The 46,082-nt window shown below is 43.9% G+C and carries 40 protein-coding genes and 8 tRNA genes; 9 read left to right on the top strand and 39 right to left on the bottom strand.

All coding sequences use genetic code 11. The annotated features are described in order from the left end of the window. Positions 1-31 precede the first annotated feature (31 nt). The 4 genes from DPF90_RS19815 to orn all read right to left on the bottom strand — a co-directional run bounded on the left by DPF90_RS19815 (position 32) and on the right by orn (position 1,204). Positions 32-107, bottom strand: a tRNA-Gly gene (locus DPF90_RS19815). Between the two features lie 53 nt (positions 108-160). Beyond that, positions 161-237: transfer RNA gene (locus DPF90_RS19810), tRNA-Met, on the bottom strand. Positions 238-403: 166 nt separating this feature from the next. Next, positions 404-479, bottom strand: a tRNA-Gly gene (locus DPF90_RS19805). A 179-nt stretch (positions 480-658) separates the two neighbouring features. After that, a complete protein-coding gene (gene orn / locus DPF90_RS19800) occupies positions 659-1,204 on the bottom strand; it encodes an oligoribonuclease (protein ID WP_114788021.1) in 546 nt (181 codons plus the stop codon). Positions 1,205-1,313: 109 nt separating this feature from the next. Between orn and rsgA the strand changes: the two genes are divergently transcribed. The 5 genes from rsgA (at position 1,314) to DPF90_RS19775 (ending at position 8,165) form a co-directional block, all read left to right on the top strand. Beyond that, positions 1,314-2,369 (top strand): small ribosomal subunit biogenesis GTPase RsgA, encoded by a 1,056-nt coding sequence (gene rsgA / locus DPF90_RS19795; protein WP_114788020.1) that lies wholly within the window; start codon positions 1,314-1,316, stop codon positions 2,367-2,369. A gap of 102 nt (positions 2,370-2,471) precedes the next feature. Beyond that, positions 2,472-3,338: an archaetidylserine decarboxylase gene (gene asd, locus DPF90_RS19790; protein ID WP_114788019.1), complete on the top strand. Its 867-nt coding sequence runs from the start codon at positions 2,472-2,474 to the stop codon at positions 3,336-3,338. A gap of 168 nt (positions 3,339-3,506) precedes the next feature. Further along, entirely contained in the window at positions 3,507-4,928 is a 1,422-nt protein-coding gene (locus tag DPF90_RS19785) for an SLC13 family permease (protein ID WP_114788018.1), read from the top strand. A 293-nt stretch (positions 4,929-5,221) separates the two neighbouring features. Beyond that, positions 5,222-6,754 (top strand): 2,3-bisphosphoglycerate-independent phosphoglycerate mutase, encoded by a 1,533-nt coding sequence (gpmM, locus tag DPF90_RS19780; RefSeq protein WP_114788017.1) that lies wholly within the window; start codon positions 5,222-5,224, stop codon positions 6,752-6,754. Between the two features lie 271 nt (positions 6,755-7,025). Continuing rightward, positions 7,026-8,165 (top strand): murein hydrolase activator EnvC family protein, encoded by a 1,140-nt coding sequence (locus tag DPF90_RS19775; protein WP_114788016.1) that lies wholly within the window; start codon positions 7,026-7,028, stop codon positions 8,163-8,165. Between the two features lie 8 nt (positions 8,166-8,173). Here the strand turns inward: DPF90_RS19775 and DPF90_RS19770 are convergent, their stop codons facing one another. The 4 genes from DPF90_RS19770 to nudC all read right to left on the bottom strand — a co-directional run bounded on the left by DPF90_RS19770 (position 8,174) and on the right by nudC (position 12,249). Then, positions 8,174-9,133, bottom strand: a complete 960-nt coding sequence (locus DPF90_RS19770) for a DHH family phosphoesterase (protein ID WP_114788015.1) — start codon at positions 9,131-9,133, stop codon at positions 8,174-8,176. A gap of 72 nt (positions 9,134-9,205) precedes the next feature. After that, the gene (locus DPF90_RS19765) at positions 9,206-9,841 is read right to left on the bottom strand and encodes a TetR/AcrR family transcriptional regulator (RefSeq protein ID WP_114788014.1); all 636 of its coding nucleotides are present in this window, start codon (positions 9,839-9,841) and stop codon (positions 9,206-9,208) included. A 270-nt stretch (positions 9,842-10,111) separates the two neighbouring features. Beyond that, a complete protein-coding gene (hemE, locus tag DPF90_RS19760; RefSeq protein WP_114788013.1) occupies positions 10,112-11,179 on the bottom strand; it encodes a uroporphyrinogen decarboxylase in 1,068 nt (355 codons plus the stop codon). Between the two features lie 290 nt (positions 11,180-11,469). Next, on the bottom strand, positions 11,470-12,249 hold the full coding sequence (gene nudC, locus DPF90_RS19755; protein ID WP_114788012.1) for an NAD(+) diphosphatase: 780 nt from the start codon (positions 12,247-12,249) through the stop codon (positions 11,470-11,472). 178 nt (positions 12,250-12,427) lie between these two features. On the opposite strand from nudC, the gene rsd reads away from it, so the two are divergent. Then, complete coding sequence (gene rsd, locus DPF90_RS19750; RefSeq protein WP_114788022.1) at positions 12,428-12,922, top strand: sigma D regulator; 495 nt, start codon at positions 12,428-12,430, stop codon at positions 12,920-12,922. A 92-nt stretch (positions 12,923-13,014) separates the two neighbouring features. Here the strand turns inward: rsd and rpoC are convergent, their stop codons facing one another. The 17 genes from rpoC to fkpA all read right to left on the bottom strand — a co-directional run bounded on the left by rpoC (position 13,015) and on the right by fkpA (position 32,720). Then, positions 13,015-17,217 carry a DNA-directed RNA polymerase subunit beta' gene (rpoC, locus tag DPF90_RS19745; protein WP_114788011.1) on the bottom strand — a complete coding sequence of 1,401 codons (4,203 nt, stop codon included), beginning with the start codon at positions 17,215-17,217 and terminating at the stop codon, positions 13,015-13,017. 75 nt (positions 17,218-17,292) lie between these two features. Beyond that, positions 17,293-21,321: a DNA-directed RNA polymerase subunit beta gene (gene rpoB / locus DPF90_RS19740; protein WP_114788010.1), complete on the bottom strand. Its 4,029-nt coding sequence runs from the start codon at positions 21,319-21,321 to the stop codon at positions 17,293-17,295. A gap of 231 nt (positions 21,322-21,552) precedes the next feature. Next, entirely contained in the window at positions 21,553-21,921 is a 369-nt protein-coding gene (gene rplL / locus DPF90_RS19735; RefSeq protein WP_006957113.1) for a 50S ribosomal protein L7/L12, read from the bottom strand. Positions 21,922-21,978: 57 nt separating this feature from the next. Beyond that, positions 21,979-22,473, bottom strand: a complete 495-nt coding sequence (gene rplJ, locus DPF90_RS19730) for a 50S ribosomal protein L10 (RefSeq protein WP_114788009.1) — start codon at positions 22,471-22,473, stop codon at positions 21,979-21,981. 277 nt (positions 22,474-22,750) lie between these two features. Then, a complete protein-coding gene (gene rplA, locus DPF90_RS19725; protein ID WP_114788008.1) occupies positions 22,751-23,452 on the bottom strand; it encodes a 50S ribosomal protein L1 in 702 nt (233 codons plus the stop codon). 4 nt (positions 23,453-23,456) lie between these two features. Continuing rightward, positions 23,457-23,885: a 50S ribosomal protein L11 gene (rplK, locus tag DPF90_RS19720; protein ID WP_026084318.1), complete on the bottom strand. Its 429-nt coding sequence runs from the start codon at positions 23,883-23,885 to the stop codon at positions 23,457-23,459. 165 nt (positions 23,886-24,050) lie between these two features. Beyond that, positions 24,051-24,599 (bottom strand): transcription termination/antitermination protein NusG, encoded by a 549-nt coding sequence (gene nusG / locus DPF90_RS19715; protein WP_114788007.1) that lies wholly within the window; start codon positions 24,597-24,599, stop codon positions 24,051-24,053. Positions 24,600-24,612: 13 nt separating this feature from the next. Then, on the bottom strand, positions 24,613-24,993 hold the full coding sequence (gene secE, locus DPF90_RS19710; RefSeq protein WP_114788006.1) for a preprotein translocase subunit SecE: 381 nt from the start codon (positions 24,991-24,993) through the stop codon (positions 24,613-24,615). Between the two features lie 273 nt (positions 24,994-25,266). After that, on the bottom strand, positions 25,267-26,451 hold the full coding sequence (gene tuf / locus DPF90_RS19705; RefSeq protein ID WP_114788005.1) for an elongation factor Tu: 1,185 nt from the start codon (positions 26,449-26,451) through the stop codon (positions 25,267-25,269). Between the two features lie 155 nt (positions 26,452-26,606). After that, a complete protein-coding gene (fusA, locus tag DPF90_RS19700; RefSeq protein WP_114788004.1) occupies positions 26,607-28,706 on the bottom strand; it encodes an elongation factor G in 2,100 nt (699 codons plus the stop codon). A 160-nt stretch (positions 28,707-28,866) separates the two neighbouring features. Beyond that, positions 28,867-29,337: a 30S ribosomal protein S7 gene (gene rpsG, locus DPF90_RS19695; RefSeq protein WP_114788003.1), complete on the bottom strand. Its 471-nt coding sequence runs from the start codon at positions 29,335-29,337 to the stop codon at positions 28,867-28,869. Between the two features lie 118 nt (positions 29,338-29,455). Then, entirely contained in the window at positions 29,456-29,830 is a 375-nt protein-coding gene (rpsL, locus tag DPF90_RS19690; RefSeq protein ID WP_004399892.1) for a 30S ribosomal protein S12, read from the bottom strand. Between the two features lie 185 nt (positions 29,831-30,015). Then, positions 30,016-30,291 (bottom strand): sulfurtransferase complex subunit TusB, encoded by a 276-nt coding sequence (tusB, locus tag DPF90_RS19685; protein WP_114788002.1) that lies wholly within the window; start codon positions 30,289-30,291, stop codon positions 30,016-30,018. 7 nt (positions 30,292-30,298) lie between these two features. Beyond that, positions 30,299-30,655: a sulfurtransferase complex subunit TusC gene (tusC, locus tag DPF90_RS19680; RefSeq protein ID WP_114788001.1), complete on the bottom strand. Its 357-nt coding sequence runs from the start codon at positions 30,653-30,655 to the stop codon at positions 30,299-30,301. Then, positions 30,652-31,047, bottom strand: a complete 396-nt coding sequence (gene tusD, locus DPF90_RS19675) for a sulfurtransferase complex subunit TusD (protein ID WP_114788000.1) — start codon at positions 31,045-31,047, stop codon at positions 30,652-30,654. Before tusD ends, tusC begins: the two co-directional genes overlap by 4 nt. Continuing rightward, complete coding sequence (locus DPF90_RS19670) at positions 31,044-31,766, bottom strand: helix-turn-helix transcriptional regulator (RefSeq protein ID WP_114787999.1); 723 nt, start codon at positions 31,764-31,766, stop codon at positions 31,044-31,046. Before DPF90_RS19670 ends, tusD begins: the two co-directional genes overlap by 4 nt. 165 nt (positions 31,767-31,931) lie before the next feature. After that, positions 31,932-32,720, bottom strand: coding sequence for an FKBP-type peptidyl-prolyl cis-trans isomerase (gene fkpA / locus DPF90_RS19665; protein ID WP_114787998.1), 789 nt, complete (start codon positions 32,718-32,720; stop codon positions 31,932-31,934). Positions 32,721-32,858: 138 nt separating this feature from the next. Between fkpA and DPF90_RS19660 the strand changes: the two genes are divergently transcribed. Both DPF90_RS19660 and DPF90_RS19655 read left to right on the top strand, forming a co-directional pair. Beyond that, entirely contained in the window at positions 32,859-33,839 is a 981-nt protein-coding gene (locus tag DPF90_RS19660; RefSeq protein WP_114787997.1) for a WD40 repeat domain-containing protein, read from the top strand. Between the two features lie 2 nt (positions 33,840-33,841). Beyond that, positions 33,842-34,069, top strand: a complete 228-nt coding sequence (locus DPF90_RS19655) for a SlyX family protein (protein ID WP_114787996.1) — start codon at positions 33,842-33,844, stop codon at positions 34,067-34,069. 3 nt (positions 34,070-34,072) lie between these two features. On the opposite strand, the gene DPF90_RS19650 is transcribed toward DPF90_RS19655, so the two are convergent. The 9 genes from DPF90_RS19650 to tsaE form a co-directional block, all read right to left on the bottom strand. Further along, positions 34,073-34,258, bottom strand: a complete 186-nt coding sequence (locus DPF90_RS19650; RefSeq protein ID WP_114787995.1) for a DUF2065 domain-containing protein — start codon at positions 34,256-34,258, stop codon at positions 34,073-34,075. A gap of 59 nt (positions 34,259-34,317) precedes the next feature. After that, a complete protein-coding gene (gene hflC, locus DPF90_RS19645; RefSeq protein ID WP_114787994.1) occupies positions 34,318-35,298 on the bottom strand; it encodes a protease modulator HflC in 981 nt (326 codons plus the stop codon). Between the two features lie 2 nt (positions 35,299-35,300). Beyond that, positions 35,301-36,491, bottom strand: coding sequence for an FtsH protease activity modulator HflK (gene hflK, locus DPF90_RS19640; RefSeq protein WP_114787993.1), 1,191 nt, complete (start codon positions 36,489-36,491; stop codon positions 35,301-35,303). Between the two features lie 45 nt (positions 36,492-36,536). After that, positions 36,537-37,826, bottom strand: a complete 1,290-nt coding sequence (gene hflX / locus DPF90_RS19635; RefSeq protein WP_114787992.1) for a ribosome rescue GTPase HflX — start codon at positions 37,824-37,826, stop codon at positions 36,537-36,539. A 41-nt stretch (positions 37,827-37,867) separates the two neighbouring features. Then, positions 37,868-38,134 carry an RNA chaperone Hfq gene (gene hfq, locus DPF90_RS19630; protein ID WP_114787991.1) on the bottom strand — a complete coding sequence of 89 codons (267 nt, stop codon included), beginning with the start codon at positions 38,132-38,134 and terminating at the stop codon, positions 37,868-37,870. Positions 38,135-38,319: 185 nt separating this feature from the next. Then, positions 38,320-39,267 carry a tRNA (adenosine(37)-N6)-dimethylallyltransferase MiaA gene (gene miaA, locus DPF90_RS19625; protein WP_114787990.1) on the bottom strand — a complete coding sequence of 316 codons (948 nt, stop codon included), beginning with the start codon at positions 39,265-39,267 and terminating at the stop codon, positions 38,320-38,322. Continuing rightward, entirely contained in the window at positions 39,264-41,255 is a 1,992-nt protein-coding gene (gene mutL / locus DPF90_RS19620; protein ID WP_114787989.1) for a DNA mismatch repair endonuclease MutL, read from the bottom strand. The genes miaA and mutL overlap by 4 nt, the downstream gene beginning before the upstream one ends. A gap of 8 nt (positions 41,256-41,263) precedes the next feature. After that, positions 41,264-42,973: a LysM peptidoglycan-binding domain-containing protein gene (locus DPF90_RS19615; RefSeq protein WP_114787988.1), complete on the bottom strand. Its 1,710-nt coding sequence runs from the start codon at positions 42,971-42,973 to the stop codon at positions 41,264-41,266. Then, entirely contained in the window at positions 42,970-43,431 is a 462-nt protein-coding gene (gene tsaE / locus DPF90_RS19610; protein ID WP_114787987.1) for a tRNA (adenosine(37)-N6)-threonylcarbamoyltransferase complex ATPase subunit type 1 TsaE, read from the bottom strand. The genes DPF90_RS19615 and tsaE overlap by 4 nt, the downstream gene beginning before the upstream one ends. 198 nt (positions 43,432-43,629) lie before the next feature. Between tsaE and queG the strand changes: the two genes are divergently transcribed. Further along, complete coding sequence (gene queG, locus DPF90_RS19605) at positions 43,630-44,742, top strand: tRNA epoxyqueuosine(34) reductase QueG (RefSeq protein ID WP_114787986.1); 1,113 nt, start codon at positions 43,630-43,632, stop codon at positions 44,740-44,742. A 616-nt stretch (positions 44,743-45,358) separates the two neighbouring features. On the opposite strand, the gene DPF90_RS19600 is transcribed toward queG, so the two are convergent. The 5 genes from DPF90_RS19600 to DPF90_RS19585 form a co-directional block, all read right to left on the bottom strand. Continuing rightward, a tRNA-Met gene (locus tag DPF90_RS19600) sits at positions 45,359-45,435 on the bottom strand. 40 nt (positions 45,436-45,475) lie between these two features. Continuing rightward, positions 45,476-45,565: transfer RNA gene (locus DPF90_RS20315), tRNA-Gly, on the bottom strand. 53 nt (positions 45,566-45,618) lie between these two features. Continuing rightward, a tRNA-Met gene (locus tag DPF90_RS19595) sits at positions 45,619-45,695 on the bottom strand. Positions 45,696-45,862: 167 nt separating this feature from the next. Then, positions 45,863-45,938 (bottom strand) — tRNA-Gly (locus DPF90_RS19590). A gap of 53 nt (positions 45,939-45,991) precedes the next feature. After that, positions 45,992-46,068: transfer RNA gene (locus tag DPF90_RS19585), tRNA-Met, on the bottom strand. Positions 46,069-46,082 lie beyond the last annotated feature (14 nt).

Genomic DNA, 46,082 nt, shown 5'->3' with positions numbered 1-46,082 from the left:
TCACCATTAAGTATGGTGACAACTACAAATTTGGAGCGACACACGAGGTTCGAACTCGTGACCTCAACCTTGGCAAGGTTGCGCTCTACCAACTGAGCTAGTGTCGCAGATTTTATGAATGGCTGAACTCAAAGAGTAAGCAACTCACAACATCTTAATTTGGTTGCGGGGGCCGGATTTGAACCGACGACCTTCGGGTTATGAGCCCGACGAGCTACCAAGCTGCTCCACCCCGCGTCCGTATGGTCACCATTAAAGCATGATGAAAACTATAATTTTGATCTACACACGAGGTCACCTATTCATAATAGAAAGGCGTGGCCTCAACCTTGGCAAGGTTGCACTCCAATAACTGAACGAGTGTCGCTTGCTTCACCATTAAGTATGGTGACAACTACAAATTTGGAGCGACACACGAGGTTCGAACTCGTGACCTCAACCTTGGCAAGGTTGCGCTCTACCAACTGAGCTAGTGTCGCATTCACAACGTTTACGTCGTGTAGGGCTGCGAATTATAAGAGCATTTTTTTGTGATGCAAGTCCTTACAGTAAAAAAAACTGTTTTTTTTCTCGTTTGATGAAAAAGAACACAAAACTAAGTAAATCTAGTTCTAAAAAGATTGTTTAATGACTTGCAACAGCGTGAAATAACAGTCTGTTATATTTTGAAAACCGTTTGTCGATAATATTTCAGTTCAGCGATTGACTCACGTATATCATCCAAGGCCAAGTGACTTCCCGATTTAGAAAAGCCGGTCAGTATTTGTGAATCCCAACGACGTGTTAGTTCTTTTATGGTGCTGACGTCGATATAGCGATAATGAAAATACTCTTCGAGTTGTGGCATGTGTTGGTAAAGAAAGCGTCTGTCTTGTCCAACACTGTTACCACAGATAGGGGAAGCGCCTTTAGGAACCCATTTCTCTAAGAATTTTATAGTTTGTTCAATGGCTTCTTGCTCAGTGACTTTACTCGCTTTGACTCTCGCCACTAACCCGCTGCCTGTGTGTGTTCTAACGCACCACTCATCCATTTTGGCAAGTTCTTCTTCGGGTTGATGGATAGCAAGTACTGGCCCTTGAGCTAGAATGTTTAATTCGCTATCAGTAACTATGGTAGCAATTTCAATGACTTTATGTGTATCAGGGTCTAAACCAGTCATTTCTAGATCAATCCAAATTAAATTTTGATTGCTAAAGGACATAAATCGTTGCCTATTGGTTTTATGCTAAAAAAGGTACTATACCCAAATTCTGATCCTCAGGATAGATAACCTAGGGGTCGTCTAGTTCAATATAGTTAAGTAGACAATTGTGGCAAAAAAGAAAAAGCTGACCAAAGGTCAAGTCCGACGAGTACGAAACAATCAAAAACGCAAACTGACCAAAGAAGAGACCTTTCAGTGGGAGGAGTCTATGCTGTGTGCCGCACAAAAAGGACTGGTGATAACTCGCTTCGGTCAACACGCAGATATTGAAGATATTGATAGTGGGCAAGTACATCGCTGTAATTTACGACGTGGCATTGAAACTCTCGTATCGGGGGATAAAGTTATCTGGAGGCCAGGTCTTGAATCTATGGAAGGCATAAATGGTGTGGTAGAAGCTGTGGAGCCACGTAGCTCGGTTTTAACTCGTCCGGATTACTATGATGGTTTAAAACCCGTCGCTGCCAATGTAGAACAGATGATAATTGTTTCCTCTGTGCTTCCAGAGCTGTCGCTTAATATCATCGATCGCTACTTAGTTGCGGCAGAAACACTCAATATAGCCCCATTATTAGTGCTCAACAAAATCGACCTTTTGGAAACCAAGCAACGCATTCAATACCAGCAATGGTTAGAAGACTATCAACGCATTGGCTATAAAGTACTGCTAGTAAGTAAACAAACTGGAGAGGGCATTACCGAGCTCGAAACTGAACTAAAAAATAAAGTAAATATTTTCGTTGGTCAATCAGGTGTCGGAAAATCAAGCTTAGTCAATGCATTAATGCCCGACTTCAATGTCGAGGAGGGTGAGATTTCGCAAAACTCTGGTTTAGGTCAGCATACAACGACAGCTTCTCGTTTGTACCACATCCCAACTGGCGGCGATCTAATCGACTCTCCAGGCGTTCGAGAGTTCGGTCTTTGGCATTTAGCAGCAGAAGAAGTTACCAAAGCATTTATTGAGTTTAGGCCTTATTTAGGTGGATGTAAGTTTCGAGATTGTAAGCATAAAGATGATCCTGGATGCGCACTGAGAGAAGGTGTCGATAATAACGAAATCAGTGAAACACGATTTGAGAACTATCATCGAATTCTCGATAGCATGGTAGAGGTGAAAGCTAATCGCCAGTATTCAAGGAACAAAAAAGCAGACCTATAAAACGAAATAAACGACTGGGAGTGCTGACTTTACTATTAAAGTTGAGTAGTATCTCACGCCCCAAAGCAAGTAAACGTTCGGTTAACATTGGAATACATGACAATGGATAAAATCAAAGTTGGACTACAGTATTGGATCCCTAAACACGCTTTGACGCGTTTAGTCGGCAAACTCGCATCGGCTGAAGCTGGTGGTCTAACAACCGCAGTTATTCGCTGGTTTATCAAACAATACAGTGTCAATATGGATGAGGCGAAGCACTCAGACCCTAAACACTTCAAAACTTTCAATGAATTTTTTGTTCGTGAGTTAAAGGAAGATGCCCGCCCGATTTGCTCTCAGGAAGACATTCTTACTCATCCAGCTGATGGCTGTGTAAGTCAGTTTGGACCTATCCAAGATGGAAAATTGATTCAAGCCAAAGGACACAATTACACCGCTCAGGAATTGCTAGGTGGAGATGCCAAACTGGCAGCAGAATTTGCAGATGGTGACTTTGCTACCATTTATCTCTCGCCGCGTGATTATCACAGAGTCCATATGCCATGCGACGCAACTCTACGCCAAATGATTTATGTACCTGGTGACCTATTTTCGGTTAACCCACTCACTGCAGAAAATGTTCCTAACCTGTTCGCCCGTAATGAGCGCGTAGTGTGTATTTTTGATACCGAATTCGGTGCTCTCGCTCAAGTATTAGTCGGTGCTACCATTGTTGGCAGTATTGAGCAAACGTGGGCAGGAACTATCACCCCACCTCGCGGCAATACCGTCTACAAGTGGGATTACCCAAGCGAAGGTGCCCGCTCTATCGTGTTAAAGAAAGGCCAAGAAATGGGACGCTTTAAACTAGGCTCGACTGTGATTAACCTCTTCGCAAAAGATAGTGTTAAATTCGATGACTCGATGGCCAACGGCCACTCTACCGTGATGGGAACACCCTACGCGTCAATCACATCAAATAAGTAGTCTCAGCTCTATACAATTAACGCTCTGATTTTCAGGGCGTTTTTTGATCTAGGGCAAAGTCACTACAAACAGCATGCTCACACGTGCAAACTTTTATCCAAGTCTAATACCTTAACATTGAGATTCTTTATCCTAGGAAGCATGTTTACCTAGCTTGGTTAAATCTGCATGCCTAAACACGCCCGAATACTCACCGCTAAACTAATATTTTGCTTTGCATTACCACTATTGGTTTTGCTTTTACCAACAGAGCAAATGCCTATCGAGGATCTCACTCTCATACAACATCGACTTTTAGGTATATTTTTATTAGCAGCGCTTCTTTGGATTCTAGAACCAGTACCTGTATTTGCGACCTCAGTGCTTATTATTGCTCTTGAACTGATCATGCTCTCTGACAAAGGGTTACAATTTTTTCGTATTACTAAACCAGAGCAAAGCTTGGAAGAGTTAATCCCATACAGCGATATTTTAAATACCTTTTCCTCACCAATTATTATCCTCTTCATGGGCGGGTTCACCCTTGCCATCGCCGCCTCAAAATACGATTTAGATAAAAACTTAGCGCGTGTTCTGCTGCGACCTTTTGGCGCCCAACCCAAATTCATAATGCTGGGTCTAATGTTAATTACAGCCGTTTTTTCGATGTTTATGTCCAATACTGCAACGACAGTAATGATGCTCGCTCTCGTCAGCCCAATTATTGCCCTTGCTCAAAAAGAGCAAGTAGGGATCAAGGCGTTAATTCTGTGTATTCCAGTCGCGGCAAATACGGGAGGAATCGCTACCCCAATTGGCTCACCTCCAAATGCCATTGCCCTCCAATACCTAACTGAAGAACACAGTATCGATTTCCTCAGTTGGATGATGATAGGGCTGCCTTTTGTTATTGTTCAACTGATTGCTGCTTGGTTTCTATTACAAAAATTATTTCCGTCTCAAGTTAACTTTTTGATTTTAGAACTCGATGGACAGTTTCAGCGCAGCTGGCGAGCCATTGTCGTCTACATAACCTTCGCCAGTACTGTTTTACTCTGGATGACCACCCAAGTTCACGGTATGAATACGTATGTGGTTGCTATGGTTCCTCTGGTGATATTTACATTAACAGGCATCATAGGTAAGACAGAGCTCCAACAAATAAACTGGGATGTACTTTGGTTAGTGGCCGGAGGCATCGCCATCGGTATGGCACTCGATAAAACAGGACTAGCTGAAGTGCTTGCCAATGCGGTTGATTACCAGTCTCTTGCGCCAATAAACCTAGTGATCACTTTATCCATCATTTGTTGGTTAATGGCGAATTTTATGTCGAATACAGCAACAGCAAACCTACTCATGCCAATTGCAGCTGCTATTGGCACTTCAATGGATAACCTTACTTCTATTGGCGGTCTGCAAGGGCTTATGGTGGTAGTTGCCTTCTCCGCGTCTCTTGGCATGATTCTTCCAGTTTCGACTCCGCCTAATTCACTCGCTTATTCAACGGGATTAATCGAAAGTAAAGATATGGCAAAAGTTGGGGCGATACTGGGTATTCTAGGCTTGTTCATCACTTATACTGGCGTCATCTTGATGGGAGCACGATAAATTCAAACAGAGAACGTTGATTGATAGTCAAATTCAATCATATGGGTATCGTTAGTTAAGCTCTATTAGAGTAATCGATAATAACCGCTTTAACTTTCCTTTTTTTCAGCGACAATAGCCTTATAGATAGGAAACCTTAGCTCACCATAGTTACAGTAGAAGAATAGGTGAAAGATAACAACAAAACTTCCCCAATAATCTTTGATCTTTACCTACAGTTTTGGCTAAAAAGTGTAGTAAAATTACGCTAATTTTGTTTCCTAAGTTACTTTGAATTTGACGAGGACATCACTATGTCAGCTAAGAAACCATTGGCTCTTGTAATTCTTGATGGATATGGACACCGAGAAGACACGGCCAGCAACGCTATTGCCAATGCTCATACACCGGTAATCGATAGCCTACTTGCTAACAACCCTAACACCTTGATTTCAGCGTCTGGCCTTGATGTCGGCCTACCTGATGGACAGATGGGTAACTCTGAAGTGGGCCATACCAATATTGGCGCTGGGCGAGTTGTGTATCAAGATCTCACCCGAATCACAAAATCCATCGCTGATGGTGAATTTGAGCACACTCCAGCACTCGTTGAAGCAATCAATGCGGCGGTAAAAGCAGATAAAGCCGTTCATATCATGGGACTTATGTCTCCTGGCGGTGTCCATTCTCACGAAGATCACATCTATGCCGCAGTAGAAATGGCTGCCAAACAAGGCGCAAATAAAATTTACCTACATTGTTTCTTAGATGGCCGTGATACCCCGCCAAGAAGTGCAGAAAACTCACTTAAGCGTTTTGACCAGCTATTCGAACGCCTCGGCAAAGGGAGAATCGCTTCTCTCGTTGGCCGATACTACGCTATGGATCGTGACAACAACTGGGAACGTGTTGAGGTAGCTTACGCTCTCTTAACACAAGCGAAAGCCGAATTCCAATCCAGTTCAGCTGTTGCAGGGTTACAAGCTGCGTATGAGCGTGGTGAGAATGACGAGTTTGTTAAAGCAACATCAATCAAAACAGCAGAGCAAGAAGAAGCACTGATGCAAGAGGGAGATGCGGTCATCTTTATGAACTATAGAGCCGATCGTGCCCGTCAAATTACCCGTGCTTTTGTTCCAGAGTTTGAAGGTTTCACTCGCAACGCCTTCCCTAACATCCACTTTGTGATGCTTACGCAATACGCAGCGGATATTCCACTTTCCATCGCATTCCCACCAGCATCTTTGGAAAACACCTATGGTGAGTGGCTATCGAAGAAACGTCATACTCAATTGCGCATATCAGAAACAGAAAAATACGCTCACGTTACTTTTTTCTTCAACGGTGGTGTTGAAACAGAATTTGAAGGTGAAGAACGACAACTAGTCGCTTCTCCTAAGGTCGCAACCTACGACTTACAACCTGAAATGAGCTCAGCAGAATTGACTGAGAAAATGGTCGCGGCTATTGATTCTGGGAACTACGATACCATCATATGCAATTACCCAAATGCAGACATGGTTGGCCACACAGGTGTATATGAAGCAGCTAAATCAGCCATTGAAGCACTTGATAGCAGCTTAGGTAAAGTTGTTGAAGCGATACAAAAAGTCGGTGGACAAATGCTAATCACCGCAGACCATGGCAACGCCGAGATGATGGTAGATCCAGAGACAGGTGGGATCCACACTGCGCATACCAATCTTCCTGTACCACTGATTTATGTTGGCGACAAACAGATTGAGTTCAAACAGGGAGGTAAACTCTCTGACCTAGCGCCAACTATGCTGTCACTTGCCGGCCTTTCTATTCCTAAAGAAATGACAGGTGAAGTGTTAATCAAATAACCTTTAAGACTCAAAACAAAGGCCTGCGACCTAAATATTATTCATGCTGGGTTCAGGCCTTTGCGCCATACTGCCCATTGTGCAGTGCTGAGTGAGTTAGCACTCTTTTTTGACCAAAATTCAGTATTTAAATGCTCGAAGAAGCACTTTATATCTCACCGACATCTCGTTTTTATCTGCCGATAAACAAGTTTTGACATTACTCTTTCTTCGTGGGAACGTGTTTGGTTATACTGACTGTCAAACAAGGACTGAGGATTTCCCCTTTCGCATGGCAATACGGCAATCAAGACAAACACTAGCCTTACCTATACTTGCTGGATTGGTATGTCTCATTTTGATCTCACTCGCCTTTCCAACATGGTCTGCCTCACCTAATGAGCTTAAAGGGGTCAGCAATGAAATATCAAGGCAGAGGCAGTCGCTCAGCTCCCAACAAAAAAAGCTCGACACTCTTAATAAGTCTCTAAAAAAGCAAGAACTCAGTATTGTCCGCTTAGAAAAAGAGATCAAGAAAGCCAAAGCATCGCTGCATAAAACCAATCAAAGTATCTCTGCGCTGGAAAAGCGTATCGCTTCATTAGAAAAACAAAAACGACAACAAACAGAAGTTCTTGCAGAGCTTTTACAAACCTATTATGCAACACAAAGAGCGAAATCATCAGCTAACATGCTTAATCAAAGTGTTGAAGAAGACAGGATAAGTCAATACTTTCAACACTTAGCCAAGAAACGAGCTGTAACCATTGCCCAGATAGAAAAAACCGTCAGTGAGCTGACTAAAAGCGAAACACAGCTAAAACTTGAGCAACAACAAATTACCAGTTTACTCGACGAACAGCAGCAAACCCGCAGACGCCTTACCAAAGAGCAATCCAAGCGAAAAGGGACTCTAAGTAACATCAAAAAGAACATTTCTAATGACAAAGTCTATCTCACTGAGCTCCAACGTAATGAGACAAGGCTAAAAGCTGAAATCGCTAAAGCAGCTAAACGCAATACGCCAATACCTATGGATGGTTTGGCCAAACAAAAAGGCCGTCTTCCTTGGCCAATTAAAGGGACAGTTCTGCATAATTACGGCTCTCGTCAAACAGGACAAATAAATTGGAAAGGCATGGTGATTAACGCAGCTTATGGGCAAGCTATAAAGGCTGTTTACTCTGGAACCGTGGTATTTTCAGACTATTTGAGAGGGTATGGTCTAGTGATCCTGCTCGATCATGGTAAGGGTGATATGACTTTATATGGCTTTAACCAGAGTTTACTAAAGAAAGAAGGCGATAAAATCTCTGCTGGGGAAACCATTGCGCTTGCCGGGGACACTGGTGGTCAGTCAAAAGCCTCACTTTATTTCGAAATCAGGCGCAACAGTAAGGCTCAGGATCCCAGGGCTTGGCTTACTCGATAGTGAAAACCCTATTGGCTATAAAATTTTTCCACTTTAGATATAAGTAGCGGTAGTTGCGCTTTGACCAAGGTATTAATACCACCAGATCCAGCACGTCCTCCCCCCGAAATAAACTGCGCACACAGGTCTCCAGCACCACATCTATTATTGCTGGGGGCGCGCAGTGACACTTTAAAGCTTCCATCTTGATTATGGGTAAGAACAATATGCCCCAAGTCAGGAGATTGATTGGATAGCCAGTTTCCATACACCCCGCTAATACGCCTTGAAGCCGCGCTATCGGGCAGCTCAACGACTAAAAGGCAATGGCTTTGATGCAAAGGCGGTATTGAAATCACTTGGTTAAAATCTTGCTGATACGACTCGCGCAGCACGGGATAAGGAGACAAGGGATCGCCGATAACCGCAAAAGGATTTTCATAAGCCAGTAGCCTTCGATACAATTCATCGGGTAGGAAGTTTAAATCCTCTAAAGAAGCGCCATAACCATTGTAATTAATTAACTTTCCTAGCTCGCTTAGCTGCGCTCTTTCAGCTGTATCAAATCCTGCTGCGATTGCGAGCTCATCAGCCTTGGCACATAGATTATCACCATACGCGGCGACAATAGCCCAATGATGAAACCTCCCTCTAAGCAACTTATCTATGATCAAAGCCGTACATACATTGGCATCCAAATCAATATGCGCGTCTAGGTTAGGATCTTGAGGTATGCTTCCTGCTTGATGGTGATCTGCGTAAAATACCGATGCGCCACTAGCTAATATCTGCTTTAGCCCAGCCATATTGCTTCGCATGGATATGTCTAATACGGTTAGAGTATCTCCCAAGCGGCAATGCAAGGCATCCAAAAGCTTGATATCTCGCTTCAATCCAGTGACCAAGACAGCCTTTTTAGGTGCAGCTAAGCGAAGTTGAAGTAGTGATATGATGCCATCAGCATCACCATTAAACACGTCATAATGCATAAAAACCCCTTAACGATCATTATGACACTTTAAGAGGTTTTCGGGGTCTATGGCAATTACATTTGGTTATGGTTAAGCATGAATCGCTTTAACACCATCCTCAAGCAGTTGTAGTTGCTCTACGCCTTGAGGTGTCGCTTTGGGTTTTACTACCGCAATCATCTGCAGCATGCCTTGGTGAATGACTTGTTCGGTAATGTGCGTTTTTTGCGACATTGCAGAGCGGTAGCCGAGCCAACTAGAAGCAATCATGTGTAAAGTGGTAACTAAAGGTTTCATTTCATGTTCTTCCACGGCAAGCAACTCAAGGTCAACAAAAGAGCGCATAATATTGACTAAGTTGGTCTGCAACTTTTCTTGAACCAGAATATATTCTTCATGTAATTGTTCGTCTCGTTGCAAAATTTCAGGAAGATTGGCATAGAAAAAACGATACTTCCACATTAACTTGAAGATGGAGTCTAGGTAGTGTTTAAGCAAGACCAAACTTTCTTGCTGTCCGTGAATTGGTGAGAAACGCTCCAATAGCTCGTTGGAATAAAGGGCGAAAATTTCACGCACGATTTCCTGCTTATTACGAAAATGGTAATAGAGGTTACCAGGGCTAATATCAATGTGCGCGGCGATATGATTGGTGGTGATATTACGTTCGCCATGTTCATTAAAAAGATTCAATGCGGCAAACACTATTTTGTCACGTGTCTTCATACGTTTCACGTATCCTCTGCAATTAATAATGTCAGTGTGATTTCGGTCGACCTACCTTTCGAAGCTGATTTGCTCACCTTTACTTTATTCCTTACGCAAACTCATCATTGTCTGATACCACCACTCTACTAGATTCAGTCATGAATCAACAGCATGAAAACATAAAGCTCAAAGCAGAAATAGTGATATAAAGCATCTTAATAGTTAGATATGCTCAACATACTAACCACAAAATAAAAAGCGCTTGATTAGACCAAACGCTTAATAAATTTATTGATGAAAGGACTTAGACAGGTCGTGAACCGCTTCAACAAATACCCCAGCGTTTTCCGGTGGAACATCAAGGTGGATACCATGTCCTAGGTTAAATACATGACCAGTCCCCCTATCCCCAAAGCCTGCTAAAATATCTGCGACTTCTTGGCGGATTCTCTCTGGTGATGCATACAAGATTGAAGGATCCATATTTCCTTGCAGTGCCACTTTATCTCCAACGCGGCGCACAGCTTCTTCGATGTTAATTGTCCAGTCTAAACCAACCGCATCACATCCGGTCGCGGCAATTTTTTCTAACCACATGCCACCATTTTTAGTAAACAAGGTGACGGGTACTCGGCGCCCTTCGTTTTCTCGAATCAGTCCATCAACAATTTTTGCCATGTATTGGAGTGAGAATAAATTGTAATCTCTTGGAGTCAGGACACCACCCCAAGTATCAAACACCATGACAGATTGAGCTCCAGCTTTAATCTGAGCGTTAAGATATTCAATAACACTGTCGGCAAGTTTATCTAACAACATATGCAGTGTTTGTGGCTCTGAATACATCATCCTCTTGATTTTAGTGAAAGCTTTTGAGCTGCCACCTTCGATCATGTAAGTTGCCAGCGTCCAAGGACTTCCAGAGAAGCCAATCAAAGGTACTTCTCCTTTTAGATCTTTACGGATCTGACGAACGGCGTTCATCACATATTGCAATTCAGCTTCCGGATCTGGGATGCCAATTTTTTCAACATCAGCCTTGCAGGTAATAGGGTTATCAAATACTGGGCCTTCTCCAGCAGCAAAGCGCAATTTTAGACCCATGGCATCTGGAATAGTTAGGATATCCGAGAATAAAATTGCAGCATCAAGAGGGTAACGACGTAATGGCTGAAGTGTGACTTCTGAGGCAAGCTCAGCATTCTTACACAAAGACATAAAGTCACCAGCCTCAGCTCGAGTCGCTTTATATTCTGGGAGGTAACGTCCTGCCTGACGCATCATCCATACTGGTGTGTAGTCTACTGGTTGCTTTAAAAGAGCACGCAGATAACGATCATTTTTAAGTTCAGTCATTCCGTATTTCCAACTATTGAGCTTTTGTTTAGCGCCGTTATTCTAACACTGTTTAGTCTACAAAAGCGGCATGCTTTGCAACCTAGATCAAGTTATTAACGTTTAAATCAGCGCTTAGTTTGCGCCCAAACTGTAACAGTGTTAAAAATCTCCACGCTAGCGAAAAATAATAACTATAACCTGAGTACCTGTGACTCAGCATCTCATAACGACATCTTACTTACCCCCTCCCTCTCGGAGGGTTTTTTTTTGCGTTTAAACGGATTCAAGAAGATAAATTCCGGGTGTGTTTATTTAACACACTCCTTAATCGTCTCCTCGATTAACGCTCTTGCAATAGTTCCATGTGGCGCAATAGCAGGTAATGTATCGGCTGAAAACCAACCAAGACTCTCAATCTCTGAATCATCTGGTTTCAGCTCTCCTTGTTGATAATCAGCCAAAAAGCCAACCATTAAACTGGATGGAAAAGCCCAAGGTTGGCTGGAAAAATAGCGAATATTGGTAACATCAAGGCCCGTCTCCTCTTTCACTTCTCTTGCAACACATTGCTCAAGAGTTTCACCCACTTCTGCAAACCCTGCGATAACCGTATACATACCATTTCGGTGACGAGAATGCTGAGCCAGTAAAATCTGGTTACCTTTACGAACAGCCACTATGATGCAAGGAAATATACGTGGGTAATGCAGTGTCCGACAGTCTCCGCATTGCATTGCCAGTTGATTGTTGTTGAGATGACTCCTGCCACCACAAATAGAGCAAAATCTCAGTGTTTGGGTCATGTGACCATACTGAACGGCTTTACTGAGTAATAAAAAAACGCTCTCGGGCAGGCTTAGACACTCACGTAATGGCGTTAGGTGCAGATTTTGTTCAACTTCATCTGCATTTAACCAAATAACAGGCAGATTTTCATACTCACCAATCTTGTGTCCCAGGCCCTGTGGTATAGAAAGTTCTATGGCAGTGCCACAAGGTAATTTGTTGTTAATCAACCATACTTCACTTCCCGACACAAGACACCAGTAGGCTGTCTCTATTGGCTTTCTATCATTTTTGCTTAACATTACCAACCCTCTATACTTGCAGTTCATTCATTTTACTGGCAATCTTAATTCATACTAGGGTTTGTAGTAGAGCGAGTTTCTGGCTATAAACTCTAGTAAGAACGAAAAGTTTTGCTCTACACCGGTTTTGGGAGTCAAAGCGTAATTGTCACTGCAAAAGTGGCTCGATCATGAGGATATGGTCATGCTGAATAAATTCAAACAAACACAAGAACAATGGGGCGGCTCAAGTGAACTTATTGATCACTGGCTAGAGACTAGGCAATCGCTTATCGTAGAATATTGTAAGCTTGCATCACTTCAACCCACTTCTGTAAAAACCACACTTTCTTCACTCCCTACCGCTGATGAGCTACAAGTTTTCTGCCAACATCTCGTCGATTATATCTCTGAAGGGCATTTCAAGATTTATGATATGGTGATGGATAAATGGCGTTCGACTGGCTTTGAAGCAACAGAGGAAATCAATGCAACCTACGGGCGCATTGTGCTTACTACCGATCCACTGCTCAACTTTACCGACAAATACGCTGCGGTTAAAGATGATGAACCTCTGGAGTCTTTTGATAGCGATTTATCGCTAATTGGCGAGATATTGGAAGCCCGTTTTGAAGTAGAGGATCAGCTGATCCAGTTAATTGCGGACAGTTTGGCTGTTCCTCCTGGCGCATAATAAACCATGTACAACTTTACTTCCTCAAGGTTGTAAACAGAACGAACAAAAAAAGGCACCCAAGGGTGCCTTTTTTAACGCTTTAAAAGCTATTACTCATCAACTGAAAAACCTGCGTTAAGCAAAGCAGCTAAGTTATCTGTTGCTTGTTCAACAGATGGGCCTTCTTGCTCTTCAACACGTTTTGCTTGACGATCTTGGTGGTAAGCGAAACCTGTACCTGCTGGAATCAATCGACCAACAATAACGTTTTCTTTCAGACCACGTAGCTCATCACGCTTACCAGAAACTGCTGCTTCTGTTAGTACGCGAGTTGTCTCCTGGAACGATGCCGCTGAAATGAAGGATTCAGTTGCTAGAGACGCTTTAGTGATACCAAGTAGTTCGCGTTCGAAGCGTGCAGGTTCTTTACCCTCAGCTTCAAGCTGACGATTAGCAATCTTAACGTTCGCATATTCAACTTGCTCGCCCGCTAGGAACTCTGAGTCACCAGCGAATGTGATTGTACACTTGCGAAGCATTTGACGAACGATAGTCTCGATGTGCTTGTCGTTAATCTTAACGCCCTGTAAGCGGTATACTTCTTGAACTTCGTTCGCGATGTACTGAGTAACCGCATGGATACCACGTAAACGTAGAATGTCATGTGGAGACTCTGGACCATCGGCAATCACATCACCACGTTCAACTTTTTCACCTTCAAAAACGTTGAGCTGACGATGTTTAGGGATCATCTCTTCGTAGGTATCTCCACCTTCACGGGTGATCACTAGACGACGCTTACCTTTAGTCTCTTTACCAAAGCTCACAGTACCTGTGTGCTCAGCAAGAATCGCAGGTTCTTTCGGCTTACGAGCTTCAAACAAGTCAGCAACTCGTGGTAGACCACCTGTAATGTCTCGGTTTCCGCCAGATTTCTGAGGAATACGAGCAAGCGTGTCACCGACACCAACTTCAGCACCGTCTTCAATGTTAACAATCGCTTTACCAGGTAAGAAGTAATGGGCTGGCATATCCGTACCAGGAATCATTACATCTTTGCCTGCCGCATCAATAAGTTTGATAGCAGGGCGCATGTCTTTACCTGCAGCTGGTCTCGCAGCCGCTTCGGTCACTTCACTAGAAGACAAACCTGTTAGGTCATCAGTTTGACGAGAAACCGTTACACCATCAATCATATCAACAAATTGGATACGACCTGCCACTTCAGTGATGATTGGCATAGTGTGAGCTTCCCAGTTCGCTACTGTTTCTCCAGCTTCAACGCCCTCGTTGTCGCCTTTGCTAAGTAGTGAACCGTATGGAAGTTTGTGCTTCTCTTTGGTGCGGCCAAATTCGTCAATAATGGTTAGCTCTGATGCACGAGAAGTGATCACAAGCTTACCTTGCTTGTTAGTTACGAACTTAGCGTTATGCAGCTTCACAGTACCAGTGGTCTTCACTTGAATGCTATTTTCTGCTGCTGCCGTCGATGCTGCACCACCGATGTGGAACGTACGCATGGTTAACTGTGTACCCGGTTCACCGATAGACTGAGCAGCAATAACACCCACTGCTTCACCTTGGTTAACTAGGTGACCACGTGCAAGATCACGACCATAACACTGTGAACAACAACCGAAGTCTGCATCACAAGTTACCACTGAACGAACTCGGATTTTATCTACTGAGTTGTCTTCCATGATCTGACACCACTTCTCATCAATCAGAGTATTACGTGGAATCAAAACATCTTCAGTGCCTGGCTTAAGAACATCTTCAGCAACTACACGACCAAGAGCTAGCTCAGAGAGTGCAACTTTAACGTCACCACCTTCAATATGAGGCATCATGTCGATACCTTCATGTGTGCCACAATCGTGCTCATGGACGACAACATCTTGCGCGACATCTACTAGACGACGTGTCAGATAACCTGAGTTCGCTGTTTTCAGTGCCGTATCCGCTAGACCCTTACGAGCACCGTGCGTTGAGATAAAGTACTGAAGTACGTTCAAGCCTTCTTTAAAGTTCGCCGTGATCGGCGTTTCGATGATAGAACCATCTGGACGCGCCATCAGACCACGCATACCAGCAAGCTGACGAATCTGAGCAGCAGAACCACGAGCGCCCGAGTCAGCCATCATGTAGATGCTGTTGAACGACTCTTGCTGTTCGCCTTCACCTTCACGGTTAACCACTGTCTCTGATGACAGGTTTTCCATCATCAGTTTTGCAACGCGATCATTGGTCGATGCCCAAATATCGATCACCTTGTTGTAGCGCTCACCCGCGGTAACAAGACCAGATTGGTACTGTTCCTGGATTTCTCGAACTTCTGCTTCCGCTTCTTCGATTTCAGTGTATTTCGCATCTGGTACAACCATGTCGTCGATACCAACAGAAACACCTGAAAGCGCTGCGTATGCAAAACCGGTATACATGATTTGGTCAGCAAAGATAACTGTGTCTTTCAGACCCAGCTTACGGTAAGCCTCGTTCAATAGGTGAGAGATTTGCTTCTTACCTAACTTTTGGTTAACGATGCTAAACGGAAGACCTGCAGGCACAATTTGCCACAGCATTGCACGACCGATAGTTGTATCAACTAACTTAGTCTCAGTAGTGCTGTTGCCATCTTCATCTTTAACAGTCTCAGTGATACGGACTTTAACGCGAGCATGCAGCTCTGCAGACTTGGTACGATATGCTTTCTCAGCTTCTGCTGGGCTAGCAAGGTACATACCTTCGCCTTTGACGTTAATCTTCTCACGCGTCATGTAGTACAGACCCAAAACAACGTCCTGTGAAGGTACGATGATAGGATCACCTGATGCTGGCGACAGAATGTTGTTTGTCGACATCATCAAAGTACGAGCTTCAAGCTGCGCCTCTAGAGTTAGAGGAACGTGAACCGCCATTTGGTCACCATCGAAGTCCGCGTTGTACGCCGCACAAACAAGTGGGTGCAGCTGAATCGCTTTACCTTCGATAAGTACTGGTTCGAACGCCTGAATACCTAGACGGTGAAGTGTCGGTGCACGGTTCAGTAGTACTGGGTGTTCACGAATCACTTCATCGAGAATATCCCATACAACCGCTTCTTCACGCTCTACCATCTTCTTAGCAGCTTTGATCGTCGTCGCTAAACCACGAGTCTCAAGTTTGCTGTAGATAAATGGTTTGAATAGCTCAAGTGCCATCTTCTTAGGAAGACCACACTGATGCAGACGAAGGTATGGACCTACTGTGATTACAGAACGGCCAGAGTAGTCTACACGTTTACCTAGAAGGTTCTGACGGAAACGACCTTGTTTACCCTTGATCATATCAGCAAGAGATTTTAGAGGACGCTTGTTCGAACCTGTAATCGCACGGCCGCGACGACCGTTATCTAGAAGTGCATCAACAGACTCTTGTAGCATACGCTTTTCGTTACGTACGATAATGTCTGGAGCAGCAAGCTCTAATAGACGCTTCAAACGGTTATTACGGTTGATCACACGGCGATATAGATCGTTCAGATCTGAAGTCGCAAAGCGACCACCATCTAGTGGAACTAGAGGGCGTAGATCTGGCGGAAGTACCGGAAGCACAGTTAAGATCATCCACTCTGGGTTGTTGCCCGATTGAACGAATGCTTCAACTAGCTTCAAGCGCTTAGTGATTTTCTTGCGCTTAGTCTCTGAATTAGTAGACTGAAGCTCTTCACGCATTTCTTCGATTTCGGCTGGCAGATCCATAGACGCAAGTAGGTCTTTGATCGCTTCAGCACCCATCTTAGCCGTGAATTCATCACCCCACTCTTCTAGGCGGTCTAGATACTCTTCTTCAGTAAGCATCTGAGATTTTTCTAGATCTGTCATACCAGGTTCTGTTACTACGTACATTTCGAAGTAAAGAACACGCTCGATATCACGCAGTGGGATATCCATAAGTAGACCGATACGAGACGGCAATGATTTTAGGAACCAGATGTGAGCAACTGGTGAAGCAAGTTCAATGTGGCCCATACGGTCACGGCGAACTTTAGTTTGTGTAACTTCAACGCCACACTTCTCACAGATAACACCACGGTGTTTCAGACGCTTATATTTGCCACAAAGACATTCATAATCTTTAACTGGGCCAAAAATACGCGCACAGAACAGACCATCTCGTTCAGGTTTGAACGTACGATAGTTGATCGTTTCAGGTTTTTTAACTTCACCAAAAGACCATGAACGAATCATGTCTGGTGAAGATAGACCGATTTTGATTGCATCAAATTCTTCGGTCTTATGCTGTGCTTTTAGAAAGTTTAATAAGTCTTTCACAATCAGCTCCTGTAAGGAGTTAAAAGGAGCTCACCCGCAAAAGTGAGCACCTTCAACCAAATAACCCCGTGGGGATTACTCTTCGTCTTCTAGCTCGATATTGATACCAAGCGAGCGAATCTCTTTCAACAGTACGTTGAACGATTCTGGCATGCCCGGCTCCATGCTATGGTTGCCATCCACGATGTTCTTATACATCTTGGTACGGCCGTTAACGTCATCTGACTTGACCGTTAGCATTTCTTGTAGGGTGTAAGCAGCACCATATGCTTCTAGTGCCCATACTTCCATCTCACCGAAACGCTGACCACCGAACTGAGCTTTACCACCCAGCGGTTGCTGAGTAACTAGGCTGTATGAACCAGTAGAACGAGCATGCATCTTGTCATCAACAAGGTGGTTTAGTTTGAGCATATACATGTAACCAACGGTTACAGGACGCTCAAATGCATCACCAGTACGACCATCAAACAGAGTAAGCTGACCAGATTCTGGCAGTTCACCCAGCTTAAGTAGTTCTTTGATTGACTGCTCAGAAGCACCATCAAAGACTGGTGTTGCGATAGGTAGACCACCACGCAAGTTGTTGACCAAGGTGCGCACTTCATCGTCAGTCAAGGATGCAACATCAACTGTCTGACGAGTTTCACCTAAGTCGTAAACCTTCTGTAGGAAGTCACGGAACTTAGCCAGCTCTTGCTGCTCTTTCAGCATTTGGTTGATCTTGTCACCAATACCTTTAGCCGCGAGACCTAAGTGGACTTCGAGGATCTGACCTATGTTCATACGAGAAGGTACACCTAGCGGGTTAAGCACGATGTCAACCGGCTGACCTTTCTCATCGTAAGGCATGTCTTCTACAGGGTTGATCTTAGAGATTACACCCTTGTTACCGTGACGACCGGCCATCTTATCGCCTGGCTGAATACGACGTTTAACCGCAAGGTAAACTTTAACGATCTTCAGTACGCCAGGAGCTAGGTCATCACCTTGAGTGATCTTACGACGCTTAGTTTCGAACTTCTTATCGAAGTCAGCTTTTAGCTCATCGTACTGCTCTGCAAGTTGCTCAAGCTTAGTCTGCTGAGTATCGTCGTCTAGCGTTAGCTCTAACCACTTCTTGCGGTCAATAGCGTCAAGCTTAGCGTCAGTATAACCACCTTCAACCAGTACAGCTTTAACGCGGTTGAGTAGGCCACCTTCTAGAATCTGGAATTCTTCAGTAAGGTCTTTCTTCGCTTCTTTTAGCTGCATCTGTTCAATTTCAAGCGCACGTTTGTCTTTTTCGACACCGTCACGAGTGAATACTTGAACATCAATGATGGTACCTGACACTGAGTTTGGTACACGCAGTGAGGTATCTTTAACGTCTGATGCTTTTTCACCAAAAATGGCACGCAGTAGCTTCTCTTCTGGAGTTAGCTGAGTCTCGCCTTTTGGTGTTACTTTACCAACAAGGATGTCACCACCCTTAACTTCCGCACCTATGTAAACGATGCCTGACTCGTCCAATTTAGACAGAGCAGACTCACCTACGTTTGGAATATCGGCTGTGATTTCTTCAGCACCAAGCTTAGTATCACGTGCAACACAAGATAGCTCTTGAATGTGAATCGTCGTGAAACGGTCTTCTTGAACAACACGCTCAGAAACAAGGATCGAGTCCTCGAAGTTGTAACCATTCCAAGGCATAAACGCGATACGCATGTTCTGACCAAGTGCAAGTTCACCTAAGTCTGTAGAAGGACCATCGGCAAGCACATCGCCACGTGCAACAGGTTCACCAGGCATCACAGTTGGACGCTGGTTGATACACGTGTTTTGGTTTGAACGAGTGTATTTAGTTAGGTTGTAGATATCGATACCCGCTTCACCTGGGATCAACTCGTCTTCGTTCACTTTCACAACGATACGAGACGCATCTACAGACTGGATAACACCACCACGCTTAGCAACCGCTGTTACACCTGAGTCAACAGCAATATTACGCTCAATACCTGTACCAACAAGAGGCTTATCAGCCTTAAGTGTTGGAACAGCCTGACGTTGCATGTTCGCACCCATCAATGCACGGTTCGCATCATCGTGTTCTAGGAACGGAATAAGCGAAGCAGCGATAGATACTACTTGGTTAGTCGCAACGTCCATGTAATCTACATGGTCACGTGGGTGCAGACCAGATTCACCTTTCTGACGAGCTGTGATCAACTCTTCAGCAAATGTACCTGCTTCAGTCAGTACTGTGTTCGCCTGAGCGATAACGTATTGACCTTCCTGAATAGCAGATAGGTAATCAACTTCGTCTGTTACTACACCATCTACAACACGGCGATATGGTGTTTCAAGGAAACCATACTCATTACAACGTGCGAATGCAGATAGCGAGTTGATAAGACCGATGTTTGGACCTTCAGGCGTTTCGATCGGACATAGACGGCCGTAGTGAGTTACGTGTACGTCTCGAACTTCAAAACCAGCGCGTTCACGCGTTAGACCGCCTGGACCCAATGCAGAGATACGACGCTTATGCGTTACTTCTGATAGAGGGTTGTTCTGGTCCATAAACTGAGACAACTGAGAAGAGCCAAAGAACTCTTTCACTGCCGCAGAAATTGGCTTAGCGTTGATCAAATCTTGTGGCATTACAGCATCTAGATCGCCCAAGCTTAGACGCTCTTTCACTGCACGCTCTACACGTACTAAACCAACACGGAATTGGTTTTCAGCCATTTCACCAACGCTACGGATACGACGGTTACCTAAGTGGTCAATATCGTCGACTTCTCCAATACCGTTACGAATAGCAATGAGCTTCTTCATCACTTCGATGATATCTAGCTCGTCAAGCGTACCCTGCTCTTGTGCGTCTTCGCGCTCAATTGAGCTGTTGAACTTCATACGACCAACAGTCGAAAGATCATAACGCTCTTCAGAGAAGAATAAGCTATCAAATAAGGCTTCAGCGGCTTCTTTCGTTGGCGGCTCACCTGGGCGCATCATGCGGTAGATTTCTACCAACGCAGAAATACGATCAACAGTACTATCGATGCGCAGTGTATCTGACATGAATGGGCCATGGTCTAGATCGTTCGTAAATAGAACTTCTAGTGCTTTATGACCAGCTTGAGATAAGTTTGCTAGTGCTTCAAGACTGATCTCTTGGTTAGCAGAAACAATAATCTCACCAGTTGCTTCATTGATATAATCTTTTGATGCAACTCTACCAACTATGTACTCAACGGGCACTTCAATATGCTCAACGCCATCTTTTTCAAGTTGACGGATATGGCGTGCTGTTACACGACGGCCCGTTTCTACGTAGACCTTGCCATTAGCTTCAATATCGAATGATGCCGTTTCACCGCGCAGACGATCCGGAACCAGCTCCATAAGAAGAGTCTGGTCTTTCACCTCGAAGTTCACCTTCTCAAAGAAGATGTCTAGGATTTCATCTGTCGTCTTACCTAGCGCACGAAGAATGATCGATGCAGGCAGTTTACGACGACGGTCAATACGTACATATAAGTTATCCTTAGGATCAAACTCGAAATCAAGCCATGAACCACGGTAAGGAATGATGCGCGCATTGTATAGAACTTTACCTGAAGAGTGGGTCTTACCCTTATCGCTGTCGAAGAATACACCTGGGCTTCTGTGCAGCTGGGATACGATAACCCTCTCGGTACCATTGATAACGAAGGTACCATTGTCTGTCATAAGCGGTATTTCGCCCATGTAGACTTCTTGTTCTTTAATGTCTTTTACAGTACCTGCTGGCGCGTCTTTATCAAAGATGACTAAGCGCAGTTTTACGCGTAGTGGTTTTGAATAAGTTACGCCGCGAATTTGACATTCTTTAACGTCAAAAACTGGCTCACCAAGACGGTAGCTAACGTATTGCAGCTCGGAATTGCCGTTATAGCTCTGAATTGGAAATACAGAACGGAAAGCAGCTTCAAGACCGTATTGACCTTCAGGATCCTGTTCGATAAATTTCTCGAACGAATCGAGCTGGATCGATAGCAGGTATGGAATGTCCAACACTTGTGGACGAGTACCAAAGTCCTTACGGATGCGCTTTTTCTCGGTATAAGAGTAAACCATGGGGTTCCTCAGCTCGCTGATAAGTGACCCAAACTGTCTAGAGTCATTCGTAGACAGTGACTAACAACTGTTTGACTGTAGTGACATTTCATAAAGCTGTCATGAAATGCTTTTTGCTAGGAACTTGGGTGCTCAAACAGCGGAAAAATCACCCAACCCCTACAGCGCAAAAAGGCCGGTGGTTGTAAAACCACCAGCCATTAGCCTCTAGGCTAAGAAACTATGCAATAATTACTTAACAGTAACACTTGCACCAGCTTCTTCTAGCTGAGCTTTAAGAGCTTCAGCTTCATCTTTCTCGATGCCTTCTTTAAGAGGTGCAGGAGCGCCGTCAACTAGAGCTTTCGCTTCTTTAAGACCTAGGCCAGTCGCGCCACGTACCGCTTTGATTACAGCAACTTTGTTGCCGCCAGCAGATTCTAGGATTACGTCGAATTCAGTTTGCTCAGCAGCAGCTTCGCCACCAGCAGCACCGCCAGCTACAACAGCAGCAGCAGCAGAAACACCGAATTTCTCTTCCATTGCTTCGATTAGTTCAACAACTTGCATTACAGACATTTCTGCAACTGCATCTAGGATTTGCTCGTTAGTAATAGACATAACAATTCTCTTTTAAATCAACAATAAGTTTATTAAGCAACCAGAAAAAAGCAAGGCTTATGCCGCAGCTTCTTCTTTTTGATCGCGTAGTGCTGCGATAGTACGTACCAGCTTGCCTGCAGAAGCTTCTTTCATGCACATCATTAGACGTGCGATTGCTTCGTCGTAAGTTGGTAGTGTCGCTAGTACTTCAGCGTCAGCTAGCGCACCTTCAAATGCAGCAGCTCTGATCTCGAAGTTTGAATTCTCTTTAGCGAAGTCTTTAAAAAGACGCGCTGCAGCACCTGGGTGCTCATTAGAGAATGCGATTAGAGTAGGACCAGTGAAAGTGTCAGTTAGACACTCGTAGTCTGTACCTTCAACCGCACGACGCATTAGTGTGTTACGAACAACTCGTACATAAACACCCGCTTCACGAGCTTGTTTACGTAGAGATGTCATCGCGCCCACTTCAACGCCACGAGAATCAGCTACAACTGCAGAAAGTGCACCACTGGCAGCTTCGTTGACTTCAGCAACAATTGCTTTTTTGTCTTGAAGGTTTAAAGCCATCTTGGATTTACTCCTGGTTGTCGTTACACCACTCACTATTATCACAACAGTGAGAGTTATTGAGGTGCTTCCCAGAAGAAAGGTAACTATTTACATAGAGCTTTCTGTCAGTTCGGGCACCATCTACGTAGGAAGATTAAGTCATCATTTAATAAAAATCAGACACCTACGGTCTTGGACGGAGACTGAGTCTTAATTCTTGTAGAATAAAAGTTCAGCCCCAACCACAAATATTAGGCGCGAAATTATACATAAATTTCACGCCTAAGCAAATAAATTATGCTTGAGTGTTCAGGCTAGCCTGATCTATAGCAACACCAGCACCCATAGTAGTAGAGATGCTTACTTTCTGCAGGAATGTACCTTTAGCAGAAGATGGCTTAGCTTTCTTCAGAGCCACTAGAAGTGCTTCTAGGTTCTCTTGGATCTGCTGTGCAGAGAAGTTTGCTTTACCGATAGTAGTGTGGATGATGCCGTTTTTGTCGTTACGGTAGCGAACCTGACCCGCTTTAGCATTTTTAACTGCTTCAGCAACGTTAGGAGTCACAGTACCAACTTTAGGGTTTGGCATTAGACCGCGAGGACCAAGGATAGTACCTAGCTGACCTACAACGCGCATTGCATCTGGAGAAGCAACAACTACGTCAAAGTTCATTTCGCCTTTCTTCACTTGCTCAGCAAGATCTTCCATACCAACGATGTCTGCGCCAGCTTCTTTAGCTGCTTCAGCGTTTGCACCTTGAGTGAACACTGCAACGCGGATTTCGCGGCCAGTACCGTGAGGTAGTACAGTTGCACCACGTACGTTCTGGTCAGATTTACGAGCATCGATGCCTAGGTTAACAGCAACATCAACAGACTCAACAAACTTAGCAGTAGCTAGTTCTTGAAGAAGAGCAACAGCTTCGTTGATTTCGTATTCTTTAGTTACGTCAACTTTTTCACGGATTACGCGCATGCGCTTAGTTAGTTTTGCCATGATCTTAACCCTCTACCACTAGGCCCATTGAACGAGCAGTACCAGCGATTGAACGCTTCATTGCTTCGATGTCAGCACCAGTCATATCTGCAGCTTTAGTTTCTGCGATTTCTTGGATTTGAGCGTCAGTTACCGTACCCACTTTTTCAGTGTTTGGACGACCTGAACCAGACTTAACGCCAGCCGCTTTCTTAAGAAGAACTGCTGCCGGTGGAGTCTTAGTTACAAAAGTGAAAGAACGGTCATTGTATACAGTGATAACAACTGGAGTTGGTAGACCTTTCTCGACCGATTCTGTTTTTGCGTTAAACGCTTTACAGAATTCCATGATGTTAACACCGTGTTGACCTAGAGCAGGACCAACTGGTGGACTTGGGTTTGCCATACCAGCAGCAACTTGCAGCTTGATATAAGCTTCAACTTTCTTAGCCATGATTTTTCCTAATTTTGGGTACTAACGCTAATCCGCTGATCAGCTCCCCGTTCATATAAATAACTTTCTACTTTCATCAAAGTAAAAAGGCGCGAAATTATAATCATAATTCGCGCCTCATACAAGCTTTTAAAGCTGTTTTTTTGTACTCTTTAAACTCTGGGTTTAGTCTAATTTTTCAACCTGACCAAACTCAAGTTCAACAGGAGTCGCTCGACCGAAGATAGAAACAGATACCTTCATACGGCTCTTCTCATAATCCACTTCTTCAACAGTACCGTTAAAGTCTGCAAATGGACCATCATTGACACGTACAACTTCACCGGCTTCGTACATAGTACGTGGGCGAGGTGACTCACTCGCTTTTTCAAGGCGGTTAAGGATAGCGTCAGCCTCTTTATCCGTGATAGGTGCAGGACGATCAGAAGTGCCACCAATGAAGCCCATGACACGAGGTACGCTGCGTACTAGGTGCCATGATTCATCGTTCATAATCATCTGAACAAGGACGTAACCTGGGAAGAACTTACGCTCAGACTTACGACGTTGACCTGCACGCATTTCGACTACTTCTTCAGTAGGAACAAGAACTTCACCAAACAGTTCTTCCATGCTGTGCATTTTAATATGCTCACGAAGAGACTGAGCGACACGGCCTTCAAACCCAGAGAAGGCTTGAACCACATACCAGCGTTTTTTGGGAGCTTCACTCATGAATTAAAACCCTCTATACCCCAGTCACAAAGTTGACAAGACGAACCATAATGCCGTCAATGCCCCAAAGTGCTAGAGCCATTACAATACTTACAGCTAAAACGATCAAGGTAGTTTGTATAGTCTCTTGGCGTGTTGGCCAAACTACTTTACGAACTTCCATACGAGATTCTTTAGCGAAATCAATCGCAGCCTTACCCTTTACTGTTGTGGCTGCCACACCTAACGCTGCTGCAATTAATACAACAACACCGGCAACGCGAATCACTACAGACATTTCACCATACAGGTAATTACCCACAACAGCGGCGGCTAGCAGAGTAAAAGTGATAACCCACTTAAAGATATCTGCGCCATTTGAGCTATCAGGAGTTTCAGCATTATTTGCTTTCATAAAACCAACCTGTCAAAAGTCTTAATATAGACGACAACAACCCCGCTACTGCAGGGCAAATCCATGAAACGACAACCTATTAGATTGGCGTACTCTTCTTATTACTCAATCACTTACCTTAAAAAGTAAGAATTTACTTAATATCCACCTTTAGAAGAAATTGGCAAATATTATATTGAGTGCAGAAAAAGGGCATCAAATGATGCCCTTTTTGCTACTGCTTCGTCAAATCTTATTCAAAGATTTTCAGAAAGCTTCGCCAATTCTTGAGAATTAATCGAAGATCTTAGCAACAACACCAGCACCTACTGTACGGCCACCTTCACGGATCGCGAAACGAAGACCTTCGTCCATTGCGATTGGTGCGATTAGCTCTACAGTCATTTGGATGTTATCACCTGGCATTACCATTTCTACGCCTTCTGGTAGCTCGATGTTACCAGTTACGTCAGTTGTACGGAAGTAGAACTGTGGACGGTAGCCTTTGAAGAATGGTGTGTGACGACCACCTTCATCTTTAGACAGTACGTAGACTTCTGACTCAAACTTAGTGTGTGGAGTGATTGAACCTGGAGCCGCTAGTACTTGACCACGCTCTACTTCATCACGCTTAGTACCACGTAGTAGGGCACCAACGTTTTCACCCGCACGACCTTCGTCTAGAAGCTTACGGAACATTTCAACACCTGTACAAGTCGTTGAAGTCGTCTCTTTGATACCTACGATAGCAACTTCGTCACCTACGTTTAGGATACCACGCTCGATACGACCTGTTACTACTGTACCACGGCCTTGGATTGAGAATACATCTTCAATCGGCATTAGGAACGGCATGTCTACTGCACGCTCTGGCTCTGGAATGTAAGAATCTAGCGCTTCTGCTAGTTCTACAATCTTAGCTTCCCATTGCTCTTCGCCGTTTAGTGCGCCTAGAGCTGAACCTTGGATTACTGGTAGATCGTCACCTGGGAAGTCGTACTCAGATAGAAGTTCACGAACTTCCATTTCTACTAGTTCTAGTAGCTCTTCATCGTCAACCATGTCACATTTGTTCATGAATACGATGATGTATGGGATACCAACCTGACGGCCTAGTAGGATGTGCTCACGAGTCTGTGGCATTGGGCCATCTGTCGCAGCAACAACTAGGATACCACCATCCATCTGTGCAGCACCTGTGATCATGTTCTTAACATAATCCGCGTGTCCTGGACAGTCTACGTGTGCATAGTGACGAGTTGGAGTGTCGTACTCTACGTGAGATGTTGCGATTGTGATACCGCGCTCACGCTCTTCTGGAGCGTTATCGATTGATGCGAAGTCTTTCGCTTCACCGCCGTACACTTTAGCTAGAGTAGTACAGATTGCAGCAGTTAGAGTTGTTTTACCGTGGTCAACGTGGCCGATAGTACCAACGTTAACGTGCGGTTTCGTACGTTCAAATTTTTCTTTAGACACGATCGTGTTCCTTCCTAGTTATGATTCGCCGCGAACGTTATTGATCACGACGCGCCAGAATTTGCTATTTTATGCGCCAACGTCCGCCAGCGCAATATTTGGACGTATTGATCTTCAAAAAAGTCTTGCTATTTTTAAAGGTTAATACGTTTTTATTAGTAACCACGCTCTGCAATGATTGCTTGGGCAAAGTTTTTCGGCACTTCTGCGTACTCATTGAACTCCATCGAGTAAGATGCTCGACCTTGAGTTGCAGAACGCAAGTCTGTTGCGTAGCCAAACATTTCAGACAGAGGTACTTGAGCGCGAATGATCTTAATACCCGCCACGCCTTCGTCCATACCTTCAATCATGCCGCGGCGACGGTTTAAGTCACCAACAACATCACCCATCCAATCTTCAGGAGTAGTTACTTCGACATTCATCATTGGCTCTAGAAGTACAGGTTGTGCTTCTAATGAACCCTTCTTAAATGCCATTGAGCCGGCGATCTTAAACGCCATCTCGTTAGAGTCAACATCATGGTAAGAACCATCAAACAGGGTTGCTTTTATGTCTAGCACTGGGTAACCAGCCAGAACACCACTGTTCATTTGTTCTTCGATACCTTTCGCTACCGAACTGATGTATTCCTTAGGAACCACACCACCCACAATTTCGTCAACAAAGACAAAACCTTCGCCAGGTTCAGATGGCTCCAGTTTGATCCATACGTGACCATACTGACCACGACCACCAGATTGACGTACAAATTTACCTTCCACTTCCGCACTACCACGGATAGTTTCTCGATAAGCCACCTGGGGTTTACCAACATTACAATCAACGCTGAATTCACGTTTCATGCGGTCAACAATGATATCAAGGTGGAGTTCGCCCATGCCAGAAATCAGTGTTTGACCTGTTTCATCGTCCGTCTCGACTCTGAAAGATGGGTCTTCTGCAGCAAGCTTACCAAGTGCGATACCCATTTTTTCTTGGTCAGCAACAGAGCGAGGCTCAACCGCAATTTGAATAACCGGATCTGGGAACTCCATACGTTCCAAAATCACCTTATGGTTTTGATCACATAAGGTATCACCCGTTGTCACATCTTTCAGGCCAATTGCCGCAGCAATATCACCAGCACGAACTTCTTTAATCTCATCACGCTTATTAGAATGCATTTGTACAATTCGACCAAAACGCTCTTTCTTTTGCTTAACCGAGTTGTAAACTGCATCACCAGAGTTAACCACGCCTGAGTAAACACGCATGAAAGTTAACGTACCGACAAATGGGTCTGTTGCAATTTTAAACGCTAGTGCTGCAAAGGGTTCGTTGTCATCTGCATGACGCTCAACTTCGTTGTCTTTTTCATCAACACCTTTGATAGCTGGTACGTCAATTGGAGACGGTAGGTATTCAACAACCGCATCCAATACCGCCTGTACACCTTTGTTTTTAAATGCGCTGCCACATGTAGCCAGAACAATTTCATTGTTAAGTGTACGTGTACGTAATGCCTGCTTTATCTCAGCTTCAGACAACTCACCTTCTTCAAGATATTTATCCATTAACTCTTCACTTGCTTCAGCCGCTGACTCAACAAGATTGTTGCGCCACTCTTCTGCAAGTTCAGCCATATCTGCAGGAATGTCTTCATAGGTGAAGGTGGTGCCTTGATCTTCGGCATTCCAGTTGAGCATTTTCATTTTAATCAGGTCAATGACGCCCTTGAAGTCGTCTTCCGCCCCAACGTTGAGTTGAATTGGAACAGGGTTGGCACCAAGACGGTTTTTGATTTGATCGACAACACGCAGAAAATCAGCACCCGCACGATCCATCTTATTAACGAACACCATACGAGGAACATGATACTTATCAGCCTGACGCCAAACAGTCTCTGATTGAGGTTCTACACCTGATGAACCACAAAATACAACAACGGCGCCATCAAGCACACGTAAAGAACGCTCAACTTCGATAGTAAAATCAACGTGTCCGGGAGTATCTATGATATTGATACGGTGATCTTGGAATTGCGCTTCCATACCACGCCAAAAAGTGGTGGTTGCTGCAGAGGTGATTGTGATACCACGCTCTTGTTCTTGTTCCATCCAGTCCATGGTGGCAGCACCATCGTGAACTTCACCAATTTTATGAGATAGGCCAGTATAGAAAAGAATACGTTCACTTGTAGTGGTTTTACCCGCATCTACGTGGGCAACGATGCCAATATTTCGGTAGCGCTCAATAGGTGTTTTACGAGCCACGGTTGAATCCTCTTGAATTAGGGACTATTGCTATTGCTAGTTTCGCCTTACTTAAATAACACTATGTCAGATTTCAGCGCCCTAGATATAGCAATAGTTCCTAAGCTTACGCATAGGAACTAGAGTAGTACCGCGAGGAGTCTCGCGGTACTGAAAGGTATTACCAGCGGTAATGAGCAAACGCTTTGTTCGCTTCTGCCATACGGTGAACGTCTTCACGTTTCTTAACAGCAGTACCTTTGTTGTCTGCAGCATCTAGCATTTCAGCAGCTAGGCGAGCAGCCATAGATTTTTCACCACGCTTACGCGCAGCTTCAACTACCCAACGCATAGCAAGTGCATTACGACGAACAGGACGCACTTCTACAGGAACTTGGTAAGTTGAACCACCCACACGGCGAGATTTAACCTCTACCGCTGGACGAACATTTTCAAGAGCTTCTTCAAATACAGCTAAGTGATCTTTACCAGATTTCTCAGCCATAGTGTCTAGTGCAGTGTAAACAATTTTCTCTGCAGTAGATTTTTTACCGTCAACCATAAGGATGTTAACGAATTTTGCCAGCAGTTCTGATTTGAACTTAGGATCTGGAAGGATCTTACGCTGACCAATGACGCGACGACGTGGCATGGTATTTCTCCGTTGTCTTATTTTTCAGGTTATCCAAAACTTTTCAGTTTCTTCAAAAATTAATAATGAATTTTTGGTGTTTGGCCTTACTTAACGCTTCTTTATAACAAGAAGGGCATTAAGACTTAGGACGCTTCACACCGTACTTAGAACGACCTTGTTTACGGTCATTAACGCCTGCACAGTCAAGTGCACCACGTACAGTGTGGTAACGCACACCAGGAAGGTCTTTAACACGACCACCACGGATTAGAACAACCGAGTGCTCCTGAAGGTTGTGACCTTCACCACCGATGTACGAAGTTACTTCGAAACCGTTTGTCAAACGTACACGACAAACTTTACGAAGTGCTGAGTTAGGTTTTTTAGGTGTAGTAGTGTAAACACGAGTACATACACCACGTTTTTGTGGGCACGCTTCTAGTGCTGGCACGTTGCTTTTAACAACTTGCTTTGCACGAGGCTTACGTACCAACTGGTTAATAGTTGCCATTAACTAGCTCCTGAATTACTTGAAAGTAAGCTTTGTGAAAAATCTATCCCCAATCATCAAAGACAATTAGGGACGCAAAATTCTATTCAGCAGTGAGATGTGTGTCAAGAAATATACGAATCTTTTTTATCCAACTCGGATGAATCTTGATAAAGCTTGGTTGATAACAAAAGGGAGAAGTGAGTTCAGTCCCAAGTCAGGGAAGTAGAACATTCGGCAGTAAGTGTCACAAAGCCATCATAATCAACAATATTCACTGATGGGCTGACTCGGTTAACCATGCCTCTCGCCTCTAGATCACTTTGAAGTGCAAAGGTATTCAAGTTTTTTAGTATCGGGAAAGTTTTATGTAAAGGGTTTACCGCATATACAGCATCTTGAATGAGCAGCAAAACGTCGTTATCTGCGTACACTTTTCTTGCTTCTTCCAATGCTGTTATTGATTTAACAATATGTAACATAACAATCCTAAAATGAGAGAAGTTTGTCTGAAGACTGGATCTGCAATTTAATACCTTCTGCGTCCAACCTTTGAGCATCGATCACAAGATTGGCCTGTTGCACGCCTCGTTCTGCCAAAGAATCACGACAAACAAACACTTGCTCAATATCGTAAAGCTCGAACAACTTAAACATAGGGGCATAGTCTTTGCTGAGTATATTTTGGGGTTGCTGACTAGCTAGCAATTGGTACACACCATCGCCAATAAATATCACTCGAATATTTTCACAATAAGCAGAAGCAGCCAAAAGGGCATCCACCCCTTCACGCCCAGACGCACAGCCATGTGGAGAGGTCCTGAATAAGTAGGTTAACGAACTCAAAACTGCACCACTCTATCTTGGGTCAACATCGCCTCAGCTAAACTTCCAAGCCCTGCTTGTTCAAAACCTTCCGCAAGATTATTTTGCATAAGATTGTGCTGATGTGCTTCATCTTGACTAACTACACCACGACGCAATGCTGCAGCCACACAAGTTTCCAAACGTATGTTGTGCTTTTCAGCTAATCCCTGCCACGCCTTAACAAGGTCAAACTCATCGTTTGCCGGTACAGTAAGTGAACAGCCATTGGTTACACCATTTTGGTAGAAAAACACACTCACTAATTGATGTCCCTGATTGATCAAACTCACAGCAAATTGGTACGCAGTGCGTGGGGATTGGTCTCCATAAACTGAGCCATTGACTACTAGTGTATAGGTTAAAGGGTTCAACTCTCCTCATCCTCTGTTTTGCGCTGGCGGATATAAAGATAAACCGTATGTTTAGAAATATTCAACCTATCAGCCACTCGATTAATCGCATCTTTGATATCAAAAATACCTTTAGCGTATAATTCCATGACAATTTGACGATTCTTGGTATTGTTTGATACTGATTTATCAGCATTAATTTCTTCGATGGTGCGTTCAACCGTTTTATCGACCAACTCTTCAACATCACTGGCGAAGTTCACAGAGGAGGCCGCTTGTTTTGCTTCTTCTGATGGCATGAAAGATTGCAGCACCTGAGAGAAAGGCGCATCGAGATTAACGTTAACGCATAACAAGCCTATGACACGGTTTTCGCCATTGCGGATGGCGACGGTAATAGACTTCATTAAGACACCACCTTTAGCACGAGTGAAATAAGAACGAGAAAAGTTTCGTTCGGATCCTTCAATATCACGCAGCATCTTTAATGCAAGATCAGTAATTGGCGATCCTACCTGACGCCCAGTGTTTTCCCCATTAGCAATTTTGATTGCCGAGGTATTAAGATCTTCTAGGGAATGAAGCACAATCTCACAGAATGGACCAATTAAGCTGGCAATCCCATCCACTACAGCCTCATAAGATCTAAGAATAATTTTATCATGCTCACTAAATGGCATCACATTAACCGATTCCATTTCAAGTAACATATCCATATTAACTGTTTCTGTCGTTGTCACTTTTTAAGCCTTCGAGCGAAAAATCAACAAATTGGTGTAAGTTTATCAGAAAATTTGAATAGAATACCTAGCTACACCGTCAGCTAGTGATTTAGAACAAAGTATTTATCAGGCAAAAACAAAAGGCCTGATAGAATCAGGCCTTTATAGTGTGAAAAGCTGAGTCTACTGAACTACTTGCTCAGCTTCTTCAGCATTGTCGATTTTTAACAGCTCAACTTCAAATACCAAGGTGGAGTTTGCAGGAATACTTGGCGTATCTTGCTCTCCATAAGCTAGCTCTGGTGGGATAACAAATTTGTACTTAGAGCCTACAGGCATGAGCTGCACGCCTTCTGTCCAACCAGAAATCACACGATTAAGTGGGAAAATTGCAGGCTCACCGCGATCATAAGAGCTGTCAAATTGTGTGCCGTCGATAAGAGTGCCCTTGTAGTGCACTTGCACTGTGTCAGTATCTTTAGGCTGTTCACCCTTAGCAGGCGTCACAACTTGATAAAGAAGACCTGATTCAGTTTTCTTAACGCCTTCTTGCTTAGCAAATTCTGCTCGGAAGTCGTCACCTGCTTTCTTAGCTTCAGCTGCTTTTTCCGCTGACTGCTTTTGCATGGTTTCAGCAACACGCTTATCTAGAGCTTCAAGAGCAGTGCGAGTTTCTTCCTCGCTGAGTTCTGGCTTACCTTTGAATACATGCTCGATGCCCTTAAGCACTAGCTCTTTATCCAAATTGATACCGATTTCATTCGGCTTATCTAGGCTGGTGTTCAGATAATTCGCAAAAGACACACCAATTGCATATGCTGCTTTTTCGTCGTCTGTTTTAAACTCAACCGTCTTTACTACTGCTTGATCGGCTGCAGGTGCCGCATCTGCTTTTGTTTCATCGTCTTTTTGACAGCCAACCGCTAACATTACTGTTGCTGCAAGCAACGACACCTTAAAAATAGATTTCATTTAATTCTCCAATTAATGGCTAACCATTTGTCTTTGTGCACAAATCTGCAATTTTGACTGGTGCATGCAAGTATGTTGTACCACTATAACCAATATGCGTTTAAATTAAACGTTAACTGAAGCGGATCTTTGTAGTTAATGCGAATTATTTTTCACACTCTGTTACTTGCGTTTGTCATCTCTACGTTAAATGGTTGCTTTTTCTCCACTCAAGATGATCAACGATGGGTCATTGAGCCTCTCGGCACCACAAGCTTTGCTTTGAGTCGAGATGCACGATTCGCATTATTGTACTCTAAAGAGCATCAACTGGTCTTGTGGGATCTGAACCAAAATAAAGAGCTTGCCTCATTAGGAGAACAAGATCCTCAGGCAAGTACTGTTTCGCGAATACGTATCTCAGATAACGGACGATTCGCAGTCACAGCAACACAAATAAACTTTGCGGTGTGGGATCTGGCATGGACACAAGCACAGGGATTATGGTCCATCTCCGACGGTTTAATTCGCGATATCGACATTGCCAGTAATGGCGAACAAGTATTACTTGGTCTATCCAACGGCAAAGCCATCTACGTCAACTTAGTCACTGGAAGGCGGTTAGAGTTCCTTGCGCATAATGAAAAAGTTAATTCAGTCGCTTTATCACCGAATGGTCGATACGCGCTATCAGGCGGAAATGACTATACCGCTTATTTATGGGACACGCGCAACGGCCAGATTATCAGAAGCTTTAAGCACGAACAACGGATCAATCGAGTCACATTACAAAGAGATGGCTTATTTGCTTTTACCTCGGATGGGGGAAACCAAGCCATAATTTGGGATTTAAAAACGGGTAAGCAAGTTTCCAAACTTCGTAGCTTTTCTCGTCAACTCATTTTCTCTACCGCTCGTTTTTCAGATGATGGTCAATACCTTGTTACAGGCACTCCTTCAAGCCGGATAATGGTTTGGAATACTCAATCAGGAAAAAGAGTTGATGGATTTGAGGCAGAGCCACTAAAAGATACTCGCCCTCCGCGTGCGGTAGTGTATGATGCAGCCTTTGATGATAAGAATAGAGTGGTGTCAGGCTCATCAGCTGGGATCGCTCAGGCTTGGAAGGTAGACTTTTAGTCATGACAGAAAAACACATACAAGAATTAGAAAATCGCATCAACGATCTCGAATGTCAGCTTGCTTTTCAGGAACAAACTGTCGAATCACTCAATGAAGCATTGAGCCAACAGCAATTGTTGATCTCAAAAATGCAAGATCAGATGAAGTACGTAGTCGGAAAGGTCAAGAATATCGATTCATCAAACCTAGCTGATCCTACGCAAGAAACGCCACCTCCCCATTACTAGTTGTTAGTGAAACACGTAAGCGATCACTATACCTGCAACCACTAAACACCCTCCGATCCTACGCAATTGGTTATCTTGTTGCTCACTGAGGTGACGGACCATATTACGCCAACCATTGGGGGCAACCAAAGGCCCTAAGCCTTCCACAATCAATACTAATCCGATTGCCAACCACAAAGAACTAGACATAGTTTTCTCTCAAAAAAGAAAGGCTCCTGCTAAGGAGCCTTTATAAATTTATCCTAATATTACTTGGCAGCAATACCAGACGCTTTATTCATATACTGGAAGAACTCACTGTTTGGATCCAAAACTAGGATATCACTCTTGTCACTGAAAGATTCTTCATAAGCACGTAAAGATCGCACAAAGCTAAAGAACTCTGGGTCTTTATTATATGCCTCAGCATAGATTTTCGCTGCCTGAGCATCCGCTCCACCTCGAGTGACTCGAGCCGTTTTATCTGCTTCTGCTAGTATGGTGGCTACTTCCAGTTCTGCTTGAGCGCGAATAACCTCTGCTTGCTCACGTCCTTGAGAACGGAATTGACGAGCCACTGACTCACGCTCAGCACGCATACGATTATAAATCGACTGGTTGATACTATCCGGAAGGTTTATTTTCTTCATCCGGAAATCCACTATGTGGATACCCAAGTCTTCCATCGCATCTTTACGTGTGCCATTAAGCACATTCTTCATAATGATGTCGCGCTCACCGTCGACTTCAAGCGCTTCTTTCGCCGCTTCAGTGGTCACTTCTTCGCTATCTGCGCTATTTGGCAGAATATCGTTATTTCGAGGACCTGAAACAATTTGCTTGATTTCACGAGCACCAATTTCAGAACGAAGTACATCAGTCACTTTACGGCCTAGTAGTGTTTGCGCTGTACCAGCATTACCGCCACCAGTGGCAAGATAGTACTGTCCAAAATCTTCAATACGCCACTTAACATATGAGTCTATCAGTACGTCTTTTTTCTCAGAAGTAACAAAACGATCTGAGCGGCCATCCATAGTCTGGATTTTCGCATCTAGCGTTTTTACTTTATCGAACAAAGGCATCTTAAAGTGAAGACCTGGCTCGTAAATACGCGCGATTTCATTATTGTCTTTCAATACACGTCCGAAACGAATCACGATACCGCGTTCGCCTTCAGGAATCACAAATAACGACATAAGCAGCAGCACTAAGCCAACAACTAATACTGGGATCATTAATTTACGCATGATTAATATCTCCCCTGACGTGACGTAGAACGAGATGACGAATCAGTATTCTGACTGTTCAATTGCGGCTCCAATTCAATTTGGTCATAGGTTGACGTCTCTTTTATTGAACGACTTTTCGCCTTAGTTTGACCTTCTCTGAGCTTATCGATTGGCAGATACAAAAGGTTACCACTCGACTCAGAATCGATAAGAACTTTCGATGTATTGGCGTAGACCTTTTCCATTGTATCTAGATAGAGACGATTACGCGTGACATCAGGAGAGGCTTGGTATTCGGGCAATAGTTTCTCAAACTGAGCAACTTGACCCAATGCACCATTAACCACTCGCTCGCTATAACCTTGCGCTTCTTTAAGTAAACGCTCGGCGCGACCTTTAGCTTTAGGGATAATGTCATTCTGATACGCTTCAGCTTCACGCTTAAATCGCTGAGCATCCTCACGAGAAGCGGTCGCATCATCAAATGCATCTTTAACTTCTTCAGGTGGACGCGCATCTTCAAAGTTGACCGCAACTACTTCAATACCCATATCGTAACTGTCGACAATATTTTCTAAAGTGACTTGCGTATTCTGCCTGATTGATAGTCGTCCACTAGTTAGAATACTGTCCATTAGTGAATCACCTATCACAGCACGCAGTGCTGAGTCAGTCGCTTGACGCAAGCTATCATCAGCGTTTGTCACACGAAATAGGTATTTGTATGGATCAGCCACTCGATATTGAATATCCATAGCAACCGTCACAACGTTCTCATCTTTGGTCAGCATCAGACCTGAAGAACGCAAAGAACGTATTGCTTGAACATTGACTGGGGTCACTTCGTCGATAAAACGAGGGCGCCAGTTGAGGCCTGGATCAACCACACGGTCGTATTTTCCTAGGCGTAACACAACACCACGCTCTGCTTCACCAATGGTATAGAAACCAGCAAAGACCCAAATAGCGATAGCGATAATCGCGATAACACCAAAACCAAGTGCTCCGCCTCCGCCACCGATAGAGGCCCCATTGCCACCTTTTCCACCACCAAACTTTCCACCCAGTTTCTGACTCAGTTTATTAAAGACTTCGTCTAAGTCTGGCGGTCCTTGATCACGGCCACCTTTATTACCACGATTATTGTTGCCCCAAGGGTCATTATCGCGGCCATTGTTGCCGTTATTATTACCAGGCTCATTCCACGCCATTAGAAAGCTCCATCATTTGATATGACGTTATACTGTAGCAGTCATTTAAGTAACTATAAAGTCACGAAAAACTGCCCCTTCTCTTTTTTCGAGTCTAGACCAGTCAACCTGTTGCATCCTAACATCGATCAACAAATTGCCGTCCTGATCATAGTCTTCTTGTTGAATACACTTCATTTGAAAGAATGTACTGCGTATCCGACCTTGATGTTGAGGTGGGATGCGCAAATGATATTGAACCATCTGACTGGCTAACCTTTCAGTCAAAGCGTCAAACAAAAGCTCAATACCCACACCTTCCATAGCCGAAACCCACACGGCTCGCGGCACACCATCTTCGTCTCGTTCAATGCGAGGAGACTGGGATTCAAGGTTATCAATTTTATTCATAACTAGAAGAGCTGGTACTTCATGAGCATCAATTTCTTCTAGGACTTCGTGAACAGCGCCAATATTCTCACGAAAACGCTCATCACTGGCATCCACAACATGTAACAAAATGTCAGCTTCTTGCGTTTCTTGCAATGTCGCCTTAAACGCAGCAACCAAATCATGAGGTAGATGCCTAATAAAACCAACCGTATCCGCTAAAATAGCAGGTCCTACATCAGCAAGGTCGATTTTCCTCAACGTAGGGTCGAGTGTGGCAAACAACTGATCTGCAGCGTATACACCAGCTTGAGTGATACGGTTAAACATGGTCGACTTACCAGCATTGGTATAGCCTACCAGAGAAATTGTCGGAATTTGTGCTCGACTTCGAGCCCGCCGACCTTGTTCTCTCTGTTTCGCGACTTTTTCCAAACGGCGCAAAATAGCTTTAATACGATCACGCAATAAACGTCGGTCTGTTTCTAACTGAGTCTCACCAGGCCCACGTAAACCAATTCCCCCCTTTTGTCTCTCAAGGTGGGTCCAACCGCGTATTAAGCGAGTTGAGATATGACGGAGTTGAGCGAGCTCTACTTGCAATTTACCCTCATGAGTTCGAGCTCTCTGGGCGAAAATATCTAAGATGAGCCCCGTTCGATCAAGCACTCGACACTTACATAAAGATTCCAGATTTCGTTCTTGGGCTGGCGACAGAGCATGATTAAAAATAACAATATCTGCTCCCGACAATCGCACAACCTGGGCAATTTCTTGAGCTTTGCCCTCACCGACATAATATTTGGGGTGTGGTGACTGACGACTCCCAGTTACAACCTGTAAGCTAGAAACCCCAGCAGAAGATACCAGCATTTCAAACTCACTGAGATCTTCCCACTCCCCTTCTTGCGTGAAGTTGATATGAACAAGTACGGCTCGCTCACCGGCTTCGTAACGGTCAAACAAGCAATCAACTCCTTAAAATATAATTAACTAGGTTCAGAAGACTAATCTTCTGACTTTTCTGATTGGCGCTCACCACCTTGAGGACGTTCACCACTATGGTGGCTAACCGGACGAGCAGGAACGACTGTCGAAATCGCATGCTTATAAACCATTTGATTTACGGTGTTTTTCAGCAATATCACAAACTGGTCGAAAGACTCAATCTGACCTTGTAGTTTAATTCCGTTTACTAGGTAGATTGATACTGGAATACGTTCACGACGTAATGCATTTAAGAATGGGTCTTGAAGAGATTGCCCCTTAGCCATTTTATTTTCCTTATTTTGTAATTTTGTTCTAGTTATTTAGCTAGTGGTGCGCGAAAACTAGGTGCGCCTTTGCATCTGAGCTAAACGAATAAAAAACACCCTGACGTTACTTGTTATGATGGCTATAAGGCCAAATTTCAAGTAACTGATCTTTTACAAGGTGCATTCACGCAAAAGCGATCACATTATACACAGCTAAAACCATCAGATACTATCGTATTTGATACAGTTTCAAATGCTTGTTCTATGTTTTCGCTATCTAACCAAGTTAAATTATCCCAGCTGCGTAACCAGGTAATCTGCCGCTTGGCCAACTGGCGGGTAGCACAAATGCCTTTGAAGATCGCTTCATCAAGCGTGCTATTCCCATCCAAATATTCCCACATCTGCCGATAGCCCACACAACGTATAGATGGAAGATCGGGATGCAGATCCTGTCGAGCATATAACGCCTTCACTTCCTGCTCGAATCCGGCCTTCATCATTTGATCAAATCTCAACTCAATACGGCGGTGAAGTTCGGATCTTTCCTTAGGCGCTATCGCAAACTGTCTTACACGATACGGAAGGCTATCGCCTTTTGTTTGCGTAAGCTCAGTTAAGGTTTTACCGGAAATTCTATACACTTCCAATGCCCGAGACAATCTCTGAGGGTCATTTGGGTGTATGCGCTCTGCAGATACGGGATCAATTTGCTTTAATTGATCATGCAGAACATCCCAACCATGCGTCAATGCTTCTTGTTCTATTTGCTGGCGTATTTCGACATTTGCAGCTGGCAGTGGTGATAAGCCTTTCAATAGAGCTTTGTAGTACAACATTGTCCCTCCAACAAGAAGCGGGATCTTTCCTTGCTGGGAGATAATACGCATTTCATTTAGTGCATCATGGCGAAAGTCTGCTGCAGAATAAGCTTCTGTTGGCTCTAAGATATCAATAAGGCGATGCGGAGCCTTCAACAATTCATCACTGCTCGGCTTAGCGGTACCGATATCCATACCCTTATAAATAAGCGCTGAATCGACCGATATAATCTCAACAGGAAACTGCTTACGTAAACGAATCGCTAAATCCGTTTTACCCGATGCGGTCGGCCCCATTAAAAACAGAGCCAGTGGTAATTCTTTTGTCATAACTCCATCGCTGCAATGGTTGAAGAAAAGTCAACAGGACAGACAAACTTACGGTCATCAAGAGGCAACTTGTTTTGCCACAGTTGTTCAATCTCTGCAACGATATGAATCGCTTCCGACAAAGTGTAATCACTTTTGGGAGATACAACTCGATTTGTCAACCAAGTAGACAACTGTGGCAAAGATGAGTTTTGTTCAATCTCTGACAGCTTAGCGGCGTAAGATAACAGATCTGGTAGCAGTTGTTGTAAGTTTTGTTGTCGCAGAGGTTGAGGCACACCCATTACCATAAGCGAATCAACACCGCGTGGCTTGATATCAATGCCAAGTTTTATTAACAGGTTCCTATGATTATCAGCAGCCTGCATCTGAATCGGACTCAGACTTAACGAGAGTGGAACAAGTAATGGCTGAGATTTCAGGTTTTCATCACCCACACGCAACTGACCTAGAATGCGCATACGCTGCGCTTGAACAAGAGAAACTACTCTCGCCCCTTGCTTATCTGCCATCAGAACATATTGACCATGAACCACACAAATAACCTTGCCCAGCGCCTCTATCGTTTCCCTCGCCGCATTAAGAGAGATATCACTAATCGAGCATACTTCTTCATCAGATTCAGCCGTTAGACAGGTATTATTGACATCGGCCGTTTGGAGTAGTTCAGTGTAAACTTCGACTTGCTGCTTGCTGGGAGAATGCTCACCATATCGCTCCTTGGCTGGTGATTTATCTTTTTTACCATAGTCACTACCAAGCCAATCTTTAGTTTGGCGAGTTTCTTGAACCTGGCCCGAGTGATTATTGGACGCAGGCTGATTGCAATAATCAACTCGACCCGGATAAGCAGGAACTCTCTCAACTGCCTCATATACAGATTCACAAACCATGGCTGAATCGTTCTGTTGCATATTCACCTGATGCACTGGTGTGACCGACTCTTGTTTATGAAAAGCAGATTGATTGATTATTGGCTTATCTATGCAAGCACTCTGCGCTAAAGCATCAGTGAGCGCCTGATAAATAAAGTCATGAACGAGGCGTGCCTGGTGAAAACGAACCTCATGTTTAGCCGGATGCACATTGACGTCGACTTGAGAAGGCTCCACATCGATAAACAATACATAAGTAGCAAACTGGTCGGGACGCAAACTATTTTCATAGCTTTGACGAATTGCGTGATTAATTAATTTGTCACGCATCATACGACCATTTACATAACAGTATTGAAGGTCACCTTGCTGCTTAGCACCTTCTGGAGTCGTTATCCAGCCGTACAGCTTCAATCCATTATGTTCTAGCTCAATATTAAGCATATTGCGTACAAAAGCACTACCACAAACCGCTGCGATACGCTTTTCTTCTTGTACTTTTGTTTGAGCAGAACGATATTGCTTAACAAGTTTACCGTTATGTTTAAGGTTAATCGTCACCTCAAATCGGCTCAAAGCAATACGCTTGATAAGCTCATCAATATGAGTAAATTCTGTTTTTTCTGTACGAAGAAATTTGCGTCGGGCTGGAGTATTGAAGAATAAATCTAATACTTCAACTGTTGTACCAATAGGATGAGCTGTAGGTTGGAGCCTAACTTGCATATCCCTTCCCTCACTATACGCAGACCAAGCCTGTTGCTGAGTGACAGGGCGGGACGTTAAGGTGAGACGTGATACAGAGCTAATACTGGCTAACGCTTCACCGCGAAATCCCAAGCTCATGATTGCCTCGAGATCATCAAGAGAATCAATTTTTGATGTGGCATGACGACTCAGAGCCAAACCCAGCTCCTCTTTGGCTATACCTTTGCCGTTATCCCGCACACGAATAAGCTTTGCCCCACCTTTTTCGATATCAACATCGATCCGGGTAGCACCAGAATCCAAGCTATTTTCCACTAGCTCTTTGACGACAGATGCAGGCCTTTCTACCACTTCACCTGCTGCAATTTGGTTTGCCAGACGAGCAGGCAAGATTTTGATAGTCATACTCGTTACTACTTGTTGGGAATAATCAATACTTGCCCGACAGCAAGCTGATCAGAACGCAAATTATTTGCTTGTCGAAGCGTACTGACACCAACACCATACTGACGAGCTATTTTACCAAGAAACTCTCCACGCTTGACTTTATGCTTCTTTAAAGGCTGATCTTTCATACTAACGGTAATACGTAACTTTTGACCCAATCTTAACGTGTCTGAATTAAGGTTATTTTCTCGTTTAATATCGGTAACAGAAACTTTATACCGCGATGCAATCTTACCGAGATATTCTCCCTTAGCCACTTTATGAGTAATGGTTTTCGTTTCTATTGGATTAGTTAATCTGGGGACTGGCACTGAGCCTTTTGCCGCCGGAATAGTCAAAACTTGTCCAATTGCCAAACTCGAGCTTTTAAGTTTATTGGTTTGCATAATAGCTCGAGTGGATGAGCCATATTTTTTAGCGATAACAGAAAGTGATTCACCTCGCTGCACTTTGTGTTTGATAGACTTGTCTCGATTGGCAAACAAGGTTCCCTCTGGTGGACTTGCTTCAAAATACTGCACAATGGCTTTCGCTAAGGATCTTGCCAGTTTGTTTTGGTGACTACGCTGAAATAGCAACCTTTCCTCTGTCGGATTAGAAATAAAGCCTGTTTCGACGAGCACAGAAGGTATATCTGGTGACTTCAACACAGCTAAGCTGGCATTAACAGGGTTCTTTTTGTGCAACTTAATGCCTTCTCTTCCCATTTCTTGCAAGATTTGGGTAGCAACCTTATACCCTTCTTTCTGGGAGTGGCTAAACTGCAAATCTAACAAGGTCTGGCTGATATTTTTATCGCTATTATTTTTAGCCAGTACTTCTCCTGCTCCACCTAATAACTGAGACTGTTCTTCGTGGTTTTCCACCCAACGGGCGATTTCTGAGTTTGCTCGGCGAGTGTTAAGCACAAATACAGAGCCACCACGAGGTTGAGGAGAACTGAACGCATCAGCATGCACAGAGACTAACAAATGTGCTTTATTAGTCCGAGCAATTTCAGAACGCTTATTCAGGTTAACAAAGTAGTCTCCATGTCGAGTCAAAACCGCTTTCATTCCAGGTACAGCGTTGATCTGATCCGCAATTTTCTTGGAAATTGCTAGGGTCGCGTGCTTTTCATACTTTCGAGAGGGGCCTATTGAGCCTGGATCTTCACCGCCATGACCCGCATCAATCGCCACTACAATATCAGCCGTTCCTAACAACTGTGATGCGTCGCGACTAACTCGTGGCACACTAGATTTGGAAGTATTGGGCACTGAAGATGATCGAGTGTGGGGTATATCAATGACCAATCTATGGCCATACTGTCCACCGGGAGTTGGTGCGAGCTTGAATAACTGAGGCTCAACACGACTTTTTAACTCAAACACTAATCGGTAGGTGCCCTTTTCTGGCGGAGAACTTCGCCGAATTTTCTTTAGAACAGGACTATCTGAAACATTAATGGGTAATTGAGTGCCTAGGCTCGTTTGCTTGAGGTCAACCACCAGCCTTCGCGGACTACTGAGTGAAAAGTAGCTATATTCAGCTTCTGAGGCAAGATCAATAACCACTCGTGTTTCATCTGGGGATGGCCAAACACGTACCCCCTGCAAAGCATTTGCCCAAACAGAGATAGGCAAGACCAAAAGCCAAAAAGCGTAAGCAAACTTTGAAAATCTATTCAATGTCATAAATCTAACTGTTCAATTAATTGAGAACCATAGGCACTGTTGGCGATCACATTTACCCTTCTCTGCTCACCTGAGTAACTGAGTTCAATGTCCAAATCAGCACATGGAAGTAACCCTTCACCTTTTTCGGGCCACTCGACAAGACAGATGGCATCTGAGGTAAAATAATCACGAATACCCATAAACTCCAATTCTTCAGGATCCGATAAGCGATAAAGATCAAAATGATAAACCTGCCATTGTCCTAATTCATACGGCTCAACTAGGGTATAAGTCGGGCTTTTCACATTGCCTTTATGACCAAGAGCACACACAAAACCTCGACTAAAGGTGGTTTTACCTGCCCCTAAATCCCCATGTAAATAAATGGTAGTTTGCTTGGTACATAGATTTGCCATTGATGCCCCCAGAGCAATGGTGGCATGTTCATCTTTGAGGGCAAACTGTTTCGTGGTCATGAAGGTCAATCTCTACTTGGTGACGATATAAAAATAAAAGACTAAGAATAGTAAACTGGGTTGGAATTGTCAGACAAGGTCTGTTGTGTAAGTAAAAAACAAATTCCTGTTATTTTGGCATGAATTATCTATTTTGGCTGCTAGATTCAATAAAAAAGATCCGATAAGATCCGCCTCCCGTTTCACAGAGCTATTAGAATGAACTATCAAGAGCTAGCAAACAAGATCAAAATTTGGGCAAAAGAGCTTGGTTTTCAAAAAGCGGGAATTTGTGATGTTGACTTGCAAGACCATGAATCAAACTTGCAAAGCTGGTTAGATGCAGGATACCACGGAGAAATGGACTGGATGGCTCGCCATGGTATGAAGCGAGCTCGCCCTCATGAGCTCGTTCCAGGCACCTTGAGAGTGATCAGTGTTCGTATGGATTATCTCCCGCCTGAAGCTCAATTTGCAGCAAATCTAGCACAACCAAATCATGCATATATCAGCCGTTACGCACTTGGGCGAGACTATCATAAACTGTTGCGAAATCAGTTAAAGAAGCTTGGGCAAAAGATAGAGCATGAGGTTGGACAATGCGGCTATCGTCCCTTTGTCGACTCAGCTCCGATACTAGAGCGTCCGCTAGCTCAAAAAGCAGGTTTAGGTTGGACAGGTAAACACTCTCTTCTTCTCGACAAAGACTGTGGCTCTTGGTTCTTCTTAGGGGAACTGCTTGTCGACTTACCATTACCAGTAGACCAGCCCCACAATGGGGACTGTGGTAAATGCTCTTCTTGTATCACCTCCTGCCCTACCCAAGCTATCGTAGCAGAGGGCGTCGTTGACGCTAGACGCTGTATTTCTTATCTGACAATCGAACATGATGGCGTCATTCCAGAGGAATTTCGCAAACCAATGGGTAATCGTATATACGGTTGTGATGACTGCCAGCTCGTATGCCCATGGAATCGCTTTGCTAATTTGACTGATGAGGACGATTTTCATCGCAGAGAAGCTCTGTTATCGCCTGATCTAGTAAATCTTTTTAATTGGGACGAACAAACCTTCCTAAAAAATATGGAAGGGTCAGCGATAAGAAGGATAGGTCACATTCAGTGGCTACGGAATTTATCAATTGCTATGGGTAATGCTCCATATTCTGCAGATATTATTCATGCCCTCAAACAACGGCTCGGGATGAACACAATATTAGATGAACATATTAATTGGGCAATTGAGCAACAAATCACACAAATCCCTATATCTTCGACTAAGATTGATAGGCTGATACGAATAGTGCAGAAAGGATTACCAAGAGACGCGTAAATGTTTCATTTTTTCAATGGTAATAACTTGACCTAGGTCTAAAGATGTGAAATGTGGAAAAAGCAAAATTTGATTGATTGTTTTCTTTCATATACAGAAGTTAATCACATTTACCGCAAATGACCAAGATCAAGAAACATGCAATTATTGATCAAGCAAATAAACTTCACAAACAGCCCAAAAAGCCACAAAACCCTTTGCATACATAGATTTAAAAAAGACTTAAGAACTCAAAGAAAAAAAACACAACACAAATGATCGTCAAAAACCTCTACAAATATCAGTAAATAATCAGGTTATTCACCAGATTATCCACAAAAATTCATCTGTGGATAAGTCTGTTAATCTTTCGAGTAAATCCAATCCAAGTAAGGCCTGGACTGAAACAAAAACATGCCGACTTTATTGAACTTTAACACGCAGAAAAAACGTTAAGTTTAATCTTAAAGAATTATTACATTGATGGGTTTATGCTTCTCAGCATGGAAAAAGAGCAGCTAACTCTGCCACATTGAGTGCAGAGTATAAGAAGAATTTTGATAGAAATACAGGCTCATTTATTAATGAACAGTACATTCTACTAAGGGAATTACTATTAAAGTTTTTGCCTGAAATTTGGTTGCGGGGGCCGGATTTGAACCGACGACCTTCGGGTTATGAGCCCGACGAGCTACCAAGCTGCTCCACCCCGCGTCCGTATTGTTACCATTAAAGCATGATGGCAACTATAAATTGGAGCGACACACGAGGTTCCCTATTCATAATAAAAAGGCGTGACCTCAACCTTGGTAAGGTTGCGCTCTACCAACTGAGCTAGTGTCGCAGATTTTATGAATGGCTGAACTCAAAGAGTAAGCAACTCACAAAATCTTAATTTGGTTGCGGGGGCCGGATTTGAACCGACGACCTTCGGGTTATGAGCCCGACGAGCTACCAAGCTGCTCCACCCCGCGTCCGTATGGTCACCATTAAAGCATGATGACAACTAAAAATTTGGAGCGACACACGAGGTTCCCTATTCATAATAAAAAGGCGTGACCTCAACCTTGGCAAGGTTGCGCTCTAATAACTGAGCGAGTGTCGCTTGCTTCACCATTAAGTATGGTGACAACTACAAATTTGGAGCGACACACGAGGTTCGAACTCGTGACCTCAACCTTGGCAAGGTTGCGCTCTACCAACTGAGCTAGTGTCGCAGATTTTATGAATGGCTGAACTCAAAGAGTAAGCAACTCACAACATCTTAATTTGGTTGCGGGGGCCGGATTTGAACCGACGACCTTCGGGTTATGAGCCCGACGAGCTACCAAGCTGCTCCACCCCGCGTCCGTATGGTCACC

It is taken from the genome of Vibrio tetraodonis (assembly GCF_003350295.1).
GTDB lineage: Bacteria > Pseudomonadota > Gammaproteobacteria > Enterobacterales > Vibrionaceae > Vibrio > Vibrio tetraodonis.
This window is presented reverse-complemented; position numbering and strand designations above follow the sequence as displayed.

Bases quoted from the DNA above. Each gene is read 5' to 3' on its own strand.
- miaA (WP_114787990.1), bottom strand. From the start codon at position 39,267: ATGACAAAAGAATTACCACTGGCTCTGTTTTTAATGGGGCCGACCGCA.
- tusB (WP_114788002.1), bottom strand. From the start codon at position 30,291: ATGTTACATATTGTTAAATCAATAACAGCATTGGAAGAAGCAAGAAAA.
- DPF90_RS19660 (WP_114787997.1), top strand. From the start codon at position 32,859: ATGCGAATTATTTTTCACACTCTGTTACTTGCGTTTGTCATCTCTACG.
- rpsL (WP_004399892.1), bottom strand. From the start codon at position 29,830: ATGGCAACTATTAACCAGTTGGTACGTAAGCCTCGTGCAAAGCAAGTT.
- hfq (WP_114787991.1), bottom strand. From the start codon at position 38,134: ATGGCTAAGGGGCAATCTCTTCAAGACCCATTCTTAAATGCATTACGT.
- rplA (WP_114788008.1), bottom strand. From the start codon at position 23,452: ATGGCAAAACTAACTAAGCGCATGCGCGTAATCCGTGAAAAAGTTGAC.
- gpmM (WP_114788017.1), top strand. From the start codon at position 5,222: ATGTCAGCTAAGAAACCATTGGCTCTTGTAATTCTTGATGGATATGGA.
- hflC (WP_114787994.1), bottom strand. From the start codon at position 35,298: ATGCGTAAATTAATGATCCCAGTATTAGTTGTTGGCTTAGTGCTGCTG.
- fkpA (WP_114787998.1), bottom strand. From the start codon at position 32,720: ATGAAATCTATTTTTAAGGTGTCGTTGCTTGCAGCAACAGTAATGTTA.
- orn (WP_114788021.1), bottom strand. From the start codon at position 1,204: ATGTCCTTTAGCAATCAAAATTTAATTTGGATTGATCTAGAAATGACT.
- rsd (WP_114788022.1), top strand. From the start codon at position 12,428: ATGGTCATGCTGAATAAATTCAAACAAACACAAGAACAATGGGGCGGC.
- rplJ (WP_114788009.1), bottom strand. From the start codon at position 22,473: ATGGCTTTAAACCTTCAAGACAAAAAAGCAATTGTTGCTGAAGTCAAC.
- DPF90_RS19770 (WP_114788015.1), bottom strand. From the start codon at position 9,133: ATGCATTATGACGTGTTTAATGGTGATGCTGATGGCATCATATCACTA.
- nudC (WP_114788012.1), bottom strand. From the start codon at position 12,249: ATGTTAAGCAAAAATGATAGAAAGCCAATAGAGACAGCCTACTGGTGT.
- mutL (WP_114787989.1), bottom strand. From the start codon at position 41,255: ATGACTATCAAAATCTTGCCTGCTCGTCTGGCAAACCAAATTGCAGCA.
- DPF90_RS19765 (WP_114788014.1), bottom strand. From the start codon at position 9,841: ATGAAGACACGTGACAAAATAGTGTTTGCCGCATTGAATCTTTTTAAT.
- hemE (WP_114788013.1), bottom strand. From the start codon at position 11,179: ATGACTGAACTTAAAAATGATCGTTATCTGCGTGCTCTTTTAAAGCAA.
- DPF90_RS19775 (WP_114788016.1), top strand. From the start codon at position 7,026: ATGGCAATACGGCAATCAAGACAAACACTAGCCTTACCTATACTTGCT.
- secE (WP_114788006.1), bottom strand. From the start codon at position 24,993: ATGAAAGCAAATAATGCTGAAACTCCTGATAGCTCAAATGGCGCAGAT.
- rplK (WP_026084318.1), bottom strand. From the start codon at position 23,885: ATGGCTAAGAAAGTTGAAGCTTATATCAAGCTGCAAGTTGCTGCTGGT.
- DPF90_RS19655 (WP_114787996.1), top strand. From the start codon at position 33,842: ATGACAGAAAAACACATACAAGAATTAGAAAATCGCATCAACGATCTC.
- asd (WP_114788019.1), top strand. From the start codon at position 2,472: ATGGATAAAATCAAAGTTGGACTACAGTATTGGATCCCTAAACACGCT.
- queG (WP_114787986.1), top strand. From the start codon at position 43,630: ATGAACTATCAAGAGCTAGCAAACAAGATCAAAATTTGGGCAAAAGAG.
- tsaE (WP_114787987.1), bottom strand. From the start codon at position 43,431: ATGACCACGAAACAGTTTGCCCTCAAAGATGAACATGCCACCATTGCT.
- rplL (WP_006957113.1), bottom strand. From the start codon at position 21,921: ATGTCTATTACTAACGAGCAAATCCTAGATGCAGTTGCAGAAATGTCT.
- DPF90_RS19785 (WP_114788018.1), top strand. From the start codon at position 3,507: ATGCCTAAACACGCCCGAATACTCACCGCTAAACTAATATTTTGCTTT.
- hflK (WP_114787993.1), bottom strand. From the start codon at position 36,491: ATGGCGTGGAATGAGCCTGGTAATAATAACGGCAACAATGGCCGCGAT.
- rpoB (WP_114788010.1), bottom strand. From the start codon at position 21,321: ATGGTTTACTCTTATACCGAGAAAAAGCGCATCCGTAAGGACTTTGGT.
- nusG (WP_114788007.1), bottom strand. From the start codon at position 24,599: ATGAGTGAAGCTCCCAAAAAACGCTGGTATGTGGTTCAAGCCTTCTCT.
- rpsG (WP_114788003.1), bottom strand. From the start codon at position 29,337: ATGCCACGTCGTCGCGTCATTGGTCAGCGTAAGATCCTTCCAGATCCT.
- DPF90_RS19615 (WP_114787988.1), bottom strand. From the start codon at position 42,973: ATGACATTGAATAGATTTTCAAAGTTTGCTTACGCTTTTTGGCTTTTG.
- DPF90_RS19650 (WP_114787995.1), bottom strand. From the start codon at position 34,258: ATGTCTAGTTCTTTGTGGTTGGCAATCGGATTAGTATTGATTGTGGAA.